Here is a 54,350-nt window from a genome sequence, read left to right as displayed (position 1 = left end):
TACGTGCCCCTGACCCTGCTGTTCATCCACGAGGTGACCGGCCTGCCCAGGACGACCGCCGGGCTCGGGGTCACCGTGGCGGCGGTCGTGGGGCCGCCGGCCAACCCGGTGGCCGGGCTCCTCGTCGACAGGTTCGACGCGCGCCGCGTGCTGATCGCCACCTACGTGCTGCGTGCGCTCAGGGAGCGGCTGTACACCCTGCTCGCCACCGCCTGGCGCGCCGCCTGCCGCCCGACGCCGTCGGCCCGCCCCGCCCGAAGCCTGAGGCGACCCGCCGATCGCCGTCATGCTGCGCGTACGTGCGAAAGCCGCCGGTGGCGGCGTCGTGGAGCCTTCACGGGGACGCCGCACGGTGGGCGGTGGCCAGTTCGGCGAAGGCGACGGCTGCCGGGAGCGGGTCCGCGGGCAGGACGAGCAGGACGGTCCGCTCGGCGGCCGGCTCCAGCGGGATCGCGTGCACGCCGCTGAGGTGGGCGGGCAGCGCCAGCTCGGGGACGATGCTCAGCCCGAGCCCTTCGGCGACCATGGCGAGGATGCTGTTGGTGTCACGCACCCGGTAGTGACATCTCAGGCTCGCACCCGCCGCCCGCGCGATCGCCGTGATCAGCGGCTCGCACCCGCCCGTGGACATGATGAAGGGGTGCCGCGCCAGTTCGGCCACCGGCAGCGAATCGCGGACGCTCAGCTCGTGACCGCTGGGCAGGACGGCCAGCATGCGGTCGGCGGCCAGCGGCCGCGCCACCGACCCGGCGGGCAGCGGCCGCGCCACCGACCCGGCGGTCAGTGAGACCGCACCGGCCGCGGCCGACACGGTGGCGAGGTCGGCCGCCCCGGTCTCCAGCCACTCCAGGACCTCGTCGTCCGCGCCCTCCATCACCGCGAGCCGCACCCGCGGATGCGCTTCGGCGAACCGGCGCAGGAGCGGCGGCAGCAGCCGGGCGTTGGCGCTGGGGATGACGCCGACGCGCAGGCTGCCGCGCTCCTGCCCGCGGATCGCGGCCACCTCCTGCTCCAGCGCCTCCGCCTGGGTGAGGATGAGCGTCGCGCGGCGGCACACGGCCCGCCCGGCCGCCGTCAGGCGCACCCCGTGGCTGCCTCGTACCAGCAGCGCCACCCCGAGCTCGCTCTCCAGCGCGCGCAACGCGTGACTGACGGCGGACTGGCTGGTGGTCAGCTCCTCGGCGGCCCTGGTCATGTTGCCGGTCCGCGCGACCGCCTGCAGGACCCTGAGCTGGGTGAACGTCACAGCGCCGCACGCAGCAGACCGGCCACCAAGGGGTGTGGCTCCCCGGGACGCGAGCGGGCCTGCGGCACGAACAGCGTGGCCACGTAGTACGGGTGCCCGGGAAGCTCCAGCACCCGGGCCTCGCCGTCGCCGTCCACGCCGGTGACCAGGAAGCCGCCGTCGTGCAGGATCGCTTGCCGGCCGGGGGCGAGGCCGAAGTTGCAGTAGTACTCCTCCTCGACGTCGGTCCGCCCGTACAACGCGGCCACCCGGGAACCGGCATTCAGAGCCACGGGCATGGTCTTGCCCGCCAGCGAGCAGGTCAGCTCCGAGACGAACAGGGTCGAGGCGTACGGGTCGTACTCGGCGTGCTGGGCGTCCTCATGGCCGAGCACGTGGCGTGCGTACTCGATGACCATGTGCTGGCAGCCGCCGCACGTCCCCAGCGTGGGGACGCCTTGCTCGCGGCCGTGCCGGAGCGCGGCCAGCGCGCCGGCCAGGCTGCGGTACGGGCTGCCGGGCGCGCACCACAACACGTCGGCGGCCTCGACCTCGGCCAGGTCGGACTCAAGCGGTTCGGTGGCGAGCCAGCGGACGTCCACGTCGATGCCGAGGTGCGCGGCGGCGTGGCGCAGCGCGTCGTCGGTGGCCAGATGCGGAGGAAACGCCGGATCTCGGTCGCCGATGACCGCGACGCGCAGGGATCGGTCCATGGCCCTCACTATGCGACGCCCCCGTCACGAGCGCCAATGCCGAACACCGCCCCTGCCATGAGCGATCACTCATGCTGACAAAGCAGGTGGGGCGATGGCCGAGCGCGGCTTCGACGACTCTGTGGATCGCGGGTGACTCACAGGGCACGAAGCCATTGATCGAGGACTGCGAAGTCCCCGTCGGCGAGCCCCCTGCGGGCCTCCACGTGCTCTTCCCGCGTTGTCGCCCAGACAAGTTCGCAGGGCAGCGCTGCCAGCCGACTCCCCAGCTCGGGGGTGAGCCGAACCAGGCGCGAGCCCGGCCGTGGTGCGCGGTGCGGGTTGTCGCCGAAGGGGAGAAGGGCCCGTCGACGTCGAGGAAGAGCAGCGGGCGTTCGGTTTGACTGGTCATGTCTGAAGTGAGGAGGTTCAGTGGGCTGCGGGCGGATCGAGATGGCGGGTGTCGCCGAGGCTGGCGACCGTGCGGTTGTGGAAGTAGTCGTCCTCGCGCAGCGTGGTGATGCTGCCCGGCGGAACCCGGAAACTGGCGTAGCCGATCGCGTTGATCGGCATCTTGATCCAGGACGTCACGACGCATGTCAGGGAGCCGCCATGAGTCACGATGATCTGGTGTTCGCAGGGGCGCTGCAGGATCTCGCCCATGGCCGCGTAGACGCGCCGCGCCAATGCCGCCTTGGTCTCGGCGCCCGCCACGCCCTCGTCGTGCTCCAGCCGTTCCCCGACCGCCGGTGGCGGGATGAATCGTCGGTCCAGCCACTCCTGTGGCCTTCCCCCTGCCTCTCCATAGGATTTCTCCCGAAGTCGGCGGTCCAGGACGGGCTTCACGCCGAACAGCTCGGCGACCTTCTCGGCGGTTTGCCGGGTGCGCTGGAGATCTGAGGAGAACAGCTCCACGTCGGCGCCAACTGGGATTCGAGCCCGCAGGGCCCGCGCGATGGAGACCGCCGCGCTGAGGCCGGCCGGTGTCAGCCGCGAATCATGCCAGCCGCCGACGACCCTCTCGACGTGGTGCGTCGCTTCCGGATGGGTGACGGCGTAGATGGTCCGCATGCGTAACGTCCTCTTGTTGGGGCTTTTGAGGGATCTTAAGAGTGGAGGGGGCTGGCCGGGCACGGCGCGGGTTTCGGCCCCGTACGGGTGTGCCGGCGTCACGGCCGTGGAGACGCGATGGATCTTCCTGTCTCAGGAGACGCGGATCTCCCCTCCCTGGTCGGCAGCGGCCTCGTGCGGACGTGCGGCGCCTGGCGGACCGTGCTGACGGTGACCGCCCGGGGGCGCGTTGCGGGAACCTGGGCCTCACGGCGCGGCCGGCCGGCGCCTGCTCGGGCGCCGGCCGGCCGTGCGAGTCGCGGGTCAGGGGTTGTCGTAGCCGATCCACTGGATGTACCAGCCGAACTGCTGGGCGGTGCCCGGGGACAGCGCCGACGCGTCACGCCATTGCACGTAGACGCGGAACTTGGTGGCGGTGGCGTCGTAGACGGCGCTGGGACCGACCAGGTTCCACTGGTTGCCGCCGGTGCTGCTGATGGAGGTGACGTAGACGGGACGCCCGGAGAAGTGCGCGGAGCCGGTGTCGACGTCGATGTAGATGCCGTTGGAGCCGTAGGCCTGCCAGCCCTGTCCGGGGTTGGTCTGACCGGCGGCGATGCGGGCGGTGGGCATGGGGGGTCCTTCCGTCCAGGGAGTTTGTCACGCTCAGTATTCGATCCACCACAAAAAGTGTCGAGGTCAGGAATGCTTGGCCCCGCGGGCACAGGAATCGAGCCCGAAAAGGGTCTGGCCACGTGCCGGGACCCGTGCGCTCCTCCACGACGGGACTGACGGCGACGGCGGCCCGGCCGGGACGACGGAGCTCGTCTCGGCCGCCTACCGGTCGCCCGACGGCGGATGGCACCCGTTGCCCGGCTCCCAGCCCGAGACCGCGGCGTCCGGCGACACCGGCCATGCCCATGGCGATCCTGAAGCGGCACAGCAGGCCCAGACCGGCGGGGTGTAGGCGCGCGCCCGGCTTCAGGCGGGTGGGGTGTAGCCGCGGGAGCGGACGAAGTCCCGGGTGAGCTCGGTGAAGGCGCGGGCAGCCGCGCTGCGGTAGGCGCCCTCGCGGTGCAGCAGGGTGACGGTGCGGCTGGGCAGCGGCGGGTCGAGGGGGACCGGTGTGAGGTGCGGATGGTCGTGGGTGACGGCGTCGGGCAGGACGGTGGCCAGCGGGGTGCGGCGCACGATCTCGGTGAGCGCCTGGATGGAGTTGGCCTCGACCGCGATGCGGGGCGCGGCCCGGTGGCGGGCGAAGTAGGCGTCGATGTGGCCTCGGGTGGCGAAGTCGCCGCTGAGCAGGGCGAGCCGCTCGTCCTTGAGCGCGCCCACCGGGAGGGGGACGGCCGGCGTCCGGGCGTGCGGGGTGCCGGTGACGAGGCTGAGGGTCTCGGTGAACAGCGCGGCGGGGGTGATGCCGGGCAGGTGGGGGCCGGCGAAGGCGATGCCGAGGTCGAGGTCGTCGGCGAGCAGGGCCGCTTCCATGCGGTCCTGGGGCATCTCGGTCAGGGTGAGGCCGACGGCCGGGTGGCGCGCGTACAGCTCGGCGGTGAGCGGGCCGACCAGGTAGGCGGTGAAGGTGGGGGTGACGCCCAGCCGCAGATGGCCGCGGGACAGGTTCTGGACGTCGTGCACGGCGCGTTCGGCGGCGGCCAGGTCGCGAAGCGCGCGCCGGGCGTGGTCGGTGTAGACGGCCCCGGCGTCGGTGAGTCGCACCGCGCGGCCGGTGCGGTCCAGCAGTTGCACGCCCAAGGTCCGCTCGAGCTGCCTGATCTGCTGGGAGAGCGTGGGCTGCGAGATGTGCAGCTCCTCGGCGGCGCGGGTGAAGTTGCCGTGTTCGGCCACGGCGAGCAGGTAGCGCACGTGACGCAGTTCGAGAGCGGCCATGGACAAACTATAGACGAGAGCAATGCCTTTCAGACGGAACATCTCTTGGACACTATATGCCCAGGTCATGCATGCTGGATGTCAGCAGCCCGAAAGGGCCGGCCACCGCCGAAGGGAGTGACCATGCAGAACCTCGCCGAGGGCGTCGCCCGTTTCCAGCGGGACGTCTTCCCGGCCAAGGCGGAGCTCTTCGCCCGTCTGGCCACCCATCACACACCGCACACGCTGTTCATCGGCTGCTCCGACGCCCGCGTCGTCCCCGAGTTGATCACCGGCACCGAGCCGGGTGACCTGTTCGTCATCCGCACCGCCGGCAACCTGGTGCCCGCCTACCGCCCCGAAGCCGACGGGGTGGCCGCGAGCATCGAGTACGCGGTCGCCGCGCTGGGCGTGCGGGACGTCGTCGTCTGCGGCCACTCGGCGTGCGGCGCGATGACCGCGCTGGCCGAGGGGCACGACCTCAGCGGCGCCCCGACCGTCGCCGCCTGGCTGCGGCACGCGGACGCCTCCCGGGCCCGCACCCCCGCCCACGGTGACGTGCCGGGCCTGGTGCGGCAGAACGTGCTCGCCCAGCTGGCGAACCTGGCCACCCACCCGTCGGTCGCCCACGCGCTGGCGGCGGGGAAGGTCGCCCTGCACGGCTGGGTCTACGACATCCCGACCGGCCGCGTCGAGGAGCTGACCGCCGCGGGCGCCGCGCTCACCGCCTGACCCGGCTCCGGGGTTCCCGCCCGCGACCTGCCCGCGGGGAGCCCGCAGCCATTCCGACACCACCCGAAGAGAAGGACGTAACCAACCATGGTGCACGCACAGTTCGACCCCACCGCCCGCCAGGCCCTGGCCGCCGCCGCCGTCGAGGCCAAGACCCGCAAGGACCTGACCTGGCAGCAGATCGCCGACGCCGCCGGCCTGTCGGTGGCCTTCACCACCGCCGCCGTCCTCGGCCAGCACCCGCTGCCGGAGAGCTCCGCCCGCGCCGTGGCCGAGCTGCTGGACCTCGGCGAGGACGCGGCGACGCTGCTGCAGACCATCCCGGTCCGCGGCTCGATGCCGGACCGGATCCCGACCGACCCGACCATGTACCGCTTCTACGAGATGCTCCAGGTCTACGGGACGACCCTCAAGGCCCTGGTCCACGAGCAGTTCGGCGACGGCATCATCTCCGCCATCAACTTCCGGCTCGACGTGAAGAAGGTCGCCGACCCCGAGGGCGGCGAGCGCGCCGTCATCACCCTGGACGGCAAGTACCTGCCGACCAAGCCCTTCTGACCGGGCCTTTCCGACAGAACCCTTCCGGCAGGGCCCACCGACAGGGCCCTGCCGACCACTTCCGGAGGACTTCATGGACTTCGTCCAGCGCACCATCGACCTCGCCCGCCAGAACGTCGCCGAGGGCGGCCGCCCGTTCGCGACCGTCATCGTCAGGGACGGCGAGCTCCTGGCCGAGAGCGCCAACAAGGTCGCCCAGACCGGCGATCCGACCGCCCACGCCGAGATCCTCGCCATCCGCGAGGCCTGCACCAGGCTCGGCACCGAGCACCTGACCGACGCCACCATCTACGTGCTCGCCCACCCCTGCCCGATGTGCCTGGGGGCGCTGTACTACTGCTCCCCGGCCGAGGTCGTCTTCCTCACCACCCGGGACGCCTACGAGCCCCACTACGTGGACGACCGCAAGTACTTCGAGCTGGGCACCTTCTACGACGAGTTCGCCAAGCCCTGGCAGCGGCGCCGGCTGCCGATGCGCCACGAGCCGCGCGCGGACGCCGTCGAGGTGTACCGGTTCTGGCAGGAGCGCAACGGCGGCGAGCGCCGCGTCGCGGGCGCGCCCACCACCGCGTAGGGCGGGGGAGCGGACCTCAGCCCGGCTCGCCGGTCCCGCCGAGCGAGAGCGGGCCGAGCTCGGCGGCGGTCCTGGCCAGCGCGCGTACGGCGGGACCGTCGGCGGTGGACGACCAGACCAGGGCGAACCGGAGAGCCGGGGCGTCGTGCAGCGGCACGAAGACGACGCCGGGCGGCCGGTTGTAGCGGGCCGCGATCTCGCCCAGCGGATGGACGCACTGCCCGGCGGCGACCAGGGCGAGGATCTCGTGGAACGTCCGCGCGACCGGCCCGCGCGGGATACGGCGGCCCAGCGGCGTGCGGGTGGGGACCATCGACGCCACCCAGTACTCCGGAGCCGCGGGGCCCAGGTCGACGACATGCTCGTCGGCCAGGTCCTCCAGCGACGCGCCGCCCCGCCCGGCGAGCGGATGCCCGGCCGACACCGCCAGCACCCGGCCGGTGACGAGCACGGTAGGGCCCACGGTGAGGTCGGGTTCGGCCACGGGCAACCACAACACGTGCGCGTCGGCGTCCCCGGCGCGCAGGGCGGCGAACGGGTCGCCGCCGGTGACCTCGCTGAAGCGGACCTCGGCGCCGGGATGGCGGGCTTGGAAGGCGTCGACGAGCGGGCGCAGCTCGTAGCCCGCGTGGCCGAACACGCCCAGGCGCAGCGTGCGGCCCGCGCCCACCCCCGCGGCCTCGGCCCGGGCCAGCCCCTCCTGGAGCAGGTCGTAGGCCTGCCGCAGATCCTCCCGCAGGCGGCGGCCGACGGGGGTCAGCGCCACCCGCCGGCTGGTGCGGTCGAACAGCGCCACGCCGAGACGCCGTTCCTGCCTGCTGACGGCCTGGCTGACGCGGGCCTGCGAGACGCGCAGCCGCTCGGCGGTACGGCCGAAGTGCAGCTCCTCGGCGAGCGTCAGGAAGATCTCGACGTCCCTCAGCTCCACAGATAACTCCCATGTTATGGATCGCCCCACGAACCCTACCTTGTTCGGCCTCCGACCTGCCCCGATGCTGGACGCACCACCTGAGGGGGAGATCCACATGACCGACCTGCAAGCCATGGCCGACCGCGTCGAGATCGAGGCGCTGCGCGGCGAACTCACCGACGCGGTGCTGACCCGCGACTACGACCGCGTCGAAGCCCTGTTCACGCCCGGCGGCGTCATGCGGTGGCCGCACATCGGCAAGGAGTTCGCCGGACGGGAGGCGATCCGCGCCGGGATCGAGTGGGGGCAGGGCCTCTGGGAGTTCTTCGTGCAGAACGTCCACCCGGGCGTCCTCCGGATCGACGGCGACGCCGCGACCGGCCGGACCTACATCCACGAGTTCGGGCGGATGCGCGACGGCGGCTCCCACACCAACCACGCCGTCTACCACGACCGCTACCAGCGCACCGGCGACGGCTGGAAGTTCGCCGAACGCGTCTACGAGGTCAGATACCTCGACACCAGTCCGCTGCCGGGCTCGGCCCCCGCCGGCGACCAGGAGCGCCCGGCATGACGACCAGCCTGCGCGCCCTGACCGGCGACTACGTCCTCGACCAGGCCCGCACCCGGATCGGCTTCGTCGCCCGGCACACCGTCGGCCCCGCCGTGCACGGGCAGTTCGACCGGTTCGCCGGAACCGGCCACCTGGACGGCGACGACCCGTCCAGGTCGCGCGTCGAGCTCACCGTCCAGGCGGCCAGCGTCCGGACCGGCAACCCGCAGCGCGACCGGTACCTGCGGGGCAAGTACCTCAGGGACGCCGACCACCCGGTGATCACCTTCACCTCGGACCGCGTGGAGCGGACCGGTGAGGCGGCCTTCCGGGTCACCGGGGACCTGAGCATCCGCGGCGTGCGCAACCCGATCACCCTGGAGCTGGAGCTGACCGGCGACGGGGACGACCTGCGGCTCAAGGGCGGCGTCACGATCGACCGCACCGACTGGGGCGTGAAGTGGACCGCCGCCGCCGGGCTCGTCGCCAGGAAGGTGGCGCTGGAGCTCGACCTCGCCGCCACCCGGCGGCCCGCCCCCACCGGGGACTGATCACCCGCCGAGCTGCTGGGCCAGCCCGACGACGATCCCCTCGGGGCCGCGGACGTAGCACAGCAGGTAGCTGTCCTCGAACCGCTCCAGCGTGCCGACGAGCTCGGCGCCGTGCCGGCGCAGGCGTGAGACGACGTCCTCGACGTCGTCGACGGCGAACATGACGCGGCGGATGCCCAGCGTGTTCGCCGGCGGGTCCGCCGGCTCGGGGCGGATCGGCTGCGGAGTGTGGAACATGGCCAGCTCGATCCCGCCGGAGCCGCCCGGGATCCGCAGCATCGCGACCTCCTGCCGGACGCCGTCGAGCCCGATGACCCGTTCCGCCCAGCGCCCCTCGATCGGCCCCCTGCCCTCCAGCTCCATGCCGAGTTCGAGGAAGAACGCGATCACCGCGTCAAGGTCTTCGACGACGATGAGCACGTTGTCCATCCGCTGGATCGCCACGCCGGGCCTCCTTCGTCAAATGCGGCCGCTCGCCGGCCGCCGATGTTCCCAGGACGGAGCCGGCGCCGCGTTCTCGACACGCCGCCGGCGAAATGCCGGTCCCACCTTGTCCCCCCGGGCGGGCCGCCCACCAGATGCCGATGTCATCAGACGGCCCGTGAATCCTGCAGATCCGCCTGTCAGGCGCTCGCCAGGGGCCCGAAGAACGCCCGCACGTCCGCCGCCAGCAGCTCCGGCGCCTCCAGCGCCAGGTACGCGCCGCCGCGGTCGAGCTCGGTCCAGCGCCGGACGTCGGCGTCCCGCTCGGCGAAGCGCCGGATCGTCACGTCGTCCCTGGCCAGCAGCACGGCCGTGGGGACGGTCACCCGCGGCTTGGGCCGTAGGCGCCCGGGTCGTGGCCGACCTCGAAGTAGAGGTTGGCGACCGACCCGGCGGTGGCGGTGAACCACATGAGGCTGACGTCGGTCAGGACGCGGTCGCGGGCATGATCTGTTGACCCCCAGGCCCTCCCGCATGAAGGTCTGCATGATGCCCAGGCGGCGCTGCTCGTCGGCGGTGAACTCGTCCTCGTCCGGCGAGGGGAAGGCGACCCAGGCGTTGACGGTCCATGATCTGGTTCGACGGCGACCGCGACATGGCCTGGCGCACCGCCGAGCAGCTCGACGCCCTCCAGGTGCCGCCGGACGACCAAGTCGTCCCGGTGCACCGGCTGTCGCGCTGGTTCATCGCCATGGCGCTCGGTCGGCCGGCCGACGGGCTGCCGCCCCTGGCCGAGGTGGTGGAGTCGGCCCGCGCGCCGGCGAAGGCCGACCGCCGCGTGCTGCTGCTGATCGGCGGCCGGGGCCTGGCCGACTACGACGCCCGCACCCACATGCTGGCCTCCGCGGCCACCGCCACGATCCGGGCCGAGGGCATGGTCGGCCTGCTGCCGCAGGCGCTGACGTTCCTCTCCCGCGTCGAGTACGCGCGCGGCCGCCACGCCGAGGCGCGCAGCCTGGCCACCGAGGCCGTGGCCATCTCCGCCGACACCGGCCAGCCCGCGTGGGCGCGCCAGGCGGCCGGGCTGCTGGACCGGTTCGCGGCCGTCCGGGGCGAGGCGCTCCGATCCGGCCACCGCCCACCCGGGCGCGCTCGCCCTGCTCCACCTCGGTCAGGGACGTTCCGAGCAGGCCCTGCTCAGCCTGGAATCGCTCGTCTACGGGCGCTCCCGCAACCGCATCCAGGCCATGCACCACGTGCCCGACCTGGTCGAGGCCGCGCTGCGCAGCGGCAGGATCGCCCGCGCGGCGGAGCAGTTCGCCCGGCTGGAGTCGTGGGCGGCGACGCTGGGCCGGCGCTGGGCCGACGCCCTGGTCCTGCGCTGCCGGGCGCTGCTGGACACCGCCGGCGACCCCGGCGCGCACTTCCGCGCCGCGCCGGCCGCGCGCACGCGTACCGAACTGGGCGCCACGGGCTGGAGCGCGCCACGCCGCACCGGCGCGGCCCGGTTCGCGCGGCTCACCCCGCAGGAACGGCAGATCGTGCAGCTGGCCGCCACCGGGCTGTCCAACCGGGACATCGCCGCACACCTGTTCCTGAGCCCGCGCACGGTGGGCCAGCACCTGTACAAGGCCTTCCCCAAGCTGGGCGTCACCGCCCGCGGCCAGCTCGCCGGCCTCACGCTCGACGAATGACCCCGCCGGACGGCGGTCTTGACCGGCGTCCCCGCACGGGGAAGGATCCAGGACTCGTGACCGAACACACGCTGCGCCCGGTCGGGCGCGTCGAGTCGACACTGACCGATCGCGCGGCGGCGCCCCGGCAGCCCGACGAGGGAGCCCCCGACGCCTGGCTGGTCTTCGACGACCGGTACGCCCCCGCCCTCGACGGCCTGACCCCGGGCACCGACGTCCTGCTGCTCACCTGGCTCGACCGGGCCGACCGCGACACCCTGGCCGTCCACCCGCGTGGCGACGCCGCCCGGCCGCTCACCGGCGTCTTCGCCACCCGCGCACCCGACCGGCCCAACCCGATCGGCCTGCACACCGTGCACATCCTGGCCGTCGAGGGCCGGCGGGTGCACGTCCGCAACCTGGAGGCGCTCGACGCGACCCCGATCCTCGACGTCAAGCCCCTGCTCACGCCCGACCGCTGAGCGCGGGCGTCCTGCGCTAACCCTGGTCGCCGGCGGACGTCCGGGGGGACAGCGGGTGGCCGGGGCGGACGAGGCCGGCGTCGTACGACACCACCACCACCTGCGCCCGGCTGCTCAACCCGAGCTTGGCCATCAGCCGGTTGAGATGCGTCTTGACCGTGCCCTCGCTCACCGACAGCCGCTCGGCGATCTCCTTGTTCGACAGCGCGTGCCCGACCAGCCGCAGCACCTCCGTCTCGCGCCCGGTGAGCCGGTCGAGTGAGGGGGCGGGCAGCGGGGCGGGCGGCTCGGCGAACGCCTCGATCAGCCGCCTGGTCGCGGCCGGGGCCAGCAGGATGTCGCCCGCCGCGACCGTGTGGATGGCGGCGATCAGGCGTTCGGGCGGGGTGTCCTTGAGCAGGAACCCGCCGGCGCCCAGGCGCAGCGCGTTGTAGACGTACTCGTCGAGGTCGAACGTGGTCAGGATGAGCACCTTGGGCGGCGGGTCGTGGGCGGCGGCCAGGATGCGCTCGGTCGCCGTCAGGCCGTTGATGCCGGGCATCCTGATGTCCATGAGGATCACGTCGGGCCGCAGCGTGGCGGCCAGGCGCACGGCCTCCTCACCGTCGGCGGCCTCGCCCACGACCTCCAGGCCCGCGGCGCGCAGGAGCGCGGCCAGACCCGCGCGGATGAGCACCTGGTCGTCGACGACGAGGACTTTGATCTCGCACCTGCTTCACGGTCGTCACGGCGGCCGATCGTCGGCGCCGGGCACGGGGAGCGGGAAGGTCGCCAGAACCTCGAACCCGCCCTCGGGCAGCGGCCCGGCGATGATCGACCCCTGGTAGAGCCTGACACGTTCAGTCATGCCGATCAACCCGTGGCCGCCGGTGGGCCCGTCCTCCGCCTGGACGGCGGTGCCGTCGTTGCTGACGCGTAACGTCAGCGTGGTCGGCCCGTAGCCGATGTGGATCTCGACCCGGCCGGGGTCGGCGTGCTTGAGCACGTTCGTCAGCGACTCCTGGACGATGCGGTAGGCGCACAGGTCGAGACCGGACGGCAGCGGCCGGGCCCGGCCCTCGACGACGAGCTCGGTGGCGACGCCCGCCCCGCGCATGCGCTCGACCAGCGGATCGAGGGCCAGCAGGCCCGGCGCGGTGGCGTAGAGGCCCTCGTCGTCGTCGTGGGCCTCGATGCGCAGGATCGACAGCAGCCGGCGCATCTCGGTCAGCGCCTCGTGGCTGGTGTCGGCGATGACGCCCAGCGTGGCGTGGGCGGTGGCCGGGTCGCTCAGCGCCACGTAACGCCCCAGCCCGGCCTGTACGGAGATGACCGACATGTGGTGGGCGACGACGTCGTGCAGCTCGCGGGCGATGCGCACCCGTTCGCGGGTGACCGCCCGCCGGGCGGCGGCGCCCTGCTCCGCGCGCAGCTGCGCGGCGAGGTCGGCGAGCTGCGCGGTGCGCTCCGACAGCAGCCGCACGCTGGTGCCCGCGCCTGCGCCGCAGGCCGCCACGATGCACGACTGCGCGGCGGCCGACCACAGCGCCAGGCCCGGCTGCTGCACCGAGGCGTAGGTCCACTCGACGACGATCAGCGCCGCACCGGCCGCGCACCACGCCCACGACCGGTGGGCGGCCACGGAGTAGAGCGCCACCAGCGGCCCGATGCTGTTGAGCCCGTGGTGGTAGCCCAGCACGTGGTAGACCAGCGAGGCGCCCACCGACACCAGCAGCACCGCCACCGGCGTCGCCCTGCGCAGCGCCAGCGGCGCGTTGACCAGCACGGTCAAGGCCGCCGACAGGGCGTCGCCCGGCCGGCCCCGGCCCGGCTCGAACATCTCCCACAGCCAGGTGCCGACGACGAGCGCCAGGGCCACGGCGCCGTCGAGCAGCAGCGGGTGGACCGCGAACACCCGCCGGACGATGGACGGGGCGGTGAAGGGCACCCGTCACGCTAACCCCGGCGCCGCCGCGGGCGCATCAACCCGGAGGTGGACATCGGCTGCCGCGGAAGTTGCAGACCCCCGCGTCCCGCCCGCGACTGATTTCCGCATCACCCTCACGACTGATGAGACCGGGCCGGGCAGCGGCCACGATGGAGCGATGTCGCGAACCTCTCGTCACGAGGAGACAGCCGATGGGGAACGGTGCGGAGGGCTCGGACAGCACGGCCCGGACGGCGGGACCGGCGAGGAGGGCGTGCGGTTCCGGGTGCTCGGGCCGTTCGAGATCGTCGGCGCCCGCGGCCCGATCAGCCTCGGCGGGCCACGGCAGCGCGCCCTGCTCGCCCGGCTGGTGGCCGCCGCCGGGACGGTCGTGTCCACCGACACGCTGATCGAGGACCTGTACCGGGGCAGGCCGCCGGCGACCGCCGTGGGCTCCGTCCACGTCTACGTGTCGAACCTGCGCCGGGTGCTGGAGCCGTCACGCGCGCCGCGCACGCCGCCCCGGCTGCTGGTGGCCCGCCGGCCCGGCTATCTCCTGGCCACCGCGGACGTCGACGCGCTGCGCTTCGGCAGGCTGGTCGCGGACGCCGAGCCGCGCCCGCCCGCGGAGGCGCTGCCGCTGCTGGAGGAGGCACTCGGGCTGTGGCGCGGCGTCCCCTACGGCGAGTTCGCCGACGAGCTGTGGGCCGCCGCGGAGGTCAACCGCCTGAACGAGCTGCGCATGAACGCGATCGAGTCCCGCGCCCGGGCGCTGCTGGACGCCGGCCGCCCACAGCCGGTGATCCACGAGCTGGAGTCCGAGACGGCGGAGCACCCGCTGCGGGAGCGGCTGTGGTGGTTGCGCGCCCTGGCTCTCTACAGGTCCGGGCGGCAGGCCGACGCGCTGGCCACGTTGCGCAGGGCGCGGCAGGTCATCGCCGATCAGCTCGGCCTCGATCCCGGGCCCGAGCTGCGGGAACTGGAGAAGGACATCCTCCGGCAGGCGCGGTCGATCACCCCGCCGCCCGAGCCGGCCGGTGAGGACCCGTCCCCGCGGCCCGGCCAGGCCCGGCGCGCGGTGCGGGGACGGCTGATCGGCCGCGAGCGGGGGCTGGCGGAGCTGGCGGCACTGCCCGGCGCGACGCACCACAACGGCGTCGTGGTCGCCGCGGTCAGCGGCGAGCCCGGCATCGGCAAGACCCGGCTGCTCCAGGCGTTCCGCGACGACTGCGCGGACCTCGGACATCTGGTGCTGTGGGGCCGCTGCCGCGGCGGGGAGGGCGTGCCGCCGCTGTGGCCGTGGCTCCAGGTGCTGCGTGCGCTGGCCGCCGCCGTGCCGCCCGCGCAGCGCCAGGCGCTGAGCGGGCTGCTGGACGACGACTGGCCCACCGGCGCGCCGGCCTCGCCGCACCGCAACCGGGCCGTCGCCCGGTGGCTCGCCGAGGCCGCGCGCGCCCGCCCCCTGGTGATCGTCCTGGACGACCTGCACTGGGCGGACTCCGCCACCCTCGAACTGCTCAGAGACGTCGCCGTGCTGTCCGAGGCGTACCCGGGCGAGCGCCCGTTGCTGCTGGTCACCGCCTTCCGCGACGCGGCGCACGACGACCGGACGGCGACCCCCGCCGCTTCCTTCAACCTCTCGGTGGACGAGGTCCTGTACCAGCTCGCCCGCTACGACCTCGTGCGCATCCGGCTGAGCGGCCTCGACGCCGCCGACGTCGCGACGCTCGCCCGGGAGATGGGCGTCCCGGTGGACGGCTCCACGGCCGAGCTGCTGACCCGGCGGACCGGCGGCAACCCGTTCTTCGTGCGCGAGAGCCTCCGGCTGATGGCGCAGGGGCAGGGCCTGGAGGTCGTGCCCGACGCGGTGTCCGACCTGATCCGCCGGCGGCTGGCCGTGCTCGGGCCGCGCGCGACGGAGATACTCCAGCTCGCCGCGCTGATCGGCCGCAGTTTCGATCCCGGCCTGGTCGTCGAGGTGTTCCGGGCCTGCGCGTCGTGGCCGGAGCAGACCTACGAGCTGCTCGACTGGGCCGCCCAGGCGGGGCTGGTCACCAGCGGCGACGGGGTCATGACGTTCGTCCACGACCTGGTCAGGGAGACGCTGATCGCCGGCGTCCCGCCGCTGCGCAGGGGCGTGATCCACCGGGAGGTGATGCGGGCCCTGTCGGCCAGGCCGAGCACCGACGTGACCGTCATCGCCCACCACGCCGTGCAGGCCGGGCCGCTGGCCTACCGGGAGACCGCGCACTGGGCCCGCGCCGCGGCCGGGCAGGCGAGCCGGCGCATGGCGCACGAGGAGGCCGCCGCCTGGTGGGGACGCGCCGTCGCCGCGCACGGCGCCTGCGACGGCGACCCCGCCCAGCACGTGGAGCTCCTGCTGCACCAGGTGCGCGCCCTGCTGGACGCCGGAGACGCGATGGGCGCGCGCGCCCTGCGGGCCCAGGCCCTGCGCGTGGCCCAGCGCGCCGAAGCCGATCCCGCCCTGACCACCCGCGCGCTCACCGCACTGGACGCGCCGGCCATCTGGACGCTGCGCAACCCGTACGAACCGGTGGAACTGCGGCTGGTCGAGCAGTTCGAGGCCACGCTGAGCGCGCTGCCCGAGACCGACAGCGTCGAGCGGACGCTGCTGCTCGGCGGCCTGGCGCAGGAACTGTACAACGGCAGCGACGACGACCTGCGATGCCTGTCACTGTCGGCCGAGGCCGTCGCGATGGCCCGCCGGATCGCGGACCCCCACCTGCTCATGCGGGCGCTGAACGCGCGCGCGTTGTCCGTGCCGCAGGCCACCCACGTCGCCGAGCTCATGGAGATCGCCGAGGAGCTGCACGGCCTGGCCGCGCGGACCCGGACGCCGGGGTTCGAGCTGCTCGCCCACATGATGGACACCCACTACCGGCTGGAGATGCACGACCTGGCCGGGGCCGACCTGGCCGCCGCCCGCTGCGAGGCGCTGCTCGACGGCCTCCAGCTCCCGTGGCCGCGGTTCCAGCACACCATGTGGCGGGCCAACCGGCTCACCCTGGCCGGCCGGTTCGCCGCGGCCGACGCGCTGTACGGCGAGGCCGAACGGCAGGCCAAGCGGATCGGCATGTGGTACGCGGGCGCCGTCGCGGTGAACGGCCGCCTCATGCTGTACTACCAGCGCGGCGCCATGGCCGAGGCGGGGCCGCTCATCGACCTGATCAGCGGCATCCACCCCACCGTGGAACACGACGCCCGGGTGCTGGAGCTGTGCGCCCAGGGGCGCCGGAGCCAGGCCGTGGCCCTGGCCGGGCAGGGGTGGCCCGCTCCGCCGATGGACTGGTCGTGGCTGACCATGACGTGCCTGCAGGGCGCGGCCCAGGCCGCCGCCGGCGACGTGGCGGCCTGCTGGACGACGTACGAGAAGCTGCTGCCCTACGCCGGGCGGATCTCCGGGGGGTCGGCGGTGGCCTGCATCGGGCCGGTCGACCACTTCCTGGCCGTGCTGGAATCCGCGCTGGACGCCGGCACCGACGCCGCCGGGGCGTGACGGGCCATCGGTCACCGGGTGCCGTCGTGCCAGCGGCCGACCAGGTCGGCGTACAGGGGGGAGCGGTCGATCAGCTCCCGGTGGGTGCCGGGTGAGCACGGTGGTCCCGTCCATCAGGAGCACCTGGCGGGCTCTGGCGGCCGAGCTGATGCGATGCGCGCATCTCACGCCACAACCTCATGCTGATCGGATTCGAGACGTTCCCGGTGGCCGCGGCGGCGGCCGGGCGGGCCGCCGCCGTCAGGCCGATCAGTAGAAGAGGCTGAGCGCGAAGCGCGAGCCGGACACCTCGCACCGGAAATCCTGGACGATGCCGCCGCTGGTGACGGCGCTGAAACCGGCCCGCACGCACTGGTCGCGGTACTGGTAGTACCCGGCGAAGTGCCACGCCCCGGAGTCGGCCGATGCGGACGCGGCCGATGCGGACACGGCCGATGCGGACACGGGGGGTGCGGACACGGCCGACGCGGGCATGGCGAAGCCGGCCACGGCGCCGAAAGCGAGCCCACCCGCGACGACGGCGGCCGCGGTCAGACGTCGAATGCTCATGTTTCCTCTTCTCCTCAGGGAACGAACGGCGTTCTGCCGTCAAGATGTGCCAGGAGACTTGGGAAACACTTGTGGGCCGTCCTTAAGGCTGCGGCGGCCTCCTTAACGCGGCCTTCAGGACGTGTCCCGTCCGGTCCGCAGGCCGTCGAGGATGAGCGCGAGGTAGCGCCGCCACGGTTGCGCGGCGCCGTCGGACGGCAGGTCCATCACCGAGTCGATCATCGAGACGATGGGCGCGATGTCGCCCACCGTGATGTCGGCGCGCAGCGTTCCCTGTTCCTTGGCGCGGGCGATGAGGCGGGCGCAGGACTCGGCGATGCCCTCCCTGGCGCGCTCGATCGGCTCGCTCTCGCCCGCGCCCCGCCGCATCAGCTCGCGCAGCCCGCGGTCGGTCGCGGCCTGTTCCAGGGCGTGCTCGATGAAGGATCTGAGGGCTTGGTAGGCGTCCTGCGCCGCCTGTGCGGCCTGTGCCGCGGCGCGGATGTCGTCGAGCTTGCCGGCGTAGACGGCCTCGGCCAGGACCTCCTTGTTGGGGAAGCGGCGGTAGACGGTGCCGACGCCGAGCCCGGCGTGGTGGGCGACGTCGTTGAGCGTGGCCTGCAGCCCGCGCGCGGCGAACACCTCCCGCGCCGCCGCCAGGGTGCGCTGCCGGTTGTGCTCGGCGTCGCGGCGCAGCGCCGGTGTCTCTTCGCTCATGGCATCCCGTCCGGTCGGCTAACTGGATACATCATATCCGCTTCGTGTTAGGCTCCACGACGTAACCGGATATGCCATATCCACTTCGGTGGATGTGCCGGCGAGAGCGGGTGAACATGCAGACCGGGATCATCACTGGCCTACCTCGGCCGTTTCGTGCTGAGCCACGGCCTGCACGACGTGCTGCGGGCCGCCCGGCGTCCGGTCGTCATGAACGTGGGCTCGCCCGGCGTGCCGCTGGGCCCAGCCGAAAGCGATCGAGCCCATGGCCGCGCTCCTGGACGACCCGCCTGCCGACCCCTTCACCGCCCACTGGGGCAGCCGCCGGCCGGCGCTGGACGGCCGCGCCTTCGACCGGGACGACGCCCTGCGCCTCCATGAGCTCATCCGGTAACTGATCTCGCGCTGACACCAGCGTCCCGACCGAAAGGAGACGAACACCGATGACGTCGAACGACATGACCGGCAGGACCGCCCTGATCACCGGCAGCACCGGGGGGATCGGCATGGAGACCGCGCGCGGCCTGGCCAGGCTCGGAGCCTCCGTGATCCTGGTGGGGATCGACCCCGTCCGGGCGCAGCGCGCCGCGCGGGAGATCCGCGCCAGTGCCGGACACGACCGGGTGGACGCCCTCGCCGCCGACCTCACCGGCCTCCACGGCCTGCGCCGGATCGCCGCCCAGGTCGCCGAGCGCCACGACACGCTGGACGTCCTGGTCAACAACGTCGGCCTGAACCGGCCGCGCCGCGAGCTGACCGACGACGGCGTGGAGAAGATGTTCGCCGCGCACGTCCTCACCCCGTTCACCCTCACCCACCTGCTGCTGCCGCAGCTCAGGCGGGCCGGCCGCGCCCGGGTCGTCAACCTGACGGGCGGCATCCCCGGCGGCCCCATCGAGCACGACAACCTGCTGGGGGAGCGGCGCTTCATCGGGTGGACGTTCAGCCACTACAACCACACCAAGACCATGACGATGGCGCTGACCGTCCGGCTCGCCCGGGAACTGCGCGGCACGGGCGTGACGGCCAACGTGGTCTACCCCGGGCACGGCTACACGCCGATGAACAGGGCGACCCCGATCGGCGCGTTCCCGCGGCTCTACCGGCCGATCGCGCCCCTGGTGCTGAAGGTCGTCGCGCCGCTCTTCCTGTCGGACCTGACCCGATCGGCCCGCTCCAGCATCCATCTGGCCGCGAGCGCGGAGGTGGAGGGCCTCACCGGCGCCTACTTCGACGACCGGTGCCGCCGCAGGCCGCTGCCGGCCAGCGCGCTCGACGAGCGCAACCAGAACGCGGTGTGGGACCTGTGTTCCCGGCTGAGCGCCGGCATCCTTAGCGAATCTACAATGTAAAGGCGGTCTCCGGGCTTCGTTCACAATCCCCGCCCGGCAAAACCAGGCGCCGACAGACCTAGGCGTCGCCGGGGGCCGCTTCTATGCTCCGTTCGTGGCGGACATCAGCTACTTCGACGCGTGGGGGTTGTGGCTGCACGGCAGGTCCACGCTCGGCACCGATCTGCTCGGGCTGCCGATGATCTGGTGGGGCCGCTTCGGCAAGATCCTCTCGTTCGTGTCCGGCGCGGCGGTCGTCGTCGACCTGGTGGGGCCGGAGCGGCTGACCCGGTATGGCGCGTGGTTGTCCCGGTTCATGGCGAGAAGGCCCAGCGGGGGGCCGTTCATCGCGGGTCTTGCCACGGGGGCGGGCGTCGCGGCCGTCGTCGTGCCGCTCGACGTGCCGTGGTTCCTGGGGGTGCTGCTCGGGTCGATGCTCGGTGGCGCCGCGGGCCTGCTCGCGGTCAGGGCCGGGCGGACATTGCAGGATCCGGAGCTGCCGATGACGTTGAAGTGGGTGTCCTTGGGGTTGTTCTTCGTCGGTTTCCATTTCGACCTGCTCGCCTCCTAGTGCCCGGAGGAAGCGGGGGTTGGCCAGAAGGCCGAAAAGGCGTCCTTCGCAAGTCGGAGGTCGCCGGCGCGGAATCAGGGTTTCCGTAGGGGATTACTCCGACGCCGTGCCGCCCTCCCGTGCCGGATCTTGGTACGGCGGAGGCCGAGAGCCGGGCTCCGTGAATCGGAGGGCAACGTGAGGGGAAGACGCGCCGGCGCGGCCGTCGTGGCGTGCTTGACCGTGTCGTTGGCGGCAACGCCTGCCGTGTCCGCCGCTGCGGCGGCGGACGGGAGCCGGAGCGGTCGGCCGGCTTTGCAGGCGATGCTGGACAAGGTCGTCGCTGGTGGTGCGGTCGCCGCGATCGCCGAGGTGCGCGACGGCGACAGGACGTGGCGGGCCGCGGCCGGCAGGGCGAGGGTGGACAGCGCCCGGCCGGCTCCGGTAGACGGGCGTTTCCGGGCCGGGAGCGTGACCAAGTCGTTCACGGCGACCGTGGTGCTGCAACTGGTGGGCGAGGGGAAGCTGCGTCTGTCCGACAGTGTGGAGCAGTGGTTGCCGCGGCTCGTGGACGGGGGCGCCGGCATCACGGTCAGGCACCTGCTCCAGCACACCAGCGGCCTGCCCGAGTACACGACGGGCATGATGGACGAGGCGGGCATCCCCAAGGAGCGTTTCCGCACCTGGTCGGCGCGCGAACTGGTGGAGAGAGCGGAGAAGCTGCCGCGTGACTTCCCGCCCGGGTCCGCGTACGGGTACTCCAACACCAACTACATCGTGCTCGGCATGCTGATCGAGCGGGTCACCGGCAGGCCGTACGCGACGGAGGTCAGGGAGCGGATCCTGCGGCCGCTCGGCCTGCGGCACACCCGCGTGCCGGGAGCCTCGCCGGAGGTGCCCGGCCCGCACGCCCACGCGTATGTGCCGGTCACCAGGGGTGGCGTGGTCGTCCCTGTCGACGTCACGCGGTTCGATCCCACGATGGCCGGTGCGGCGGGGGAGATCATCTCCACCACCGGGGACGTCAACCGGTTCTATCGCGCGCTGTTGCGGGGGAAGCTGCTCCGTCCTGGTCTGCTGGCGGAGATGAAGGATCCCGGCACGACCGAGGGGTACGGGCTGGGGCTTGAGCTGGCGCCTCTTCCGTGCGGGACCGCGTTCGGCCACGGCGGCGGTGCTCCGGGCTACCTGACGGTGGCGTTCAACTCGGCCGACGGTTCGCGGCAGGTCACAGTGTCGATCACTCCGTTGTCCGGCGACCCTCATCAGGCGGCGATGGCCCTGCTGACCTCTGCCCTGTGCCCTTAGATCGAGGTCAGCCGGTGGTTCCGGGGAGGAACGCGGCGGTGGCGGCGGACAGGAGCGGCCCGAGGATCACCAGGCCCGTCTGCAGGTCGGTCATGAGGTTGTGGTCGACCTCCAGGATCTGCTCCAGTTTCGCGCGTTCCTCGGCCCGGGCGACGACCGTCGCGGCGTCGTCGGCGTCCCCGAGGGGGAGGAGGCCGTCGCAGAGGCGGGTGGCGGCTTCCCGTAGCGCGGCGCGGGCCGGTGCGTAGGCCAGGGCCACGAGCAGTGACCCGTTGCCGCCGAAGATCAGGACGACTCCGGGAGGCGCGGGTGCGGGGGCGGCGCCGAGGGCGAGCGTGGCCAGCGCGACCAGCAGGCCGAGGGCGCCCAGCAGTCGCCGCAGCAGCCGGCGGAAGCTGATCAGCGTGGCCACGCGCGTGCCCGGGCCGCCCTCCAGCGCCCCGGCCGACCGGCGGATTCCTGACATGGTGGCGGCGGCCGGGAGGGCGCCCAGGCAGGCGATCGCCGACAGGGCCCAGCCTCGCCAGCCGGCGAGCGGATCGGGGGACAGGAGCAGGGCGAGCACGACCAGCAGCAGGGCCACCAGCGCCAGGGCGCCGAGCGGCCGGAGCGCCTCGCCGACGCGTGCGGGACGCAGGGCCGTCAGCTCTCTCCAGCGCTGGACGCCGTAGGCGAGGACGGCGCCCGAGGCGGCGGTCAGCGCCAGGGCGAGGGCCGCCCACACCTCCCACCGGGGGGCCGTCCGGTAGGCGGAGGTGAGCACGATCGCCAGGCCGAGTGCGAGCGCCGTCACGACGGCGACGGTTCGGAGCACGGGTTCCCCCTGACCGCGGGGCCGGAGCCGGACGGCGATCGTGTCAGATGCCCCGGCCGGTGTCCATCCTCATCCCTCGATGCGGTCCAGCCAGGCGTCCTGGGTGTCGGCCAGCTTCTCGGTCAGCGGTAACGGGACGAAGCGGCACGCGAAGTCCATGCCGGCGTCGGTGCCGTCGCCGTACACCCGGTGCTGCCAGGCGTCGGCGCTGTCGGGGGCGGCGGTGAGGTGGAAGAACGTCGTGTGCCGGGGCCGGCCGTTGTCCTCGCGAGGTTTGTGGTCGACCGCGATGGGCCCGACGACGGTGACGTCGGTCAGGCCGGTCTCCTCCGCGACCTCCCGCAGGACGGCCTGTTCCAGGCTCTCGCCCGGCAGGACGCCGCCCGCCGGCACCTGGGTGCCGGCTTCGGGCGCGTGGACGTGATCGAAGACGAGGAGTTCCGGGGTGGTCCGGTGGCGGACGACGTAGGCGGCGACGCGGATTCTCGGCTCGGGCATCCGTTCATGGTCGCAGACGCCGAGCCGGGAATTCCGTGCGGTCTACGAGACGTACAGCAGCCAGTAGGGGGGCTTGGCGTAGATGCTGTTCAGGCGGCAGGCGGCGGTCTTGCCGGCGGCGGTGTACGGGGCGGCGGCCCGGGCGCAGGCGTCCGAGGTGGGGTAGACGCCGACCAGGACGGGGGTGGCGGAGGTCTGCGCCGTGGCGGCCTGGGCGGCGGCGGGGAAGGCGAGGGCGGTCAGGACGAGTCCGGCGCCGGCCGCGGCGCGGCGGAAGGTGTTCGTGGTGATAACCATGGGCCGAACGGTAGGAGTCGTCCCCTGCCGTGGTCGTCAAGGCGGTCCTTGATCGCCCGTCCTCCTGGGGGATGATTTCCGCGGCCGGGACGTCGTCCGCCCGGCAGGGTGGAGTGTGGTCGAATCGCTGCCATGACGATCGAGTACCTCCCCGTCTCCGGTGACGGCCGCCTGTGGGCCGAGCAGGCCGGCGACGGGCCTGCCGTGGTTCTGCTGCACGGTTCCGTGCACGACAGCCGTCTTTGGGACGGCGTCTTCGCCGAGCTGGCGCGCCACCGCACCGTGATCCGGTACGACGCGCGGGGACTGGGCCGTTCGACGCCGCCGACCGCGCCGTTCCGCTACGAGGACGACCTGCTCGCGGTCCTCGACCACTTCGGCGTCGAGCGTGCCGCGCTGGTGGGGTTGAGCATGGGCGGCGAGGTCGCGCTCGACTTCACGTTGGAGCATCCGGAACGGGTGCGGTCCTTGACCTTGGTGGCGGCGTCGGCCGGTGGCCATGACTGGCCGCGCTCTCCCGAGCTGGACGCCTACGCGGCGGCCGACCGCGGGGACGACCCCGGCCGCCTGGCCGAGATGGAGCTGACGCTGTGGGCCTCGCTGGGGGACCGGGCGCCTGGGTACGCGGCGATCCGGGACATGGTCACCGAGAACGCCCGGCTGCGGGTGGCGGCCCAGAAGGGCCATGTCCGTTTCGCGGAGGTGGGCGCCGTCGAGCTTCTCGGCCGGGTCGCGGTGCCCACGACCGTGGTGGTCGGCGACCACGACCATCCGGAGATCGGCGTGATCGCCCGCCGACTGGTCGCGGGCGTTCCCGGCGCGCGCCTGGAGATCGTCGCCGGGGCCGATCACTACCTGCCGTTGCGCGCGCCGGAACGGCTCCTGGACGTCCTGCTCAACGACTGACCGGCGCGCGGAGTCGGCGAGGCGACCCGGTGCGCGGAGCCGGCGGACCGGCGCGCAGGCGGCGGCCCGGCCGCCGGGCATAGGGTGATTTGCATGGCATTGCGGCTGGTTCAGGTGAACTTCAAGGCCCGGGACGACGCGGCGCTCGGCCGGTTCTGGGCGGACGCGCTCGGCTGGGGCGTCTCCAGCGAGGGCCCCGGCGTGACCAACGTCGAGCCCGTGGGTTTCGCCTGGCCCGATCCCGGCGCCGTCTGCGTCGACGTCGTCACCGTCCCCGACCCGGAGACGGTGCGGTACCGCGTGCATCTCGATCTCGCCACCACCTCCGAGGCCCATCAGGCGGAGCTGGTGGCGCGGCTGGAGGGGCTCGGCGCGAAGCCCGCCGACGTGGGCCAGGGTGACGTGCCGTGGGTGGTGATGGCCGATCCGGAGGGCAACGTGTTCTGCGTGCTGGAGCCCCGGGAGATCTACCGGGACACCGGGCCGATCGCCGCGGTGGTGGTCGACTGTTCCGACCCGCGGGCCATGGCCCGGTTCTGGGGCGAGGCGGCGGGCTGGACGGTGCACGAGGCCGGCGACGATCACGCGCGGCTGCGTGCGGCCGAGGGGGTCGGGCCCTACCTGGAGTTCCTGCGTACGACGCCGGGCCCGAAGACCGTGTGGAACCGGGTGCACATCGACCTGCTGCCGCACCGCGGCGCCGACCAGGCGGTGGAGGTGGCCCGCCTGGCCGGGCTCGGCGCGACGTCCGCCGACGTGGGGCAGGGCGACGTGCCGTGGGTCGTGATGGCCGATCCGGAGGGCAACGAGTTCTGCGTCCTGGGCGCGCCGCGCTGACCCGCCGGCGCTCAGTCGTGGGCGAGGAGCCGGCCGACCTGGCGACCGCCGCCGCCGGTGCGTTCCTGTCCGGCCCGCACGCCACGCTCGCCGGCCCGACCTTCCGGGGATGGCTCGACGCCCAGCCCTGATCCGGCCCGCCCTTGTCCTCGGCGAGGCGCTGGGGCAAGGAGTTGCTGGTGCGGGCGTCCACCGGGAGAGGGCGGCTGCCCGCCGTCCGGACGATCTTCGAAAATTGTCCGTGCCCTCCGCCATGATGGCACCGCTCGTCTCCGAATGAGGGATCTTGAAGGAGCTGTCATGACCGCACAGGAAACCCCCGGCTGGTCCGATCTGGGGTGGCACTCCTGGACCGACCTCGCCCTGGTCCGCGCCAGGCTGGCCGCGGGCGCCGACCCCGACGAAGGCGCCCGCTTCCACGGGCCTCCCCTGCACGCCGCGGCCGAGCGCGGTTCGCCGGACGTGGTCGCCGAGCTGGCCGGCCGGGTCGCCGACGTCGACGCCGAGTGCGAGGGCCGCACCGCGCTCTGGGAGGCGGTCTTCCACGACCAGCCGGACAACGCCCGTGCGCTGGTCGCCGCCGGAGCCGACCCGTGGCGGCCGATGATGGGCGGCTGGTCGCCGGGCCGGCTCAGCCTGGCCGGTCCGACGCCCGGCCTGTTCTTCCCGTTCCCGCCCGGCCACGCCCGGCTCACCGAGGCCGAGACGGCGGCCGTGGCCGAGGCCGCGCGCCTGGTCGGCGTCCTGGAGGGCATCGACGGCGACGGCTTCAGCCTGACGTGCGTGCGCGGTGTCAGCGCGGCCGAGGCGGCGCGCCTGCTGGCCGCCGAGCCCGCCACCGAGGAGGAGCTCGAAGAGGTCGAGGAAGATCCGTTCGACGACGACGCGATGCAGTTCGTCGGCGTCACCGACGTGCCCGGCGGCTGCGTCGTCTTCCAGGACTGGGGCTACATGGCCGCCACGCCCGGCGTCATGAAGGCGCTGTCGGCGGGCACGGTCGCCTACGGCATGTACGCCAATCCCAAGAGCGGCAACCAGGGGAGCGTCTACCGCGACGGCGAGGTCGCGGAGTGGGACACCCATCCGGGCGGCGGCGACGCGTCCCCGGAGGACTCGCCGGAGGAGATCCTGCGCAAGTTCCTGTACGACGGGTGCGCCGAGGCGTACTGCTTCGCCGGCGCGGGGCTGCGTCCTGCCGACGACCGCTCGCTCACGGAACCGGCTGCCTTCCTGCGGCTGCCCGACGGCGACCACTGGGCCTGACCGTTCTCCCTCCCGGTCGCCGGTGCCAGCGTTCTGCCAGCCGGGTGACAGCCCCGGCGGCCAGTCTGCTGTCTCCACCAACGTGAAGGCAGGGCGGGATGGGCGGCAAGAAGTCGATGCGGTGGCACAGCACGGACGTGACGTCGAAGGACGGCACGACGATCGCCGTGCTCAGCGCGGGCCGGGGGCCGGGGCTGCTGGTGATCCCCGGGAACAACCGGCGCGCCCACCACTACGGGGCGCTGGCGCGAGCCCTGTCCGGCACGCACAGCGTGCACGTGATCGAACGGCGCGGACGCGGCGGCAGCGGCCCGCAGGGCCCGTCGTACGGCGTGGACCCCGAGGTCGACGACGCGCTGGCCGTCATGGACCGCACGGGCGCGCGCCTGGTCTTCGGGCACAGCTACGGCGGTCTCGTCGCCCTGCACGTCGGGTTGCGGCGCAGGGTGGCCGCGCTCATGGTCTACGAGCCGGGCGTGAGCATCGACGGCTCCTTCCCCGCCCGGTGGCTGCCGGCGTTCGAGCGGCTGCTGGCCGAGGGCAGGCACACCGCGGCGATGGCGGCCTTCCTCAAGGCCACCCGCCTGGTCCCGGTCGGCGACGCGCCGGCGCCGGTGTTCCGTGCGCTGGCGTTCCTGATGCTGCGCGGGGCGGAGGGGCGCGACATGCGGGCGATGATGGCGACCACCCCCGCCGAGCTCGGCGAGATCGTCCGCCTGGACTCCGACGGCGCCAGGTATGCCGGCGTCGGCTCCCCGGCGCTGCTGCTCGGCGGCGACAGGTCTCCCGGCTACCTCACCGCCGTGCCGGCTCGCCTGGCCCGTCTCATGCCCGACGCCCGGCACGAGATCATCGCCGGGCTCGACCACAACGCCCCCGACCTGAACGCCCCCGAGGTCATCGCCGAGCGGATCCGGGCCTTCACGCGGTCGCGCGTCACGGGGGCCGGAGGAACGATTTCGCTGAGCGGCGCCGCTGAGCCATGGCATTCCGACAACTGAATCTTGCCGGTCACCGGGAATGCGGTTTCGGTGTGGCGTCGAAGAGTGATTCGTGGCAAGTGTAAACATCGTACCGGTCTAGATGCCCTGATCGGCGTGCGGAAAGGCCGCATTCCGGTCTATGGGTTCGGATAGCGACTACGGGCTGCATTCCGAAAGGAACGGTACATGTTCTCACCCAATATACGAGCAAATGCCCTCAGCAACCCCACCCGGCCGACGGCGTCTCGTCTTGGGCGGACCATGACACGAGCGGCCGTGCGCGGCTCGCTTTCGACGGCCCTCGTCCTGGCCATGACCCCCGCCGTGACCACGGCCGCGCACGCGGACGGCGACGGGCGGTGCGACCCGCACACCTTCTTCAAAATCCGTTCGCTCTCGCCGAGGAACTTCTTCATCCCCCGCACCCGCTACATTGACGGCCCCGGCGGCACCATCACGGTGACGGTGACCCGGGAATACGAGGTGAGGGCGTTCCGGGAGACGGAGAACGAGCAGCAACTCGTGATCACGACCGGAGATCTGGTGCGCAACCTGCGCAAGATGGGCGTGCCGCACCTCGAAGAACGGCATATGGTCTTCACCGGCCATGAATACAGCCGCACTATCACTAAAGGGATGTACGGCAATATGTGGTACCGCGTTTTCGGTTACCGCATCGGCTGGGCGGCTTGGTCGGTGCTCGGCACGTGCAAGCAGGTCGAGGTCGGTTCGGGGATAGCCAACGTGCCGGCCAGGGTGGAGGGCTGGCGGTACTGGGAGACCAGGCACCCCACGTTCAAGGGCCGCATCCTGTCCCTCGACGGCGCCGACCCCGGCGACGACAAGGGCGCGGGGCCGGGGTCGGGGGCGGCGCGGCCGCGACCGCGGCCCCGGCAGTGGCAGGGGCCGGCGCTGGCGCCCCTTGCCAGGCCCTCGTTGCCGCGCGAATCCGCCACGACCGAGAGGACCGGGACCAGGCAGCGCAGACGCTGAACCCCGATCACCCGCCCCCGTCACCGGCCCCCGCCATCCGCCCCGGCCATCAGCCCGCCCCGGCTCACGCCTCCGGCGTGGCCTCGGGGGCCGGCCGGTGGCGCGGGGCGGCGAGGTCGTGGGCGGAGCGGGCCAGCCAGATCATCATCAGGACGCTCGACACCACGCCCAGCGCCTCGGCCGCGCCTTCCTCGCCGCTGAACGGCAACGCCACCGGCACCAGCACCAGCGGCGTCACCAGGGCGGCGACGCCGTAGGCGACGGTCGCGGTCCGCCAGCGGTCGTCGGCGCCCTGGGCCCGCAGGACCAGCGCCGTCCAGAGCAGCGCGGCCAGGCCGCACACCAGCTCCACCCCCTCCGGGACGGGCCGCTCGAGGAGGTCGAGCACGCCGATGACGGTGAATCCGCCGTACCCCAGCAGCCCGGCGCCCCGCATGTACGGCCGCCCGCGGCCCAGCAGCCGCATGAACAGCACCACGAGCACGCACATCACCGCGGAGTCGACCACCGTCGTGTCGAGCCGGATGGACGCGGTGAGGTAGAGCAGGAACATCGTGGCCGCCGAGGCGTACAGCGCCAGGCGCAACCGCAGGATGTCGGGATCCGGCGCGGTCGGCGGCCCGCGCAGGATCTGCCAGATCCCCCAGGACCACGACAGCCCGGCCAGGACCAGGAACAACAAGCTCGGCCCGGTGGCCGTGACGCCTTCGGCGGCGGCCGAGAACAGCGTCACCCCCCACAGCGGGCCGACCTCACCGGAGACCAGGGCGACGACGACGGCGACCGTCAGCGCGGCACCGTACACAACGGCGACAAGCAGGGCGAGCACGGCCGAACGGTGACGACGTAACACAGGACGCTTCCCGAAGGGGGAGGAGGATGAATGCCTCACTCTACAATTGATCATGAGCAGTGACGCCAGACGGCGGCCCGCGCCGCGGGTCACGATCCCCCCTGATGAAAGGCGCGAACGTGATGTCCGCCCTCACCGCCGGCGACGACTGGGAGTCGTCGCTGAGGCAGGCCTTCGGCGTCCTGCTGGGCCACCCGCTCTCCGGTTTCGACCCCGAGGCCGAGTACGCGGCCTGCTACACCGGCAACTGGCTCGACGAGACGGGGTTCAACAGGGATCCGGCCTGGCTGGAGCCGGCCGCCCTCGCCGGCCGCGCGACGACCTCCAGCGAGGACCTGCTGCTGCTCGACGAGGTCGGCTACCCCGAGCTGCGGTTCGACCCGAGCCGGTCGCTGTTCGAGATCGACGCTGCGGCGGGGTTCCCGCCCGCATTCGGGGAAGAGCTGGTGGCCGTCAGGCTCGCCGGTTCCGACCGCTGGCCCCAGGTCCGCGGCGCCGAGCTGGCGCGCCTGACGGCCCGCCACGGGGCCGGCCTCCCGTCCGGGGCCTGGTCCGTGACGAGCGCCACGATCGCCTCGGACGGCACCCTCCTCGACGCCCTCCGCGTCGCCACCGGCATGGGCGACGGCTTCGACAGCCTGGTCCCGTACGAAGGGGGCGAACCGGAGACGGCGGCGGCCCTCGCGGCCGTGCGGCACGCCGGGCTGCGGGCGCACCTGCGCGCGTTCTGCGACCCCCGCTCCGACGAGCTGGCCCTGTGCCGCGAGGACATGCGCAGGGCCAGGGAAGAGGGCGGCACGCTGGTGGCCCGGTGGGAGGGCGCGGTGGACCAGTACGAGATCACCGTGCGTCGAGTGAGCCCCTGACCGGCCACCCGGTCCCGGGCCCAGGTGCGGATCGACGCCCCCGTCACCCGCTGGCGGGGCCTCTGGGAGCGGGCCAGGGTGCCGCGATGGACGAAGGTCATGACGTCTCCAGGGCTCGCCGGTGGTTGCGGACGAACAGCAGGCCGGCACGACGGCCAGGACCAGGGTGTGGACCAGCAGCCAGGGCAGCGTGCCGCCGGTCCACAGCCCGGCCGGGGTGCCGCCCTCGAACAGAGGCCGGTTGAGGGCCTCGACGCCCTGCGTGGTGGGCAGCAGCCGGGCCGCCGCGGCCAGCCAGTCCGGATACCGGCCCAGCGGCAGGAACGACCCGTTGAGCAGCAGCACCAGCGAGGTTAACGGCGTCTGCAGGGCGCCGATCGCGGGGGAGACCAGGGCGAGGGCGGCCAGCAGGAAGGTGAAGGCCGGCGCGTTGACCCCGAGCAGCGCGGCGGGCAGGAGCGCGGCCCAGTACCTGGGCCGGATCTGCGGGCCCATCGCGCTGGACAGCGGGCCGGACGCCGTACAGGAGTCAGGTCCCGGATGCGCTGGGCCCGGGCGAGCTTCCGCCGGGGCTGGCAGGGCTGGGAGCCCCTCCGGCGGCGGGACGTTCGGGGGATGCCGGTACAAATGGCGGCAAACAACCCCCTAAGGTCTCAACCGTGAAAAAGATCTACCATGCGGCGCACATCTACATGATCGTCGGCGTCGTCACCGGCCTCTACTATCGCGAGATCACCAAGCTCAACGACTTCACCGGCGACACCCAGCTCGGTGTGGTGCACACCCACCTGCTCGCACTCGGCATGCTGTTCTTCCTGATCGTGCTGGTGCTGGAGAAGGTGTTCACGCTGAGCGCCGGCGGCAAGCTGTTCACCTGGTTCTTCTGGGTCTACAACGGCGGGCTGGCGCTGACGGTGGCGATGATGATCGTGCACGGCACCCAGACGGTGCTGGGCGCCGAGACCAGCCCGGCGATCACCGGGCTCGCGGGGCTGGGCCACATCGTGCTGACGGTCGGACTGATCCTGTTCTTCGTCAACCTCGGCAAGCGCATCCCCGCCAAGACCTGACCGCACCCGAGCGGGGGACGAGCCGGCGCGCGGATCTCCACCCGGTTCTCCACCGTTCGTAGGTGCGACTCCACCCCGCTCCCTTCCTACCGTCGAGCCATGGACAAGCTGCTCTGGGTCTTCCGGAGAATCCTGGACTCGAACGGGGGCAAGATGAACGGCAAGGTCATCATCAGTCTGGCAGTCGCCGCCGTCGTGGTGGTCGTGGGGTTCATCGCCTTCCGGCTGCTGATGGTGGAGATGGTGGTCAATCTGAGCAGGGGGTCGCACTAGGTGTGGGGCAACGTCCGCCGGCTGCTGTCGGCGGACGATCCTGAGACGGGGCAGCTGATGCGGTTCGTGATCACGCTGCTCCTCGGGCTGACCCTGGCCACGGCGACGCCCGCCGCCCAGCCCGTCCTGGTGTGGACGGCGCTGGGCGGGTCGCTCGCCTGCTGGCTGGGGTTCGTCGTGCTCGACCGGCGCGCCCACCGGGCGGCCCTCACGCTGCTGGCCGCGGGGACGGTCCTGGCGGCGGTGACCGTCGGCCCCGGCGACAGCGAAGGGGCGATCTTCCTGTTCGCCGAGCTGACGCTCTTCGCGGCGCACCTGACGCCGCCCGTCCGGGTGATCCTCGGTGTCGCGGCGGTGGACCTGGCGCTCATGGCAGGCGGCATGGCGCTGTCCGGCCGGACCCTCGCCTCGATGGCGGCGCTGGCGTCGGTGCTGGTGAGCGCGCTCATGTTCGCGCTGCACCGGCGCCAGTACCGGCAGGGCAGCCTGGACCGGGCCAGGGCGGTCGCGCTCGACGAGCGCGCCAGGATCGCCCGCGAGCTGCACGACGTGCTGGCCCACTCCCTCGGCGCGCTCCGCGTCCAGCTGGAGGTGGCCGACGTGCTGCTCACCGAGAAGGGCGACGTGCAGGGCGCCGCGCAGCGGGTCAGGCGCTCGCTGCGGCTGGCCGCCGACGGCATGATCGAGGCCCGCGCGGCCGTGGCCGCTCTCCGCGAGGACGTCCCGCCGCTGCCCGAGGCCCTGTCGGCGCTGGCCGACGCGCACCGCCGCGACCACTCCGCCAGGCTCGCGACGCGCACCGCCGGCGTCTCCCGCCAGGTCGCCCCCGCGGTCGAGGTGGGCCTGCTGCGCACGGCCCGCGAAGCGCTCACCAACGCCGCCAGGCACGCCCCGGGCGCCCCGGTGTCGCTGACCCTCGCCTACACCGCCACCATGGTGACCCTGACCGTCCGCAACCCGCTCGGCGCACCGCAGGCGGGGCTGCCCGGTCACGGCCTGACGGGCATGCGGGAACGGCTGGCCCTGATCGGCGGCACCCTCGACGCGGGGCCGGACGGCGACGACTGGCTGGTGAGAGCGGAGGTGCCCGGATGAGGGTGGTGGTGGTCGACGACCAGCAGATCATGCGCGAGGGCCTGGTGGCGCTCATCTCGCTGATGGACGGCGCCGAAGTGGTGGGCGACGCCGCCAACGGCGAAGAGGCGCTGCCCCTGGTCGCGGCGGAACGCCCGGACGTCGTCCTGATGGACCTGCGGATGCCGGTCATGGACGGCGTCGAGGCGACCCGGCGCATCACCAGGGACCATCCGGACGTCGCCGTGCTGGTGCTCACCACCTACGACGACGACCGGTCGATCACCTCGGCGCTGCTGGCGGGGGCCCGCGGCTACCTCACCAAGGACGCGGGCCGGGCCGAGATCGCCGCGGCGCTGCGCTCGGCCGCCGCGGGCCAGTCGACGTTCGCCGAGCCGGTCTCCAGGCGGCTGGTCCAGGCGCTGTCGCGGCAGGGGCCCGAGCCGGTCACGCACCTGCCGGACGGGCTCACGACCCGGGAGGTGGAGGTGCTGCGGCTGATCGCCATAGGGCTGAACAACGGCGAGATCGCGGCCACCCTGGTCATCGCGGAGACGACGGTGAAGACGCACATCAACAACGCCTTCGCCAAGATCGGCGTCCGGAACAGGACCGAGGCGGCGAACTACGTCCGCGAGCGCCTCTGAACAGGTCCCGGGGCGACCGCGTCAGGCCGGGCAGTCGCGGGGGTCGACGCCCGTCCGCGCCCCCACGACGGCGATGCGGGCAGGGCTGCCCGGCAGCGCCGCGGCCGTGCACACGATCTGCTGCACGGCCAGGGGGGACAGGTCACCGCCCGGCGTGGATGGGGTCAGCGTCATGCGGCCGCGCGCCTTGTCGGTCACCAGGAACGGGTCGGCCTCCGGCGGCACCTCGGTGCCGAGCCCGAGCGCCCGCTCCTCCGGGGTGGGCCCGGCCGCCAGCAGCGCGAGCCTCTCGGTCCGGAACAGCGGACGGGCGCTCGGCCGCGTCACGGCGCTGAGCCGCCCGTCCTTCACCAGGTAGAGGACGATCGTCGTGGTCAGCGCGACGGACCCGACCGGCGGCGGGCCGACGGCGATCACGTCGCTGGGACGCACGCCGCAGCCGGTCACGGTGACCAGCGCCGCCAGACCCGCGGCGAGCGCGCGGCGGGGGAGTGCGGCGCTCATTCGGCTGCTCCGTCCTGCTCGGGGGCCCTGCGCGGCAGGCGCAGGGTGAACAGGGCGCCGCCGTCCGGGGCGTTGGCGACGGTGAGGTCGCCGCGGTGCAGGCGCGCGTTCTCCAGCGCGATGGCCAGGCCCAGTCCGCTGCCCTCGGACCTGGCCCGCGCCGCGCTGGCCTTGTAGAACCGGTCGAACGCGTGCGGCAGCACCGCCTCCTCCAGCCCCGGACCGTGGTCGCGGACCTCGACGGTGATCCAGTGCGGGTCGGCGGACAGCCGCACCGACACCGGCGGCTCGCCGTGCCGCAGGGCGTTGCCCACCAGGTTGGCGAGGATGACGTCCACGCGGCGCGGGTCCAGCCTGGCCGTCACCGAGGGGGGCAGCTCGGTGCGCACCGCGTCCGACCAGCCCCGGACGCGCAGGGTCGCGGGCACCAGCTCGGCCACGTCCACCTCGTTCAGCGACAGGGCCGCCACGCCGGAGTCGAACCTGCTGATCTCGATGAGGTCGTTCACCAGCGCGGTGAGGTTGAGCGTCTCCTGGCTGACCAGCCTGGCCGCCCGGCCGGCGGGCTCGGGCAGCTCGGCCGCCTCGTCGTCGAGAACCTCGGCGACAGCGGCGAGCGCGGCCAGGGGGGTGCGCAGCTCGTGCGAGACGTCGGCCACGAACCGGCGGGCGTCGGCCTCCATCGCACGCAGCTGCATGACGTGCCGTTCCAGCTCCGCGGCGGTGTCGTTGAAGGTGCGCGCCACGTCGGCCAGCTCGTCGGAGCCGCGGACCGCGACCCTGGTCCGCAGCTCGCCCTCGCCCAGCAGGCGGGCCGCCCGGCCGAGCTCGCGCACCGGGCGCAGCACGCTGCCGGTGGCCAGCGACGCCACGACGACCGCGAACGCCATGGCCGCCGCGCCGCTGAGCCAGGCGCGGGTGGCCAGCCAGTCGATGCTGCGCTGCTCGGGAAGCAGGCTGCGCGTGGTGTAGACCTCGATGCCGGACACCCGCCACCGGCCGCCCTCGCCGATCAGCAACGGCGCGCCGATGATCAGGAACGGCCTGCCCTCCCGCACCACCCGCTGCCAGGCCATCTCGCCTCCGGCCACTTTCCGCCGCAGGCTCAGGGAAAGCGTCTGGGGCCGCAGATCCTCGGACCTCAGGGCCGGCCCGTTCCCCTCGCCCCCGTCGCGGCCCGGCGGCGGGTTTCCCATCAGGCCCGGCGGCATGTCGGACGGCGGCCCGGCCTGCGCGTACAGCTCGCGGTAGACGGCGATCGCGTAGCTGTCCCGCTCGGCCATGGTGGCGGCGATCCTGCCGAGCTCCGTCCGGTCCGGAGCCGGGGTGCGCAACGGGAAGAGCGCCTGGATGCGCGCTCTCGTCGCCTGCAGCGCGGCATCCTGGGCCCGTTGCAGGATGTCGGTGCGGGCCTGGACGTAGAGCCCGCCGGTCACCGCCGCCGTGGTGACCACGCACAGCAGCGCGAAGGCGAACAGCAGCCGGGCCCGCAGCCCGAGGCTCGGCCCGGACGTCACCGCCCGGCTCACACCGGCCCGAACCGGTAACCGAACCCCCGCACCGTCTGCACGTAGACGGGGGACGCCGAGTCGTCCTCGATCTTCGCGCGCAGCCGCTGCACGCACGCGTCCACCAGCCGGGAGTCGCCGAAGTACCCGTGCTCCCACACCGAGTCCAGCAGTTGCTGGCGGCTGTGCACCCGGCCCGGCGTGCCGGAGAGCTCCAGCAGCAGGCGCAGCTCTGCCGGGGTGAGCCCGACCGGCGTGCCGCGCTTGGTGACCACCAGCCCGGCCCGGTCGATGGTCAGCTCACCGTGCCGCTCCAGTTCGGCCTGGTCGCGGCCGATCCGCCGGAGCACGGCGCGGATGCGCGCTTCGAGCACCCTGGGCTGCACCGGTTTGACCACGTAGTCGTCGGCGCCCGCCTCCAGCCCCGCCACCACGTCGATGTCGTCGCCGCGCGCGGTCAGCATGATGATCGGCACCTCGCCGATGGCCCGGATGCGGCGGCAGACCTCGAACCCGTTCATGCCGGGCAACATCAGATCGAGCACGACGACGTCGGGACGGTCGGCGCGCAGCCGCTCCAGCCCCTCCTCGCCGGACTCCACGGCGCCCACCCGATGCCCGTGCCGGGTCAGGGCCAGCTCAAGGCCCTCCCGCACGGCCGGGTCATCCTCGATCAACAACACTCGCGACACGCCGCCGAGCACCACAGCACGCTCCGAAACCTCGTTCGCCGGTCAACTCCGTCCACTGTCGGCCGGTCATGTCCCCGCCTTGTCAGCGCCATGTCATCGTTGTGTCACGGTGATGCCGGTCTGGTGCCGGTCTGGTGGCGGCACGGTGGCCGTCGACAAACGGTGACATTCGGCAGACGACCCACTCATATTCGGCGCCAATCGTAGTTCGTCATGAACGAACCACGCACCATCCCAGCTCGGCCCCGAGATCGGCTGTTCGCCGTGGTGACGCTGGTCCTCGCCGTGCTCCTGCTGCCCGCGGCGCTCGTCCGCCGCCCCGGCCGGGCCCGCGAGCTGGCCTGCCAGTGGGCGTTACGGATGCGCTTCCCCGCCGAGGACCTGACCGGGCTCACCGACGGCGCCCTGGCGGCGTTCACCGCGGCGCGCACCGAGGCGCTCTGGCGTCACGGCCAGCTCCTGGGCCTCACCTCGGGATACCGTGATCCGCTCGTGCAGTCGCGGATGTTCGACGAGGAGGTGCGCCGCACCGGCTCCCCGGCCCTGGCGCGCATGCTCGTCCTGCCGCCGACGGAGTCCAACCACGTCAAGGGCATCGCCCTGGACGTGCGTCCGCACGAAGGGGCGCGCTGGCTGGAGGAGCACGGCGCCCGCTACAACCTCTACCGCATGTTCGACAACGAGTGGTGGCACTTCGAGCACCACCCGGAGTACGGCGGCACGCCTCCCCGCCAGCGGCCCCACCCCGGTGTGGGCTACGCCGAAGGGAACGCGCACCCGTCGTGATCGCCGGGGTTGCCGATGCCGACGTTGTTCCGCAGGGTGACCGGCGGCGTGAGGGCCGCGCGGGAGCTCAGATGGATGCCGCCCTGGACCGGGTGCCCCTGGCCGTCGACCAGGCCGCTGGGGTGGTGGCCGTTGCCGACGAACACGTTGTCGGAGACGGGGTCCGGGCCGGCGCGGTTGGGCCCCCACGGGTTGTCCACGAAGATGCCGACGGTGTTGTTGCCGTTGAACACGTTCCTGCGCACGATGATGTGCCGCAGCATGGAGTCGGACCGTAAGCCGATGTCGTTGCCGGTGAACGCGTTCTCCTCGATGGTGTTCGCGTCCTGCGGCAGGAAGGTCTCCGCGGCGCCGAGGCCCGCCGTGGCCGAGTTCTTGAAGACGTTGGCCCGCACGAGGTTGCGGCGGCTGTCGTTCGACAGGCCCATGGGGAAGGCGTCGAAGACGTTGCGGGTGAAGGTGCCCTGGTCGGTCGCGCTGACCGTGAGGCTCCCGCCGGTGAGCGCGCTGTTGCGAATCGCCGAGCCGCTGCTGCGCACCATGACGGTCTGCTTGGTCACCGTGCACCGGTCGATCGTGATGAGCCCGTCGACCAGCCGCAGACCGGACATCAGGCAGGCGTCCTGACGGGTGCCGGTGAAGGTGATCGTGCCGGGCCAGGCGTCGATGGGCGCCGCCAGGAGCCGCACGTCGGTGGCGGTGACGTCGGTGCGCGGCATGCCGGAGACGGACGAGAGGTAGATGCCGTATCTGAAGCCGCTGATCGTGCCGTTGCGGAGGGTGAAGCCGGGTCGGCTGATGGCCGTCAGCCCGTTGCCCGTGCCTGAGCCGGTGATGGTGTGGCCGTTGAGGTCGAGGTCGACGTCGTCGGCGCCGATGGTCAGGGCGGTGCCGGTGCAGGTCAGGTCGGCAGTGAGGGTGGTGTCGGCGGTCAGGACGTCGCCGCAGGCCACCGAGAGTGCGTCGGCCCTGGCTGGGGCGGTCGACGCGAGGGCCGCCGACAGGAGGAGCAGGCACGCGGCGAGACCGCGGGTGTGGCCGTCGCACGTGTAACGTGCCCGGACGGATCGGATGTGATCTACATTGTAAAGGCGGTGGGCTGATGCAAAAATCTTGACCCCTACTAAGGCACGGGCTTCGCCCGTACTCATCCACCAAAGAACCGAGCTGTGCTCGGTTGGGGGTGTTCGGCCTGCTCCTGGGTCTTTGGGAGGCTTTTGGAGGTCATGTGGAGCCTGCGCATACGATGTCCAGATCATGGTCTTCATCAGGGTTCTGGGCGCTCTCGCGGCTGAGGTCGGCGGCGAGCCGGTTCCGCTGGGCGGGCCGCGGCAGCGGGGTGTGCTGGCGTTGCTGGTGGCTGCGCGTGGGCAGGTCGTGCCGGTCGATCGGATGATCGAGGATCTGTGGCGTGGGGAGCCGCCGGCTCGGGCGTTGTTGTCGTTGCAGGCGTACGTGTCCAATTTGCGGCGGTTGCTGGAGCCTGGGCGTCCGCCGCGTGCGCCGGCGCGGTTGCTGGTGAGCGCGGCGCCGGGTTATGCGTTGCGGTTGCCGTCGGAGGCGGTGGACGCGTGGCGGTTCGAGGGGTTGCTGGGTCAGGCGCGTGCGGATGTCGATGTGCGGGCTGCGCGGGCTCTGCTGGGTGAGGCGTTGGGGTTGTGGCAGGGGCCGGCGTTCGCCGAGGTGGCGGATGAGCCGTGGGTCGCGGCTGAGACGGCCCGGTTGAACGAGTTGCGTTCGGTGGCTGCGGAGCTGCATGTGGCGGCGGGTCTGCGGGTGGGTGATCCCGCTGTGGTGGTGGCCGAGGCGGAGCGGCTCACTCGTGAGGAGCCGCTTCGTGAGGAGGGCTGGCGGCTGCACGCCTTGGCGTTGTGGAGCAGTGGCCGGCAGGCGGATGCGTTGGCGGCGCTTCGTCGTGCTCGGGGCGTTCTTGCCGAGGAGCTCGGGCTTGATCCTGGTCCTGAGCTGGTGGCGTTGGAGGAGGCGATTCTTACTCGGCGGATGGATGTGCTGCGCGCGTCCGTGCCTGGGCCGGTCGCGCCGCCTGGTTTGCCTGCGCCGGTCGCGCCGTTGTCGCGGGTGGCCGTTGTCGAGGGGGCGGTTCCGGTCGCCGGGGCGTCGTTCGTGGGGCGTGAGGCGCAGTTGTCGGCGCTGGTCACGGCTGCCGGTGAGGCGGTGAGCGGTGGGGTTCGTGTCGCTTGTGTCACCGGGGAGGCGGGGCTCGGCAAGTCGACGTTGCTGGATCATTTCGGCAGGCGGCTCGAGGGTGAGGGGTGGCTGGTGGCCGGCGGCCGTTGTCCCGAGGTCGTGGGTGCGCCGGCTGCGTGGGCTTGGGCGGAGGTGCTGGGTGCCGTCGCCGCGTCCGTGTCGCCGGGTGAGTTCGCGGGTGAGTTGGGGCCGTTGCTCGCCGATGCCGGGCCGGTGGAGGTCGACGCCACTGCTGGGCTGTTCCGTCTGCGCCGGGCGGTGTGGAGGTGGTTGGCGGCGGTGGCGTCGGGGCGTCCGGTCGCCGTCGTGCTGGACGATTTGCATTGGGCGGATGCCACCACGTTGGAGTTGCTCGGCGGTTGTGTGGGGGTGCGGGCTCCGATTCTGGTGGTGGTGGCCTACCGTGCGGACGAGGGTGGGCGTTTGGGGGAGACGCTGGCTTCTCTGGCGCGGGTGGGGCCGGTCCGTGTGGCGTTGCCGGGTTTGGACGAGGAGGCCGTGGCGCGGCTTGTGCGGGCTGAGTGTGAGGCTGATGACGAGACGGTGGCGGGGATCGCCGAGCGTACGGGTGGTAATCCGTTCTATGTGCGGGAGAGTGCTCGGTTGTTGAGTGGTGAGGGCGCGCTGGTGGCGTTGTCGGAGGTTCCTGAGGGGGTTCGGGATGTGTTGCGTCGTCGGCTTGCGCGTCTGCCGGAGGGAGGGGTGTCGGTTCTGCGGCTGGCTGCGGTGGCGGGCCGGGAGAGTTCGGTGGATGTCCTGGTGAAGGCCGCTGACGTCACCGAGGACGGGGTGTTGGACGCGTTGGACGCGGGTGTCGTCGCCGGGCTTTTGGATGAGCCTGGTCCGGGCCGTGTCCGTTTCGTGCATGCTCTGGTGAGGGACACGCTGCTTGCTGATCTGAGCAGGTTGCGTGCGACTCGGATGCATGGCCGGATCGCTGCCGCTCTTGTGGGGAGTGGTGATGTGGCGGCGTTGGCTCATCATTTCGCGCGGGCGGGTTCGTCGGAGGCTGTCGGTTATTGTGTGCGGGCCGCTGAGCTTGCCGAGGCGCGTTATGCCCATGATGTGGCGGTCGACCTTCTGGCCGACGCGGTTGCTCTTTCGGCTGGGCCGGAGGAGCGTGTGGAGCTGCTGGGCAGGCTGCTGCGGGCGCAGGTGCGGGCGGGTGCGGTCGCTGCGGCGCGTGAGACGCGGTGGGCGGCGGTGGAGTTCGCGGAGTCGTTGGGGCGTGAGGATCTGATGGTCGCCGCGTTCACGGCGTGGACGGAGCCGACTCCTTGGCAGGCGCGTACGTACGGCACGGTGGATCGGCCTGTTGTCGATCGGCTGGGTCGGTTGTTGGAGCGTGAGTTGGCTCCTGCGGTGCGGTCGCGGCTTTTGTCGGCGTATGCGCATGAGCTGGTCGGTGAGGATGATCCGTCTGTGGTGGAGGCGGCGCGGGAGGCGCTGGATCTTGCGACCGAGCCCCGGTTGCGGGCGGCGGCGCTTGAGATTCTGAGCGAGGTGCTGGGTGATGCGGGGCTGTGCCGGGAGTTGGTGGAGATCGGGGTTGAGCATGACCTGCCGGTCTATCGTGTCTCCGGGTTGCTCAATCATGCCGGTGTCGCCGCTGCGGCCAATGATCCTGTGACGTTGCGTCGGGTGATCGGTGAGGCTTTGGAGCTGGCGCGTGCGTATCGGATGCGTGAGGCGATCGCCGTCGCGGAGATCACGTTGGCGGGTCTGGCGCTCATCGAGGGGCGGTTCCGTGACGCCGAGGCTCTGTATGTGGAGGCCGGTGAGGGGATGCGGCGGATCGGGTCGGTGCATGCTGCGGGTTTTCTCCAGCTGGCGCTGGCCACGGTCTGGTTGAACGAGGGCACGTTGGGTGGGCGTCTGGAGGAGGTGCGTGCTCTTCACGCCGTGCTGGGTTCCATGACGTCGGATCTGCTGGCGCTCGCGCTGCATGCCAATGGGCTGGATGACGAGGCTCGGGAGGTTCGCACGCCACCTGGCCAGATTCGTCGGGATTTCTTCTTCACGTTCCTGACCACGTTGCGCGCGATGGCCGTCATGGCCCTGGATGACCGGGACGCCGCCGAGGAGATCTACGAGGTGCTGCTCGCGCACCGCGACGGCCCTCCGGCGGGTGCGGAGAGCCTGTCGATGGCGCTGCGCCCGGTGGCCCACACGCTCGGTGAGCTGGCCGTCTTCCTGGGCCGCACCGAGGCCGCCGCCGCCCACTTCGCCCGTGCCGCGGCCGTGGCGGACCGTTGGAACGCCCCTCACTGGGCGGCCGAGTCCCGCTCGCGGACGACCGCCTGACGTAGCCGAGGATTTTCTGATGAGCCGGTTCATTCGGCGGCCGTCCCGACGCCCGCCGGCGGCGACGGTGACCGGGGGACGCGGCAGAGTCTCCGGCGCTGTCAGGCGTTTCGGACGGCCTGGCTCACCTGGGCCGGGGAGGTGCGCCAGGGGGCGCCGTGGCCGGGGAGCACCCAGGAGGCGGACAGTCCGGCGAGCCGGTCCAGGGAGGACAGGGCGGTGGCGGGGTCGTCGGTGAAGGGGGCGGGCTGCGGGCCGGAGCGTCCGGTGAGGACGTGCCGGGTGGTCAGCGCGTCGCCGACGAAGACGGCGTCGGCGAGCGGCACGTGGACCGCGACGCTGCCCGGCGAGTGTCCCGGCATGCCCACGATCACCGGCTTGCCGGGCAGGTCCAGGACGTCGCCGTCGGCGATCTCGGTGACTTCGCTGACGTAGCGGGTGCGCAGGCCGTTCTTGCGGATGGCGTGGGCGAAGAAGCCGAGGGTGGGGCCGAGGCGCATGGGGCCGAGCGCGGTTTTGGGCTTGTCTCCGGTGCGGGCGCGGACGGCGTCGTCGGCGTGCACGAAGACGGGGACGCCGTGTTCGCTGCGCAGGCGTTCGGCGAAGCCGAGGTGGTCGGAGTCGCCGTGGGTCAGGACGAGTCCGCGGATGTCGTCGGCGGTCTTGCCCAGGGTGCGGAGTTCGGCCTGCAGGTCCTGCCAGTGGCCGGGCAGTCCCGCGTCGATCAGGGTGATGCCTTCGTCGGTGTCGACGAGGTAGCAGGCCACGACGTCGTTACCGAGGCGGTGGAGGTGGGGTGCGAGCTTCATGGGTTTCCCTAGGGTGACGTCGCCGAAAGACAGGGGTGGAGCGGCACCCTCCCATTGCAGGGCGTTGCTCCGTTATGAGAGCAATGCTCTCGCGGATGGCTGCTCCATGTCAAGAGCACTGCTCTCTTCCTGATGTGACGGGCGCCTCAGGTCTGGACCTTGTGAGCCGACCTGACGGCTGCCCGCCCGAGGTCTTCTTGGCCGGAGGGAGCCGGCTCGGTGAGAATCCATCGTCATGATCCGTGTGCACTTCTCCGACGCCGACCTGCGCAAGATCACGTTCGCTCCGGCTCCCAACGCCTTGTGGGAGACGGTGCTGAGTGTTCGCCTCCTGCTCGGCGCGCCCACGAGCAGGAGCTGGACGCGTCCCGGAGTGCGCCGGCTGGTCCGGCAGGTGGGTGGGAGCCTGGCCGAGCGGGCGGGGGTGCTGGCCCCTCTGGTGCCGCCGAGGAGTTCGGTGCCGGCGTTCCTGCTCCAGCCGGACGCCGGTGACTTCGCCGCCGGCGTCGAGCTGGCCAGCCGGACGCCGAGCTCCTACCTGGAGGTCGATCTGGGCGCGTTGTCGCCCGCCCAGCGGGCCGGGCGCTGGGCGCGGGAGCTGGCCGGCGGCAGCCGCGGGGCGCGTCAGACCCTCGCCGACGACCTGCGCGGCTTCTTCGGCTCCTCGGTGGAGCCCCTGTGGTCGCAGATCCAGGCGGAGGCCGGCGCCGACCGTGCCCTGCGCGCGGAGACGCTGCTGCGCGGCGGGGTGGACGCCCTGCTGGCCACGCTGCATCCCGGCTGCCGCTGGCGGCCGCCGACCCTGCACATCCCGATCGACGGCGATCATGACGTCGCGCTGGGCGGGCGGGGGCTGCTGCTGATCCCGTCCTACTTCGCGCCCCGTCCGATGGTGATGTATCGGCCGGACGCGGCCACGGTGCTGGTGTATCCGATCTGCGTCACGGGCCGGTCCGCCGGCGCGGACGACGTGCTGGTGCCCCTGCTGGGCCGTACCCGCGCGGCGGTGCTGGCCACGTTGCGCAGCCCGGCCACCACCACGTTCGTGGCCGAGCGCGTCGGCGTGTCCCTCGGCTCGGCCAGCCAGCACACGACGGTCCTGCGCAACGCCGGGCTCATCTCGACCGTCCGGACGGGCAGCTCGGTCCTGCACGCCCTGACGCCGCTGGGCCAAGCCCTCCTGAACGGCTCCCCGGACGCCGGGTGACGGCCATGCCGCTCGGCTGGATTCAACGTGCGCTCAACGCATCCTCAACACCCGCGGTCATACCTTCGCGGTCGACCACCTGATTCGACCTGCGAAAGGCAGCCGCCGATGCGTCCCACGAGAACCGCCCTCGCCCTCGCCGCCGCCGTCTCCGGCCTGGCCGTGCTGACGGCCGCCCCCGCCGTCGCCGCGCCGGCCGCGCACAGCCAGGCCACCTCCCAGGCGGGCACGGCCCAGGCCCGCACCGCCCTGGCGAGCTGGCACACCCAGCGGCACGAGGTGCTGGGCCCGTACAAGGGATATTTCTCGACCGCGGCGTGGAGCCGGCCCGCGGGCGTGCGCGTGATGCAGGTCAAGGCCCGCTGCTGGGGCAACGACACGGGGATCAAGGTCGATCTGTGGTTCCTGCGCCGCTGGGGCGGTGGCGAGAGGGTCGCCAAGTCCGGCACGTGGCGCTGCAACGGCAAGTACGGCATCGTCCGCATCGGCAATGCCGGTCACTCGAAGTACTGGGCGACCTTCTCCCTCGACAAGAAGCACACGGTCGAGTATTGGGTGCAGTACTACAAGTGACCTTCACCGGCTCGCGGCCCTATCCTCGTGGGATGGCTCTGCGTGATCGACTCGCCGTCGTGGACGCCCTCCTGGCCCGCCCCTTCCCGGCGACGGAGGAACGGGAGGGCGCCTCGCGCGAGGCGTGGGAGGGTTACCGTTCCAGCGGGCCGGACCACCATGTGTGCTTTCTGATGGCCAGCCGCGACTTCTGGGACGACCGTGGCGAGGAGGTCGTCGAGGCGGCCGAGGCGGAGATCGACGCCGCCCTGCGGGAGCTGGCGGGCGCCCTGACGACGCGCTGGGGCTCCCCCGGGGTGGTCGATCTGTGGCCGTACGCGGAAGGCGAGGCCGCGGCGCCCGCGCCGCTGGACGAGCTCGGCCAGCTCACCGGCACGATGCTCGCCTGGCGCCGGCCGGACGCGGGCCGGTGGGTCGCGCTCGCCGTCGGTCAGGCCGATCCGGAGTTCCCCGTCCTGTTGCTCGCGGCGGTGGGCAGGACACCGCTGGACTGACTCGCCGCGCAGCCGACGCGACGAGGTCTTCGGCGGGGTTTCCCGGGCGGTTCGGTGCTCAGTGCGTCATCGACGCGGGCATCGGTGATGACGCACTGAGCCGTCAGAGCCCATGGCGCACGCCAGTGCCCTCGACCCTGGGGTACGCGCTCTTGTCGAACCCCCTGCCGGTGCGGGCACGCCCTCGGAACGGCGGCGTGCTCAGCGAGAAGGGGGGCCGGTCAGTCCGTGCTCAGCCGCAGTGGACGTTGTCGAGCTTGACGCTGGTCCACGACGGCGAGATGCCCTCGACGTCGATGCACTGCCCGGCCGCCGAGACGTACACGGGGCCGGCGTAGTACTGGTAGTTCCCGGCGTCGCTGTCCTTGCCGCTGCCGTCGCCCCTGGAGATCACGACGCCCTTCCAGCTCGTGGTGTTGGCGTAGGGGCCGTCGCCGTAGGTGAGTGCGCAGTTCTTGCCGGTGGCGGAGCTGTAGTACACCTCCAGGATGCCGGTGCGGTACCCGTACTTCTCGATGCCGATGCTGTAGACGCCGACCCGGCTGTAGCCGCTGCCGCAGGGTCCGGCCGCGCCGGCCGGGGTGGCGGTGGCGGCCAGGGTCGTGGCGGCGGTCAGGGCCGCGGCGGCCAGGACGGTCGCCAGCTTGCGTGCTCGCACGAAGATCCCTTCGATTGCCCAGTGTTGTGATCTTGAGTACCACCGGCTCACTTCTGCTACACGCGACTCGTGATCAATGTGATTGTTCGCACAAATCGGGCCCGAGACGCCGGCCCAGGCGGCCCGAGGGCAAGCGTGACGAACCCGATCTGACGGCGACCGCGGCGAGTGGGGATGCGATCATGATCAAGGTGACCCCGCTCGGCGGCGGCCCCTGGCAAGATCCGGATGGAACTTTTCTCCCGCATGCGGATAAGAACCGGCGTGACATCCCTTCCACACGATGAACCCGTTCTGGCAGGTCCGGCGGACGCGCGAGCGCCGCTTCGGGCCGGCGTGTCAGAACCGGTCCAGCCGAAGGCCCCCACGGCCTTCGAAGTGCCCGCCCAGGACTCGGCGGTCATCGCGGCCTCGCTGATCGAGCCGGAGCGGTTCGCCGAGCTGTTCGAGCGGCACGCCGCCGTCCTGCATCGCTACGTCGTCCGGCGGCTCGGCCCTGATCAGGCCGAGGACGTGGTGGCCGAGACGTTCACCAGGGCGTTCGAGAAGCGGCACACGTACGCCCTGGATCGTCAGGACGCCCTGCCGTGGCTGTACGGCATCGCCACGAACATCATCGGCACCCACCGGCGGGCGGAGACCCGCGGATACCGCGCGCTCGCCCGGACCGGGGAGGACCCCGTGGCGGTGGCCTTCGACGAGCGGGTGGTCGCCCGCCTCTCCGCCTCGCAGACCCGCAGGGAGCTCGCGGCCGCCCTGGCCGAGCTGGGCAAGGGCGAGCGCGACGTCCTGCTGCTGATCTCCTGGGGCGACCTCAGCTACGAGGAGACGGCGCAGGCGCTGGACGTGCCCATCGGCACGGTGCGGTCCCGGCTGTCCCGCGCCCGCCGCAAGATCGCCCGCGCGCTGGGCGGCAGCAACCCCACCGACGTGATCGAGGAGGTCTGATGAACGATCTGGACATGGTCCGCGACCTGCGTTCCGAGGTGCGGCAGAGCCGAGCGGGCGATCTGGAGCACGCCCGGCGGCGGATGATGGCCGCGCTGGCCCCGGAGCCGCCGGCCCGCCGGGTGCGGCGCATGGTGCTGCGCGTGGCGGCCGTGGGCGCGTTCGGCGCCACGATCGCGGCGGGCGTCACGGTGGTGCAGAGCCTGGGCACGGACGACCGGGGGACGCCGGCCGCGGGCGCCCCGGCGTGGCTGCCGGTGGCCAACGCGGAGACCCTGGCCAAGCGCGCGACGGCGGCGGCGGCCGGCCGGCCGGACGTCTACCCGCGAGCCGACCAGTGGGTCTACGTCAAATGGGACACCTACACCTCGCCCAGGCTGCCGGCCAAGGCCACCGCGCGACCAGCCGGCGCGGGCAGGACCCGCTCGCGCGAGACCGTCGAGCGGTGGACGCGGGGGGACGGCGAGGAGCGGGCCATGCGGGACGGGAGCAGCGGCACGATCCAGCGGCGCCGGGGCGGCGCGGACCCCCGTCTGCGGTTCGACCCCGCCTATCTGCGCTCGCTGCCGCTGGAGCCGTCCGCCCTGGCCGAACGCCTGAGGGAGGACACGCGGGAGATCTCCATGCCGCAGGCGCGGGCGGTGTCCCACCAGATCCTGAGCATCCTGGAGGAGGGCGCGCCGGGGGCGCGCCTGCGGGCCGCCCTCTACACCGTGCTGTCCCGGCTGGACGACGTCGGCGTGGAGACGGTGCGCGACCTGCTGGGCCGGCCGGGCGTGGCGATCTACACGCGCGACGACGACGGGGTCCGCCAGGAGGTCATCATCGACCCGGACACCTTCGACCTGCTCGGGGCACGCCGCGTCTACGTCGGCGGCGCCAAGTCGCCCGACCCGTACTACAGCGGGTTGCCCGAGGGGGAAGTGATCACCTCCAGGGCCCGGGTGTCGGCCGGCATCGTCGAGGACGCGGGGGACCTTCCATAAGGAAACCCCCTGGCCGGTGCCCGTGACGAGGGCCGGGCACCGGCCGCCGGGGCTCACCGGCAGGAGGAAGGCGCACGCTGCGGGTCCTTGCCTCCGAACCCCCTTCCCGACTTAGTAATCGGTACCGTATCGTTTACTAAGTGACTGACACCGTGCTCATCGCGGGCGCCGGCCCCACCGGGCTGGCCCTGGCCGTCCACCTGGCCCTGCACGACATCCCCGTCCGCGTCATCGACGCCGCCCCCGCCCCCGCCACCACCTCCCGCGCCCTCGGCCTGCAACCACGCGGCACGGAGGTCCTGGAACGCATCGGCGCGCTCGGCGACCTGCCCCAGCGCTCCCGGCCCTCGCTCACCATGTCCTACAACGAGGGCAGGCGCACCGTGCTGCGCCTGCACGTCGGCCAGTCCGTCGCCGGCCGGCCGAAACAGGCACTGCTCATCTCGCAGGCCGAGGTCGAGGGCACGCTGCGGCGACGTCTGGCCGAACTGGGCGGCCAGGTGGAGTGGGACACCCGCCTGGTCGCGGCCCGGCAGGACGCCGACGGCGTCACCGCCGCCGTCCGCGCGGCCGGCGGCGCCGAGCGCCGCATCGAGACCCACTGGCTGGTCGGCTGCGACGGCGCGCACAGCACCGTGCGCAGGCTCGCCGGCATCGGCTTCCCCGGCCGCACGCTCCTCGAACGCCTGCTGATGGCCGACGTGCGGGCCACGTGGCCGCTGGACAGGAACGGCAGCACGACCTGGATGCAGGCCGGTCACATGGTGTCGGTCACCGCGCTGCCCGACGACACCTGGCGGGTGTTCACCGAACCGCCGCCGCAGCTGCCCGACCGGCTGTCCGAACGCGAGATCGGCCAGCGGGTGCTGAGCGAGTTCGCCCGCCGCAGCGGGATCGGCCTCGACACGGTCAGCGACGTGCGCTGGGCCTCGGAGTTCCGCATCCACCGCCGGCTGGCCGAGGCCTACCGGCGCGGCCGGATCCTGCTGGCCGGCGACGCCGCGCACATCCAGAGCCCCACCGGCGGCCAGGGACAGAACACCGGGCTGGGCGACGCGGAGAACCTGGCCTGGAAGCTGGTGCTGGTCGCCCGCGGCCGCGCCGACCGGCGGCTGCTGGACACCTACGAAGGCGAACGCCGGCCGCTGGCCCGCAAGGTCCTGCGCGCCACCAGCACCGCCGTGGGCGTCATGCTGCCCGGCGCCCCCTGGAAACGCCTGCTGCGCGACCACGTCGTCCTGCCGGTCGTCCGGCTGCCCGCCGTGCAGCGCCGGCTGTGGCTGGCCGCCTCCCAGCTCGGCATCAGCTACCGAGGGGGACCGCTGGCCGCCGCCGAGCGCCGGTGGATGCCCGGACTGCGTCCCGGCGACCGCATGCCCGACCTCGCCTGCCGGCGTCCCGACGGCGGCGGCACCACCCTGCACGCCGCCGTCGGCGGACGGTGGGTCGTGCTCGCCGGCGACCGGCACGCCGCCGCCCGCCACGCCGAGGCCGCCGCCGCGCACCTGGGCGCCGACCTGATCGTCGCGCTCACGCCGATGCAGCCCGGCTCGCCCGACGTGACGCTGATTCGCCCCGACGGGCACATCGGTTGGCGTCACCATCCGGCACCCGACAGACTGGCCACATGGCTGAACCAGGTGCTGTGGCCGGCGTAGAACGCCACGGCCGTCCCCGCGATCCGGAGCACGACGCCGCCATCCTGGAGGCGGCGCTGGACCTGCTGATCGAACGCGGCGCGGCGGGCACCAGCATGGAAGCGGTCGCCCAGCGCGCCGGCGTGGCGAAACTGACCGTCTACCGGCGCTGGCGGGCCAAGGAGGACCTCCTGATGGCCGCCTTGGAGCACGCCCGCGCCCCGGACATCGACGCCGCCCCGGCCGGGCAGTCGATCGACGAACTGGTCTCCTCCGTCGCCGAGCTGCTCAGCCGTCCCCGCTTCCGCGCGCTGATGGCCCGCGTCATCGGCGCCTCGGTCGACCACCCCAAGCTCGTGACCGCCTACCGCGAGCGCTACCTGCGGCCACGGCTGGAGGCCGTGGCCCGGGTCGCGCAGCAGGCCGTCGAGGCCGGGCGCCTTCCGGAGGGCACCGACCCGGGCGTCGTCCAGGACATCCTGGCCAGCTCGATCGGATCCGTCCTGCTCCAGCACACCGGCGAGGTGAGCGCCGCCCAGATCGAGCACCGGCTGCGGGCTCTGCTGCGCCACATCGGATACCGGGCCTAAACGGCGCGCGGCGCTCCTGCCGTCACGGCGCAGGCGGCGGCCGAAGGGAACGGGTCTCAGCGCGGCAGCTCGTCGCGGCCCACGAGCCCGTTCTCGTAGGCGTGGATCACCGCGTGCACGCGGTCGCGCAGGCCCAGCTTGTGCAGGACGGCCCGGACGTGCGACTTCACCGTGTTCTCGCTCAGCACCAGCTCCGCGCGGATCTCGGCGTTGGACCTGCCGCGGGCCAGCAGGCCGAAGACCTCGACCTCGCGCGGGGTGAGGCCGGAAAGGGCCGCCGTCCTGCGCGTCGGCGTCTGCCGCAGGAGGCTCAGGATCGTCGCGGCCACCCCCGGGGCCAGCGCCGCCGTGCCGGACGCGACGTCGCACACCGCCTGGGCCAGAGCCGCGGGCCGCACGTCCTTGGTCAGGTAGCCGCTCGCGCCGGCCCGGACGGCCGCCACGACCAGCTCGTCGTCGTCGAACGTCGTCAGCATGAGCACCCGGGTCGCCGGAGCGATCCGCACGATCTCCGCCGTGGCCGCGACGCCGTCCAGGCGCGGCATGCGGACGTCCATCAGCACCACGTCGAGGCGGTGCCGCCGGACGACCTCGATCGCCTGGCCGCCGTCGGCCACGTCGTGGGTGACCTCGATGCGCTCGTCGGCCGACAGGACCGTGCGCAGCGAGGCCCGCAGCAGCTCCTGGTCGTCGACGAGCATGACCTGGATCGCGTTCATGCCCCCTCCTTCGTGGGCAGCCGCGCCCGCAGCGCCCACCCGTCGTCCCCGTCCTCGATCGACAGCGTGCCGCCCGCGGTGCGCACCCGTTCCTCGATCCCCATCAGGCCGGTCCCCTGGCCGCGGGGTCCGCGAAGCGCGCTGCCGCCGTCGTCGCGGACCTCCACCACCAGCTCGGCCGGACTCCAGCGCAGGCCGACGCGCACCGCGACCGGCGGTTGCAGGTGGCGCAGCGCGTTGGTGACGCCCTCCTGCACGGTCCGCACCGCCGCGACCTCGGCGCTGAGGCTCAGCGGCCGCCGCTCACCCGCCTCGGCGAACGTCACCGCGTGCAGCGGGCTCGCCGCCGAGGCCACCAGGCCGGGCAGCACGTCGAGCGAGATCGGGACCTGGCCGGGCCGGGATCCGGCGCGTTGTGCCACGGAGGCCGCGCCCCCGGCAGCCGGGCCCGCCGGGCCCGCCGGGCCCGCCGGGGGCGTCGGGCCCAAGGTGGCCAGCATCGCGCGCAGGCCCTGGTGGGCGTCCCGGCCGGCCTCGGCGATGTCGCCCAGTTCGCGCCGGGTCGCCGCGTCCGCCGTCGTCACCGCCGCCGCCTCGATCCGCGCGACCATGACGGTCACCGTGTGGGCGATCACGTCGTGCAGGTCGCGGCGGATGCCGGCCCGTTCGCCGGCGACGGCCGCGGCCAGCCGTTCGCCCTCGGCCCGCCGGGCGGCCTCCTGCCTGCGCCGTGCCAGCAGGGCCGCCAGCCACACGCCGCCGACCACGGCCATCAGCAGCCCGCCCTCCAGCAGGCGGGTCCACACCGGGTCGGCGGGCAGCCGTGCCCACTCCACCAGCTCGGTCACGACGATCCCGAGCGCCGCGACCGCCAACGCCGATGCCGAGGCCCTGACCGGGACCAGGCCGGTCAGCCGCCACAACGCGAAGGGGAAGCACACCGCCGAGGGCAGCAGCCTCAGCGACCACCCCGGGAACGGCGTCAGCACCAGGACGAGCATGGCCAGCGCACCGGCCGCGTACCCCGCCCACGGCCGCCGGGCGGCCGCCGACGCCCCCGCATGGAGCAGGACGGCCGCGCCCGCCGCGGCCAGGACCTGCCACCACGCCGCGCCCAGGTACCCGGCGCCCACCAGGACGATCGACGTCAGAAGCGACAGAACCGCGTGCGCCGCCACCGTCGCACCCGGCCGGGCGCTGCGGCGCTGAATGGCTGTCACGGTCGGTCGTCGCCTTCCGGTGGGCTCGTGGTGGGGGAGCCGTGCCCGGCTCGACCTGCCACAGGATAGCCAGCCCAGCGACCCTCGGCACCGGACCGGCGCAGCGCCCCGCCGCTCCCGGAGCCCACACATGCATCACGAATTTGGACATTCGGCAGATACGCGCAAGCACGCGTGGATAGGCTGCCACAACTTGATCACCGACGAGGGAGCATGGTGGCCGCGCGGACACGACCAGGACGTGTGATCGGCGGACGGTACCGGCTGGAGTCCGTTCTGGGCGGCGGAGGCTTCGGACGGGTCTGGAAGGCGCACGACGAGTCGCTCGACGTGTCCGTGGCGGTGAAGGAGGTCTGGCTCCCGTCGGCCACCTCCGAGGAGGAGCACGCGCAGCGGCTGCGCCGCGCCGAGCGGGAGGCGCGCAACGCCGCCCGGCTGCGCTCCCATCCGCACATCGTCACCGTCCACGACGTGGTGATCGAGGACCAGGCGCCGTGGATCGTCATGGAACTGGTCGACGGCGGCACCCTCGCCGAGCTGATCGCCCGCGACGGCCCCCTGCCGCCCGCCGCCAGCAGGCTGACCTGGCCGCGTCGTCCGTCCCTCGCACATCAGGCGGAGGCCGCCCGGCCACCGGCCCCGCGGGGCGGCGATCAGGGGCGCTTGCGGTAGACGGCCATGGCCCAGCGGACCGGGCGGTTGGCGTCCTGGCCCCAGATGCCGGCCCCGACGGTGACGGTGACCCGCCTGCCCTGCGGCACGGCCAGCTCGGTCAGCGCCATCGGATAGGGGCCGCTCGTCCACTGGGCGCAGGTGGCCGTCCCCACCTCGCCGCCCTCGACCCGGTAGGTGAACCACATCCGCCCGGCCAGGTCACCGGCGCAGAGCGCCTCGATGCCGACCCTGCCGCCGTCGCCCCGGACCGTGACGGTGGCCGTCGCGTCCTGCGGCCAGACCCGGTCCCGCGTCGCGCCGGCCAGCTCCCAGCTCGCCAGCCGCTCGGGGAAGGCTCTGAGCGGTTCCGGATCGACCGGCCGCGCGGGAGGGGTCCACTCGTAGACGGCCAGGCTCCAGACCGCCTTGACGGGCTCGGGGGTCACGCACGGCGCCCCCTTCTTCGTCCGGCTGCACCCCCCGCCCCTGGTGGTCGTGTCGAACGTCACCGTGACCTGTCCGGCCCCCGCAGGCACCGTCAACGGGACCAGCTCCATGCCTTTCGGGCAGGGGGAGAAGGACGGCCAGGCGCCGGCGGCGCGGCCCGCCACGGAGATCCTCGGCGCCGTGGCGCCGAACGAGCCGTCGCACAGCGCGGCCACGTCCAGCGGCCTGCCGGTGACCGGGATCGTGACCGACGTCTTCCTGGCGCCGTCCGTCCTGATCGTCGCCGTGGCCAGCCGCCGGTAGCCGGTGCCGTCGCGGGCGGTGAACCGTTCCGGCAGCTCCCGGGCGGGGGCCACGGCGGACGCCGAGGTGGCGGGCTCGTGCCGCGTCACGGCGCCCCCGGGAAGCAGGGACAGCACGGCCGCGCCCGCGGCCACCGTCGCGGCGGCGGACGCCAGGACCCTGCGCCGCCAGGTGCGCCGCACGCGGCGGCGGACGAGCTCGTGGCGGTCCGGGATCGCCGGCGCGGGCCCCTCGGCCCGCTCCCGCAACATCTCACGCAGGTCCTGCACGCTCATCGGCACTCCTTCACGATCGACTCGTCCACGCGCAGCTTGGCCAGCGCCTTAGCGGTCTGGCTCTTGACCGTGCCCTCATGGCAGCCGAGGATCCTGGCCACCTCCTGCACCGGCAGGTCCTCGTAGAAGCGCAGCACGATCACCGCGCGCTGCCTGACGGGCAGCCGTCCCACCGCCTCCCACAGCTCCTCCCGCCCCGACCGCTCGGCGTCGGGCCTCCCCTCCTCGGGCAGCGTGCCGCTCGGCACCTCGCCGCGCCATCGCCGCCGCCACCACGAGGTGCAGGTCGTCACGAGCGCCCGCCGTACGTACGCCTCGGGCTCCTCGATGCGCGGCCAGGCGAACCACGCCTTGGCCAGGCACTCCTGGAGCAGGTCCTCGGCCGTTCCCCAGTCGCGGGTCAGCAGGTACGCCGTCCGCAGCAGCCGGTCGGAGCGCGAGGCCACGAAGTTGTCAAAGAGCTTCCTGTCTGGCACACACGTACTGACGCGGTGTCGGCGCGGTCAGGTTGCCTCGCCCTATGATCATCCGATGCGCTTATCGAGGATCGCGCCGGCCCTGCTCGCGCTCACCCTGACGGCCGGGTGCGGCGGACCGGACGCGACGGCGCCCCGCACGGCGGACGACCTCATGGCGCCGGTCGGCGTCGGCGAGTACAGCGAGAGCCGGACCACCGGAATCGTGCGCCTCGGTACGGCCGCCTCCGACCTGACCACGACCTTCCACTGGACCGACGTCCCCGAAGACCTGAAGAACCTCGTCCCGGACGACCTGTCCGGCATGACGACCAGGGCGATCTCCATCGGCGGCTCCGACACCTACGAGCAGCGCGCCGACCGCAAGGACGTCCCCGCCGGCAAGAGCTGGCTGCACCACAGCAGCCCCGAATGCGGGGCGGCGGAGCGCCTGGCCGGGATCCTCGACGCGCGGGCGGTCCTGTCGCCCGAGGTGCTGGGCAGGCTCGCGGCGCCCGCCCCCTCCTCCGGCGGGGTCATCGACGAGGTCGCCACCGTCGTCCATTCCGGAAGTGCCGCCCAGACCGAGTTCAGCGGCGGCCCGGCCCAGGGCGGCGACCCCGCCATGGCGGCACAGCTGCGGGATCTCCACCACTCGTCGCGGGTCTCGTGGCAGTTGTGGGTCGGGCCGGACCGGCTGCCCCGCCGGGTCCGTCTCGTCAGGGGCAACCCCTTGGCCGCGGAGGGCGTGCCCAGGAGCGTCGTGACCGAGATCGACTTCACCGACTGGGGCAGCGACGTGTCCGTCGAGCCGCCGCCGAAGGACCAGGTCCACGAGAGCGAAAGCTGTCTCGCCCCGGAACCGCAGTGAGCGTCCGGGCCGTGCCGCATGCATCCCGGGCGTGACGTTTCCGTCCGGTGTGAGTGAGACGGGGGTCACGGGGACGCGGGCGCAGGTTCCGGTCGCGCCGGATGGCGGTGACGCCGCCGCCCTCATCGGCCGTCGCCGAGCCGGTCGCCGCCGGCCGATCCCGCCCTTCAGTGGGCCCGGAATGCCGGACTTTCCCTGCCCGATTGTCCGGCATGACGGCCGATTCTCGCACGTGGATGGGTGTGACCAGCGGTAACAGAAATGTCGGTATGCCTACCGATGAACATACGTATTTTCGCGCAGTCAACCAGCGCTTAGCGTCTGGCGGCAACAAGGCGAAACGGTCCACTTGCTGTATCCGTCACCCTTTATCACCCCCCACATCCCCCCTCACGCCCCGCGACCCAGGACACCCCTGACCGCGCGGCGGCCCGCGCACGCCCACAAGACGGCAACGGCCGGAGGGAGCCCGCCGAAAGGAGCACCACAGCGTGAAACGCAAAGCCTTACTCGCCGCGGTCGCCGGCCTGGCCACAGCAGCATCCCTGACTCTGCCCGCGAGCGCCGCCCCGCCCGGAGCCACCCCCGCACAAGACCCCGGCAGCACCGCGCGAACGGCGGCAGACCCCGCCTCCCTCGCCGCAGCGGTCGCCGACAGGGCGGTCTCCAGCCAGCTCGACAACCTCAGCAGAGGCCCCGACGAGGCCTACAGCCGCACCAGGGTCACCCCCGGCGCCGGCGACATGTTCTACGTCGCCTACGAGCGCACCTACAAGGGCCTGCCCATGATCGGCGGCGACGCCGTCGTGGTCACCGACGCCGCCGGGCACGTCCGCGACACCGTCTCGGCCACCGGCCCCACCACGCGTGACGTCGCCACCAAGGCCACCGTCAGCGCCGGCAAGGCCACCGCCGCCGCCAAGGCCCGCCTGTCGCGCGTGGACGACAGCGCCGCCCCCCGCCTGGTCGTCCTGGCCCA

Annotated in this window: 61 protein-coding genes and 1 pseudogene; 34 read left to right on the top strand and 28 right to left on the bottom strand. The window is 72.9% G+C overall.

Going from position 1 to position 54,350, the window contains the following annotated elements:
• Nucleotides 1–334 precede the first annotated feature (334 nt).
• The 5 genes from ACIBST_RS37155 to cynR all read right to left on the bottom strand — a co-directional run bounded on the left by ACIBST_RS37155 (nt 335) and on the right by cynR (nt 4,857).
• Complete coding sequence (locus ACIBST_RS37155) at nt 335–1,246, bottom strand: LysR family transcriptional regulator (RefSeq protein ID WP_397178246.1); 912 nt, start codon at nt 1,244–1,246, stop codon at nt 335–337.
• Entirely contained in the window at nt 1,243–1,938 is a 696-nt protein-coding gene (locus ACIBST_RS37150) for a hypothetical protein (RefSeq protein WP_397178245.1), read from the bottom strand. The genes ACIBST_RS37155 and ACIBST_RS37150 overlap by 4 nt, the downstream gene beginning before the upstream one ends.
• A 408-nt stretch (nt 1,939–2,346) precedes the next feature.
• Entirely contained in the window at nt 2,347–2,988 is a 642-nt protein-coding gene (locus ACIBST_RS37145; RefSeq protein WP_397178244.1) for a histidine phosphatase family protein, read from the bottom strand.
• A 303-nt stretch (nt 2,989–3,291) separates the two neighbouring features.
• On the bottom strand, nt 3,292–3,600 hold the full coding sequence (locus tag ACIBST_RS37140; RefSeq protein ID WP_397178243.1) for a hypothetical protein: 309 nt from the start codon (nt 3,598–3,600) through the stop codon (nt 3,292–3,294).
• A gap of 348 nt (nt 3,601–3,948) precedes the next feature.
• A complete protein-coding gene (gene cynR / locus ACIBST_RS37135) occupies nt 3,949–4,857 on the bottom strand; it encodes a transcriptional regulator CynR (RefSeq protein ID WP_397178242.1) in 909 nt (302 codons plus the stop codon).
• Nucleotides 4,858–4,980: 123 nt separating this feature from the next.
• Here cynR and ACIBST_RS37130 point away from each other — a divergent pair, with 123 nt between their 5' ends.
• From ACIBST_RS37130 to ACIBST_RS37120, 3 genes are all read left to right on the top strand, one after another.
• Nucleotides 4,981–5,568, top strand: a complete 588-nt coding sequence (locus ACIBST_RS37130; RefSeq protein WP_397178241.1) for a carbonic anhydrase — start codon at nt 4,981–4,983, stop codon at nt 5,566–5,568.
• Nucleotides 5,569–5,655: 87 nt separating this feature from the next.
• On the top strand, nt 5,656–6,126 hold the full coding sequence (gene cynS / locus ACIBST_RS37125) for a cyanase (RefSeq protein WP_397178240.1): 471 nt from the start codon (nt 5,656–5,658) through the stop codon (nt 6,124–6,126).
• A 73-nt stretch (nt 6,127–6,199) separates the two neighbouring features.
• Nucleotides 6,200–6,700 carry a nucleoside deaminase gene (locus ACIBST_RS37120; RefSeq protein ID WP_364342447.1) on the top strand — a complete coding sequence of 167 codons (501 nt, stop codon included), beginning with the start codon at nt 6,200–6,202 and terminating at the stop codon, nt 6,698–6,700.
• A 16-nt stretch (nt 6,701–6,716) separates the two neighbouring features.
• Here ACIBST_RS37120 and ACIBST_RS37115 read toward each other — a convergent pair whose 3' ends face one another.
• Entirely contained in the window at nt 6,717–7,628 is a 912-nt protein-coding gene (locus tag ACIBST_RS37115; protein WP_397178239.1) for a LysR family transcriptional regulator, read from the bottom strand.
• Nucleotides 7,629–7,725: 97 nt separating this feature from the next.
• Here ACIBST_RS37115 and ACIBST_RS37110 point away from each other — a divergent pair, with 97 nt between their 5' ends.
• The gene (locus tag ACIBST_RS37110) at nt 7,726–8,184 is read left to right on the top strand and encodes a nuclear transport factor 2 family protein (RefSeq protein WP_397178238.1); all 459 of its coding nucleotides are present in this window, start codon (nt 7,726–7,728) and stop codon (nt 8,182–8,184) included.
• Nucleotides 8,181–8,714: a YceI family protein gene (locus tag ACIBST_RS37105; protein WP_397178237.1), complete on the top strand. Its 534-nt coding sequence runs from the start codon at nt 8,181–8,183 to the stop codon at nt 8,712–8,714. Before ACIBST_RS37110 ends, ACIBST_RS37105 begins: the two co-directional genes overlap by 4 nt.
• On the opposite strand, the gene ACIBST_RS37100 is transcribed toward ACIBST_RS37105, so the two are convergent.
• The 3 genes from ACIBST_RS37100 to ACIBST_RS37090 form a co-directional block, all read right to left on the bottom strand.
• The gene (locus ACIBST_RS37100) at nt 8,715–9,143 is read right to left on the bottom strand and encodes a VOC family protein (protein WP_397178466.1); all 429 of its coding nucleotides are present in this window, start codon (nt 9,141–9,143) and stop codon (nt 8,715–8,717) included.
• Nucleotides 9,144–9,337: 194 nt separating this feature from the next.
• Entirely contained in the window at nt 9,338–9,523 is a 186-nt protein-coding gene (locus tag ACIBST_RS37095; protein ID WP_397178236.1) for a hypothetical protein, read from the bottom strand.
• A gap of 487 nt (nt 9,524–10,010) precedes the next feature.
• Nucleotides 10,011–10,175, bottom strand: coding sequence for a hypothetical protein (locus tag ACIBST_RS37090; protein WP_397178235.1), 165 nt, complete (start codon nt 10,173–10,175; stop codon nt 10,011–10,013).
• A gap of 209 nt (nt 10,176–10,384) precedes the next feature.
• On the opposite strand from ACIBST_RS37090, the gene ACIBST_RS37085 reads away from it, so the two are divergent.
• Entirely contained in the window at nt 10,385–10,831 is a 447-nt protein-coding gene (locus ACIBST_RS37085; protein ID WP_397178234.1) for a LuxR C-terminal-related transcriptional regulator, read from the top strand.
• Nucleotides 10,832–10,887: 56 nt separating this feature from the next.
• Nucleotides 10,888–11,292: a tRNA (N6-threonylcarbamoyladenosine(37)-N6)-methyltransferase TrmO gene (gene tsaA / locus ACIBST_RS37080; protein WP_352331243.1), complete on the top strand. Its 405-nt coding sequence runs from the start codon at nt 10,888–10,890 to the stop codon at nt 11,290–11,292.
• A gap of 16 nt (nt 11,293–11,308) precedes the next feature.
• On the opposite strand, the gene ACIBST_RS37075 is transcribed toward tsaA, so the two are convergent.
• Both ACIBST_RS37075 and ACIBST_RS37070 read right to left on the bottom strand, forming a co-directional pair.
• On the bottom strand, nt 11,309–11,995 hold the full coding sequence (locus ACIBST_RS37075) for a response regulator (RefSeq protein ID WP_397178465.1): 687 nt from the start codon (nt 11,993–11,995) through the stop codon (nt 11,309–11,311).
• Nucleotides 11,996–12,016: 21 nt separating this feature from the next.
• Nucleotides 12,017–13,219, bottom strand: coding sequence for a sensor histidine kinase (locus ACIBST_RS37070; RefSeq protein ID WP_397178233.1), 1,203 nt, complete (start codon nt 13,217–13,219; stop codon nt 12,017–12,019).
• 157 nt (nt 13,220–13,376) lie between these two features.
• On the opposite strand from ACIBST_RS37070, the gene ACIBST_RS37065 reads away from it, so the two are divergent.
• Entirely contained in the window at nt 13,377–16,715 is a 3,339-nt protein-coding gene (locus ACIBST_RS37065) for a BTAD domain-containing putative transcriptional regulator (RefSeq protein ID WP_397178232.1), read from the top strand.
• Between the two features lie 249 nt (nt 16,716–16,964).
• Here ACIBST_RS37065 and ACIBST_RS37060 read toward each other — a convergent pair whose 3' ends face one another.
• The 3 genes from ACIBST_RS37060 to ACIBST_RS37050 all read right to left on the bottom strand — a co-directional run bounded on the left by ACIBST_RS37060 (nt 16,965) and on the right by ACIBST_RS37050 (nt 18,227).
• Entirely contained in the window at nt 16,965–17,264 is a 300-nt protein-coding gene (locus ACIBST_RS37060; RefSeq protein ID WP_397178231.1) for a hypothetical protein, read from the bottom strand.
• A 114-nt stretch (nt 17,265–17,378) separates the two neighbouring features.
• Entirely contained in the window at nt 17,379–17,960 is a 582-nt protein-coding gene (locus tag ACIBST_RS37055; protein WP_397178230.1) for a TetR/AcrR family transcriptional regulator, read from the bottom strand.
• Between the two features lie 132 nt (nt 17,961–18,092).
• Nucleotides 18,093–18,227, bottom strand: coding sequence for a hypothetical protein (locus ACIBST_RS37050; RefSeq protein WP_397178229.1), 135 nt, complete (start codon nt 18,225–18,227; stop codon nt 18,093–18,095).
• Here ACIBST_RS37050 and ACIBST_RS37045 point away from each other — a divergent pair.
• The 4 genes from ACIBST_RS37045 to ACIBST_RS37030 all read left to right on the top strand — a co-directional run bounded on the left by ACIBST_RS37045 (nt 18,226) and on the right by ACIBST_RS37030 (nt 21,149).
• Nucleotides 18,226–18,354: a hypothetical protein gene (locus tag ACIBST_RS37045; protein ID WP_397178228.1), complete on the top strand. Its 129-nt coding sequence runs from the start codon at nt 18,226–18,228 to the stop codon at nt 18,352–18,354. The two genes, ACIBST_RS37050 and ACIBST_RS37045, sit on opposite strands and share 2 nt — an antisense overlap.
• Before the next feature lie 49 nt (nt 18,355–18,403).
• Nucleotides 18,404–19,312, top strand: a complete 909-nt coding sequence (locus ACIBST_RS37040) for an SDR family NAD(P)-dependent oxidoreductase (protein ID WP_397178227.1) — start codon at nt 18,404–18,406, stop codon at nt 19,310–19,312.
• Nucleotides 19,313–19,406: 94 nt separating this feature from the next.
• Nucleotides 19,407–19,862, top strand: coding sequence for a hypothetical protein (locus ACIBST_RS37035; RefSeq protein ID WP_397178226.1), 456 nt, complete (start codon nt 19,407–19,409; stop codon nt 19,860–19,862).
• Between the two features lie 303 nt (nt 19,863–20,165).
• Nucleotides 20,166–21,149 (top strand): serine hydrolase domain-containing protein, encoded by a 984-nt coding sequence (locus ACIBST_RS37030; RefSeq protein WP_397178225.1) that lies wholly within the window; start codon nt 20,166–20,168, stop codon nt 21,147–21,149.
• 7 nt (nt 21,150–21,156) lie between these two features.
• Here ACIBST_RS37030 and ACIBST_RS37025 read toward each other — a convergent pair whose 3' ends face one another.
• From ACIBST_RS37025 to ACIBST_RS37015, 3 genes are all read right to left on the bottom strand, one after another.
• Nucleotides 21,157–21,963, bottom strand: a complete 807-nt coding sequence (locus tag ACIBST_RS37025; protein ID WP_397178224.1) for a hypothetical protein — start codon at nt 21,961–21,963, stop codon at nt 21,157–21,159.
• A gap of 69 nt (nt 21,964–22,032) precedes the next feature.
• Nucleotides 22,033–22,461, bottom strand: coding sequence for an NUDIX domain-containing protein (locus ACIBST_RS37020; protein WP_397178223.1), 429 nt, complete (start codon nt 22,459–22,461; stop codon nt 22,033–22,035).
• 42 nt (nt 22,462–22,503) lie between these two features.
• The gene (locus ACIBST_RS37015; RefSeq protein WP_397178222.1) at nt 22,504–22,758 is read right to left on the bottom strand and encodes a hypothetical protein; all 255 of its coding nucleotides are present in this window, start codon (nt 22,756–22,758) and stop codon (nt 22,504–22,506) included.
• A 132-nt stretch (nt 22,759–22,890) separates the two neighbouring features.
• Between ACIBST_RS37015 and ACIBST_RS37010 the strand changes: the two genes are divergently transcribed.
• The 5 genes from ACIBST_RS37010 (at nt 22,891) to ACIBST_RS36990 (ending at nt 27,740) form a co-directional block, all read left to right on the top strand.
• On the top strand, nt 22,891–23,664 hold the full coding sequence (locus ACIBST_RS37010; protein WP_397178221.1) for an alpha/beta fold hydrolase: 774 nt from the start codon (nt 22,891–22,893) through the stop codon (nt 23,662–23,664).
• A gap of 93 nt (nt 23,665–23,757) precedes the next feature.
• Entirely contained in the window at nt 23,758–24,501 is a 744-nt protein-coding gene (locus tag ACIBST_RS37005) for a VOC family protein (RefSeq protein WP_397178220.1), read from the top strand.
• 300 nt (nt 24,502–24,801) lie between these two features.
• Nucleotides 24,802–25,764 carry an ankyrin repeat domain-containing protein gene (locus ACIBST_RS37000; RefSeq protein WP_397178219.1) on the top strand — a complete coding sequence of 321 codons (963 nt, stop codon included), beginning with the start codon at nt 24,802–24,804 and terminating at the stop codon, nt 25,762–25,764.
• Between the two features lie 98 nt (nt 25,765–25,862).
• Nucleotides 25,863–26,765 carry an alpha/beta fold hydrolase gene (locus ACIBST_RS36995; protein WP_397178218.1) on the top strand — a complete coding sequence of 301 codons (903 nt, stop codon included), beginning with the start codon at nt 25,863–25,865 and terminating at the stop codon, nt 26,763–26,765.
• Nucleotides 26,766–27,023: 258 nt separating this feature from the next.
• Nucleotides 27,024–27,740 (top strand): hypothetical protein, encoded by a 717-nt coding sequence (locus ACIBST_RS36990; RefSeq protein ID WP_397178217.1) that lies wholly within the window; start codon nt 27,024–27,026, stop codon nt 27,738–27,740.
• Between the two features lie 64 nt (nt 27,741–27,804).
• Here the strand turns inward: ACIBST_RS36990 and ACIBST_RS36985 are convergent, their stop codons facing one another.
• Entirely contained in the window at nt 27,805–28,569 is a 765-nt protein-coding gene (locus tag ACIBST_RS36985) for a hypothetical protein (protein WP_397178216.1), read from the bottom strand.
• Nucleotides 28,570–28,697: 128 nt separating this feature from the next.
• Here ACIBST_RS36985 and ACIBST_RS36980 point away from each other — a divergent pair, with 128 nt between their 5' ends.
• From ACIBST_RS36980 to ACIBST_RS36960, 5 genes are all read left to right on the top strand, one after another.
• Nucleotides 28,698–29,459 carry a hypothetical protein gene (locus ACIBST_RS36980; protein ID WP_397178215.1) on the top strand — a complete coding sequence of 254 codons (762 nt, stop codon included), beginning with the start codon at nt 28,698–28,700 and terminating at the stop codon, nt 29,457–29,459.
• A 659-nt stretch (nt 29,460–30,118) separates the two neighbouring features.
• Nucleotides 30,119–30,529, top strand: a complete 411-nt coding sequence (locus tag ACIBST_RS36975; RefSeq protein WP_397178214.1) for a DUF2871 domain-containing protein — start codon at nt 30,119–30,121, stop codon at nt 30,527–30,529.
• A 99-nt stretch (nt 30,530–30,628) separates the two neighbouring features.
• The gene (locus ACIBST_RS36970) at nt 30,629–30,802 is read left to right on the top strand and encodes a hypothetical protein (protein ID WP_397178213.1); all 174 of its coding nucleotides are present in this window, start codon (nt 30,629–30,631) and stop codon (nt 30,800–30,802) included.
• Entirely contained in the window at nt 30,803–31,897 is a 1,095-nt protein-coding gene (locus tag ACIBST_RS36965; protein ID WP_397178212.1) for a sensor histidine kinase, read from the top strand.
• A complete protein-coding gene (locus ACIBST_RS36960; RefSeq protein ID WP_397178211.1) occupies nt 31,894–32,523 on the top strand; it encodes a response regulator in 630 nt (209 codons plus the stop codon). The genes ACIBST_RS36965 and ACIBST_RS36960 overlap by 4 nt, the downstream gene beginning before the upstream one ends.
• Before the next feature lie 21 nt (nt 32,524–32,544).
• Here the strand turns inward: ACIBST_RS36960 and ACIBST_RS36955 are convergent, their stop codons facing one another.
• From ACIBST_RS36955 to ACIBST_RS36945, 3 genes are read right to left on the bottom strand one after another with little or no spacing between them, the layout of a single operon-like run.
• Complete coding sequence (locus ACIBST_RS36955; RefSeq protein WP_397178210.1) at nt 32,545–33,027, bottom strand: hypothetical protein; 483 nt, start codon at nt 33,025–33,027, stop codon at nt 32,545–32,547.
• Complete coding sequence (locus ACIBST_RS36950; protein ID WP_397178209.1) at nt 33,024–34,544, bottom strand: ATP-binding protein; 1,521 nt, start codon at nt 34,542–34,544, stop codon at nt 33,024–33,026. Before ACIBST_RS36950 ends, ACIBST_RS36955 begins: the two co-directional genes overlap by 4 nt.
• A gap of 8 nt (nt 34,545–34,552) precedes the next feature.
• The gene (locus ACIBST_RS36945; protein WP_397178208.1) at nt 34,553–35,227 is read right to left on the bottom strand and encodes a response regulator; all 675 of its coding nucleotides are present in this window, start codon (nt 35,225–35,227) and stop codon (nt 34,553–34,555) included.
• 213 nt (nt 35,228–35,440) lie between these two features.
• Between ACIBST_RS36945 and vanY-N the strand changes: the two genes are divergently transcribed.
• Nucleotides 35,441–36,013, top strand: a complete 573-nt coding sequence (vanY-N, locus tag ACIBST_RS36940) for a D,D-peptidase/D,D-carboxypeptidase VanY-N (RefSeq protein WP_397178207.1) — start codon at nt 35,441–35,443, stop codon at nt 36,011–36,013.
• Here the strand turns inward: vanY-N and ACIBST_RS36935 are convergent.
• The gene (locus ACIBST_RS36935; RefSeq protein ID WP_397178206.1) at nt 35,983–36,966 is read right to left on the bottom strand and encodes a NosD domain-containing protein; all 984 of its coding nucleotides are present in this window, start codon (nt 36,964–36,966) and stop codon (nt 35,983–35,985) included. The two genes, vanY-N and ACIBST_RS36935, sit on opposite strands and share 31 nt — an antisense overlap.
• A gap of 304 nt (nt 36,967–37,270) precedes the next feature.
• On the opposite strand from ACIBST_RS36935, the gene ACIBST_RS36930 reads away from it, so the two are divergent.
• Complete coding sequence (locus tag ACIBST_RS36930) at nt 37,271–40,525, top strand: BTAD domain-containing putative transcriptional regulator (RefSeq protein ID WP_397178205.1); 3,255 nt, start codon at nt 37,271–37,273, stop codon at nt 40,523–40,525.
• Between the two features lie 101 nt (nt 40,526–40,626).
• On the opposite strand, the gene ACIBST_RS36925 is transcribed toward ACIBST_RS36930, so the two are convergent.
• Nucleotides 40,627–41,334, bottom strand: a complete 708-nt coding sequence (locus ACIBST_RS36925; RefSeq protein WP_397178204.1) for an MBL fold metallo-hydrolase — start codon at nt 41,332–41,334, stop codon at nt 40,627–40,629.
• Between the two features lie 235 nt (nt 41,335–41,569).
• On the opposite strand from ACIBST_RS36925, the gene ACIBST_RS36920 reads away from it, so the two are divergent.
• From ACIBST_RS36920 to ACIBST_RS36910, 3 genes are all read left to right on the top strand, one after another.
• Nucleotides 41,570–42,541 (top strand): ArsR family transcriptional regulator, encoded by a 972-nt coding sequence (locus ACIBST_RS36920; protein ID WP_397178203.1) that lies wholly within the window; start codon nt 41,570–41,572, stop codon nt 42,539–42,541.
• Between the two features lie 108 nt (nt 42,542–42,649).
• On the top strand, nt 42,650–43,114 hold the full coding sequence (locus ACIBST_RS36915; protein WP_397178202.1) for a hypothetical protein: 465 nt from the start codon (nt 42,650–42,652) through the stop codon (nt 43,112–43,114).
• A 32-nt stretch (nt 43,115–43,146) separates the two neighbouring features.
• Nucleotides 43,147–43,608, top strand: coding sequence for a hypothetical protein (locus tag ACIBST_RS36910; RefSeq protein WP_397178201.1), 462 nt, complete (start codon nt 43,147–43,149; stop codon nt 43,606–43,608).
• A gap of 232 nt (nt 43,609–43,840) precedes the next feature.
• On the opposite strand, the gene ACIBST_RS36905 is transcribed toward ACIBST_RS36910, so the two are convergent.
• Nucleotides 43,841–44,266 (bottom strand): spore-associated protein A, encoded by a 426-nt coding sequence (locus ACIBST_RS36905; protein ID WP_397178200.1) that lies wholly within the window; start codon nt 44,264–44,266, stop codon nt 43,841–43,843.
• A 336-nt stretch (nt 44,267–44,602) separates the two neighbouring features.
• Between ACIBST_RS36905 and ACIBST_RS36900 the strand changes: the two genes are divergently transcribed.
• The 4 genes from ACIBST_RS36900 to ACIBST_RS36885 all read left to right on the top strand — a co-directional run bounded on the left by ACIBST_RS36900 (nt 44,603) and on the right by ACIBST_RS36885 (nt 48,427).
• On the top strand, nt 44,603–45,214 hold the full coding sequence (locus ACIBST_RS36900) for an RNA polymerase sigma factor (RefSeq protein WP_397178199.1): 612 nt from the start codon (nt 44,603–44,605) through the stop codon (nt 45,212–45,214).
• Complete coding sequence (locus tag ACIBST_RS36895; RefSeq protein WP_397178198.1) at nt 45,214–46,200, top strand: CU044_5270 family protein; 987 nt, start codon at nt 45,214–45,216, stop codon at nt 46,198–46,200. The genes ACIBST_RS36900 and ACIBST_RS36895 overlap by 1 nt, the downstream gene beginning before the upstream one ends.
• A 140-nt stretch (nt 46,201–46,340) precedes the next feature.
• Complete coding sequence (locus ACIBST_RS36890; RefSeq protein ID WP_397178197.1) at nt 46,341–47,858, top strand: FAD-dependent monooxygenase; 1,518 nt, start codon at nt 46,341–46,343, stop codon at nt 47,856–47,858.
• Nucleotides 47,828–48,427: a TetR/AcrR family transcriptional regulator gene (locus ACIBST_RS36885; RefSeq protein WP_397178196.1), complete on the top strand. Its 600-nt coding sequence runs from the start codon at nt 47,828–47,830 to the stop codon at nt 48,425–48,427. Before ACIBST_RS36890 ends, ACIBST_RS36885 begins: the two co-directional genes overlap by 31 nt.
• Before the next feature lie 56 nt (nt 48,428–48,483).
• On the opposite strand, the gene ACIBST_RS36880 is transcribed toward ACIBST_RS36885, so the two are convergent.
• Both ACIBST_RS36880 and ACIBST_RS36875 read right to left on the bottom strand, forming a co-directional pair.
• Nucleotides 48,484–49,146, bottom strand: coding sequence for a response regulator (locus tag ACIBST_RS36880; RefSeq protein WP_397178195.1), 663 nt, complete (start codon nt 49,144–49,146; stop codon nt 48,484–48,486).
• Nucleotides 49,143–50,366 carry a sensor histidine kinase gene (locus ACIBST_RS36875; protein WP_397178194.1) on the bottom strand — a complete coding sequence of 408 codons (1,224 nt, stop codon included), beginning with the start codon at nt 50,364–50,366 and terminating at the stop codon, nt 49,143–49,145. The genes ACIBST_RS36880 and ACIBST_RS36875 overlap by 4 nt, the downstream gene beginning before the upstream one ends.
• Before the next feature lie 243 nt (nt 50,367–50,609).
• On the opposite strand from ACIBST_RS36875, the gene ACIBST_RS36870 reads away from it, so the two are divergent.
• Complete coding sequence (locus ACIBST_RS36870) at nt 50,610–51,038, top strand: protein kinase (protein WP_397178193.1); 429 nt, start codon at nt 50,610–50,612, stop codon at nt 51,036–51,038.
• On the opposite strand, the gene ACIBST_RS36865 is transcribed toward ACIBST_RS36870, so the two are convergent.
• Both ACIBST_RS36865 and ACIBST_RS36860 read right to left on the bottom strand, forming a co-directional pair.
• Complete coding sequence (locus ACIBST_RS36865) at nt 51,020–52,045, bottom strand: hypothetical protein (protein ID WP_397178192.1); 1,026 nt, start codon at nt 52,043–52,045, stop codon at nt 51,020–51,022. The genes ACIBST_RS36870 and ACIBST_RS36865 overlap by 19 nt on opposite strands.
• The gene (locus ACIBST_RS36860; RefSeq protein WP_397178191.1) at nt 52,042–52,521 is read right to left on the bottom strand and encodes a SigE family RNA polymerase sigma factor; all 480 of its coding nucleotides are present in this window, start codon (nt 52,519–52,521) and stop codon (nt 52,042–52,044) included. Before ACIBST_RS36860 ends, ACIBST_RS36865 begins: the two co-directional genes overlap by 4 nt.
• A gap of 55 nt (nt 52,522–52,576) precedes the next feature.
• Between ACIBST_RS36860 and ACIBST_RS36855 the strand changes: the two genes are divergently transcribed.
• Complete coding sequence (locus ACIBST_RS36855; protein WP_397178190.1) at nt 52,577–53,371, top strand: hypothetical protein; 795 nt, start codon at nt 52,577–52,579, stop codon at nt 53,369–53,371.
• A gap of 491 nt (nt 53,372–53,862) precedes the next feature.
• Nucleotides 53,863–54,350, top strand: a pseudogene (locus ACIBST_RS36850) (peptidase M28); the annotation flags it as partial.

Origin of the sequence: Nonomuraea sp. NPDC049684, assembly GCF_044465345.1 — a bacterium.
In the GTDB taxonomy this organism is placed as follows: Bacteria; Actinomycetota; Actinomycetes; order Streptosporangiales; family Streptosporangiaceae; genus Nonomuraea.
Note: the sequence above shows the minus strand (reverse complement) of the source record. Positions and strands in the feature narration are given on the sequence as shown.

Coding starts and splice junctions, on each gene's coding strand:
- ACIBST_RS37150 (WP_397178245.1), bottom strand. CDS start 1,938: ATGGACCGATCCCTGCGCGTCGCGGTCATCGGCGACCGAGATCCGGCG.
- ACIBST_RS36880 (WP_397178195.1), bottom strand. CDS start 49,146: ATGAACGCGATCCAGGTCATGCTCGTCGACGACCAGGAGCTGCTGCGG.
- ACIBST_RS36915 (WP_397178202.1), top strand. CDS start 42,650: ATGCGTCCCACGAGAACCGCCCTCGCCCTCGCCGCCGCCGTCTCCGGC.
- cynS (WP_397178240.1), top strand. CDS start 5,656: ATGGTGCACGCACAGTTCGACCCCACCGCCCGCCAGGCCCTGGCCGCC.
- ACIBST_RS37100 (WP_397178466.1), bottom strand. CDS start 9,143: ATGGACAACGTGCTCATCGTCGTCGAAGACCTTGACGCGGTGATCGCG.
- ACIBST_RS37000 (WP_397178219.1), top strand. CDS start 24,802: ATGACCGCACAGGAAACCCCCGGCTGGTCCGATCTGGGGTGGCACTCC.
- cynR (WP_397178242.1), bottom strand. CDS start 4,857: ATGGCCGCTCTCGAACTGCGTCACGTGCGCTACCTGCTCGCCGTGGCC.
- ACIBST_RS36895 (WP_397178198.1), top strand. CDS start 45,214: ATGAACGATCTGGACATGGTCCGCGACCTGCGTTCCGAGGTGCGGCAG.
- ACIBST_RS37105 (WP_397178237.1), top strand. CDS start 8,181: ATGACGACCAGCCTGCGCGCCCTGACCGGCGACTACGTCCTCGACCAG.
- ACIBST_RS36955 (WP_397178210.1), bottom strand. CDS start 33,027: ATGAGCGCCGCACTCCCCCGCCGCGCGCTCGCCGCGGGTCTGGCGGCG.
- ACIBST_RS37010 (WP_397178221.1), top strand. CDS start 22,891: ATGACGATCGAGTACCTCCCCGTCTCCGGTGACGGCCGCCTGTGGGCC.
- ACIBST_RS37050 (WP_397178229.1), bottom strand. CDS start 18,227: ATGGGCTCGATCGCTTTCGGCTGGGCCCAGCGGCACGCCGGGCGAGCC.
- ACIBST_RS37085 (WP_397178234.1), top strand. CDS start 10,385: ATGCACCACGTGCCCGACCTGGTCGAGGCCGCGCTGCGCAGCGGCAGG.
- ACIBST_RS37055 (WP_397178230.1), bottom strand. CDS start 17,960: ATGAGCGAAGAGACACCGGCGCTGCGCCGCGACGCCGAGCACAACCGG.
- ACIBST_RS37005 (WP_397178220.1), top strand. CDS start 23,758: ATGGCATTGCGGCTGGTTCAGGTGAACTTCAAGGCCCGGGACGACGCG.
- ACIBST_RS37030 (WP_397178225.1), top strand. CDS start 20,166: ATGCTGGACAAGGTCGTCGCTGGTGGTGCGGTCGCCGCGATCGCCGAG.
- ACIBST_RS36980 (WP_397178215.1), top strand. CDS start 28,698: ATGAAAGGCGCGAACGTGATGTCCGCCCTCACCGCCGGCGACGACTGG.
- ACIBST_RS36865 (WP_397178192.1), bottom strand. CDS start 52,045: ATGAGCGTGCAGGACCTGCGTGAGATGTTGCGGGAGCGGGCCGAGGGG.
- ACIBST_RS37130 (WP_397178241.1), top strand. CDS start 4,981: ATGCAGAACCTCGCCGAGGGCGTCGCCCGTTTCCAGCGGGACGTCTTC.
- ACIBST_RS37120 (WP_364342447.1), top strand. CDS start 6,200: ATGGACTTCGTCCAGCGCACCATCGACCTCGCCCGCCAGAACGTCGCC.
- ACIBST_RS37045 (WP_397178228.1), top strand. CDS start 18,226: ATGGCCGCGCTCCTGGACGACCCGCCTGCCGACCCCTTCACCGCCCAC.
- ACIBST_RS36925 (WP_397178204.1), bottom strand. CDS start 41,334: ATGAAGCTCGCACCCCACCTCCACCGCCTCGGTAACGACGTCGTGGCC.
- ACIBST_RS36855 (WP_397178190.1), top strand. CDS start 52,577: ATGCGCTTATCGAGGATCGCGCCGGCCCTGCTCGCGCTCACCCTGACG.
- ACIBST_RS36885 (WP_397178196.1), top strand. CDS start 47,828: ATGGCTGAACCAGGTGCTGTGGCCGGCGTAGAACGCCACGGCCGTCCC.
- ACIBST_RS37020 (WP_397178223.1), bottom strand. CDS start 22,461: ATGCCCGAGCCGAGAATCCGCGTCGCCGCCTACGTCGTCCGCCACCGG.
- ACIBST_RS36920 (WP_397178203.1), top strand. CDS start 41,570: ATGATCCGTGTGCACTTCTCCGACGCCGACCTGCGCAAGATCACGTTC.
- ACIBST_RS37040 (WP_397178227.1), top strand. CDS start 18,404: ATGACGTCGAACGACATGACCGGCAGGACCGCCCTGATCACCGGCAGC.
- ACIBST_RS37065 (WP_397178232.1), top strand. CDS start 13,377: ATGTCGCGAACCTCTCGTCACGAGGAGACAGCCGATGGGGAACGGTGC.
- ACIBST_RS37090 (WP_397178235.1), bottom strand. CDS start 10,175: ATGGCCACGGCCTCGGTGGCCAGGCTGCGCGCCTCGGCGTGGCGGCCG.
- ACIBST_RS37140 (WP_397178243.1), bottom strand. CDS start 3,600: ATGCCCACCGCCCGCATCGCCGCCGGTCAGACCAACCCCGGACAGGGC.
- ACIBST_RS36995 (WP_397178218.1), top strand. CDS start 25,863: ATGGGCGGCAAGAAGTCGATGCGGTGGCACAGCACGGACGTGACGTCG.
- ACIBST_RS37145 (WP_397178244.1), bottom strand. CDS start 2,988: ATGCGGACCATCTACGCCGTCACCCATCCGGAAGCGACGCACCACGTC.
- ACIBST_RS36930 (WP_397178205.1), top strand. CDS start 37,271: ATGGTCTTCATCAGGGTTCTGGGCGCTCTCGCGGCTGAGGTCGGCGGC.
- ACIBST_RS37015 (WP_397178222.1), bottom strand. CDS start 22,758: ATGGTTATCACCACGAACACCTTCCGCCGCGCCGCGGCCGGCGCCGGA.
- ACIBST_RS37110 (WP_397178238.1), top strand. CDS start 7,726: ATGACCGACCTGCAAGCCATGGCCGACCGCGTCGAGATCGAGGCGCTG.
- ACIBST_RS37060 (WP_397178231.1), bottom strand. CDS start 17,264: ATGAGCATTCGACGTCTGACCGCGGCCGCCGTCGTCGCGGGTGGGCTC.
- vanY-N (WP_397178207.1), top strand. CDS start 35,441: ATGAACGAACCACGCACCATCCCAGCTCGGCCCCGAGATCGGCTGTTC.
- ACIBST_RS36910 (WP_397178201.1), top strand. CDS start 43,147: ATGGCTCTGCGTGATCGACTCGCCGTCGTGGACGCCCTCCTGGCCCGC.
- ACIBST_RS36960 (WP_397178211.1), top strand. CDS start 31,894: ATGAGGGTGGTGGTGGTCGACGACCAGCAGATCATGCGCGAGGGCCTG.
- ACIBST_RS36970 (WP_397178213.1), top strand. CDS start 30,629: ATGGACAAGCTGCTCTGGGTCTTCCGGAGAATCCTGGACTCGAACGGG.